The organism is Prauserella muralis (assembly GCF_003202285.1).
Taxonomy (GTDB): Bacteria; Actinomycetota; Actinomycetes; order Mycobacteriales; family Pseudonocardiaceae; genus Prauserella_B; species Prauserella_B muralis.
This window is the reverse complement of record NZ_MASW01000002.1, coordinates 1,691,552-1,738,757: the sequence shown is the minus strand read 5'-3', so window position 1 is coordinate 1,738,757 and position 47,206 is coordinate 1,691,552. Positions and strand designations below refer to the sequence as shown.

Sequence of the window (47,206 nt, the reverse complement as noted above, 5' to 3'; positions counted from 1 at the left end):
CTAGGTCGTGTCCTGTAATTCATCGTAGCCAGAGGATGATGGCGGCGATGGTGAGTTCTGCCTGGTAGTAGGCGGCGCGTTTGGCGTAGCGGGTGGCTAGGTCGCGGAACTGTTTGAGCCGGTTGAAGCAGCGTTCGACGACGTTGCGCTGCTTGTACAACTCGGCGTCGAAGGCGGGCGGGCGTCCGCCCCGTGAGCCGTGCGCGGCGCGGCGGGCGATTTGGTCGTCGCGTTCGGGGCTGACGAACCGGATCCGGCGTTGCCGCAGGGCGCGGCGGGTCGAGGGGTGCGAATAGGCCTTGTCCGCGATCACCACCTCGGGACGGCGGCGCGGGCGACCAGGCCCGGTGCGAGCGACCCGGATCCCGTCCAGCAGCGGCACCAATTGTGGATTGTCACCAGCCTGCCCCGGGGTGAGCACAACCCGCATGGGCAGCCCGCGTCCCTCGACCACGAGGTGGATCTTGGTGCTCAATCCGCCGCGGGAACGTCCGAGTCCTTCACCGTCGACCGCGATCGCCTCGACGGAGGACGTGCAGCCCCCTTTTTCCGGGCTCCCGCAGCATGCTGGTGAGCCCGGACCACCGAGGAATCGACACTGATGACCCACTCCACGTCCCCGACAGCGTCGTCTTTGACGATCACCTCGTCCAGAATCCGCTGCCAGGTACCGTCCTTGGTCCACAACCGCAGCCGCTCATGGGCGGTCTTCCACGGCCCATACCGTTCGGGCAGATCACGCCAGGGCGCGCCGGTCCGAAGCTTCCACAGAATCGCATTGATCACCTGCCGGTGATCCCGCCACCGCCGCCCCGGCCCCGACACCGCCGGCAGCAGCGGCTCAATCCGCGCCCAGGCCCGATCCGTCAACTCACCCCGACCAACCACGGACAAGATCAAACCCCATCCGCAGCTAGATCATTTACAGGACACGCCCTAGAGGCTGTCACCCTGCGCCTGGACTATCCCTGGCAGGACGGCCAGCCCTACCTGGTCTCGCTGCTCACCGCGACCGGTGTCGTAATCGAGCACGAGATCCCGGCCGCGGTGAACACGCCACGCGCGAGCGGCGGCTTCTTCGCCGCAATGACGCTGCTCGGCACGTACGTCGGGATCATCCCCGTGGTGCTGGGCATGCTGTTCCTGCCGACGTTGCGGCGCCTCGGCCAACGGGGCACGCGGGTACTGCTCGGGGTGACCGTCGGTTTGCTGGTCTTTCTGGCCGTTGACGCCACCCTCGAAGGCGTCGAGCTCGCCGAAAGCAATGGCGGCGCCTTCGGCGGCCCGGCGCTCGTGGTACTAGGCGCCGTCCTGGCCTACCTCGCGCTCAGCGCCGTCGATCATCGGCTGAAAGACCGCCAGCAGCACGCGGAGAAGCCTGGCGGACTACGGCTCGCCGTCATGATCTCGGCCGGAATCGGGCTGCACAATCTGGGCGAGGGACTCGCGATCGGCGCCGCCTACGCCGTCGGCGAACTCGCCCTCGGCGCGGCACTGGTCATCGGCTTCACCATCCAGAACACCACCGAGGGCCTCGCGATCGTCTCACCACTGACCCGACAACGACGCCCCACCGTCCCCCAGCTGCTAGGCCTCGGAATCCTCGCCGGCGCGCCCGCCATTGCGGGAGCGCTCCTCGGGGCCGCGGTGAACAACGCGGAACTCTCCGCGTTCCTGATCGGGATCGGAGTGGGCGCGATCGCCCAAGTCATCGTCCAAATCGCACCGTCGCTCCGGGACAAGACGGGCAGGCTGCTCGCCCCCGCCACCGCCGGTGGCATCACGGCCGGCCTGCTCGCCATGTACCTCACCGGACTGCTCGTGACGGCGTGACAACCACCCTCACCTGCCGGTGTCGCCTTTGGTCGCCTCGGGCGCGGTCTTTGGCGGTGGCTCGGGGTTCGCGGCATGCGGTATGGCCTTGCCAGTGAGGGTGATGTGCCCTTCTCCGTGCAGCCGTTCGATCATGTGCGGATAGTGCAGTTCGAACGCGGGCCGCTCGGAGCGAATCCGCGGCAGCTCGGTGAAGTTGTGCCGCGGCGGCGGGCAGGACGTCGCCCACTCCAGCGAGTTGCCGTAGCCCCACGGGTCGTCCACCTCGACGACGTCGCCGTAGCGGTAGCTGCGCACCACGTTCCACAGGAACGGCAGCATCGAAAGTCCCAGCACGAACGCCCCGATCGTCGAGATCGTGTTCAGCATCGTGAAACCGTCGGAGGGCAGATAGTCCGCATAGCGGCGCGGCATGCCCTCGGCGCCCAGCCAATGCTGCACCAGGAATGTCAGGTGGAAGCCGATGAACGTCAGCCAGAAATGCAGCTTGCCCAGCGGCTCGTCGAGCATCCGCCCGGTGATCTTCGGGAACCAGAAATACACACCCGCGAACGTGGCGAACACGATCGTGCCGAACAGCACGTAGTGGAAGTGCGCCACCACGAAGTAGCTGTCGGTGATCTGGAAGTCCAACGGTGGCGCGGCCAGCAGCACGCCAGTCAGCCCACCCAGCAGGAAGGTCACCAGAAAGCCGACTGAGAACAACATCGGTGTCTCGAAGGTCAGCGTGCCCTTCCACATCGTCCCGATCCAGTTGAAGAACTTGATCCCGGTCGGCACCGCGATGGCGAACGTGAGGAACGAGAAGAACGGCAACAGCACGGCACCGGTGGCGAACATGTGGTGCGCCCACACGGCGAACGACAGCGCCGTGATGCCCATCGTCGCGAACACCATCAACCGGTAGCCGAACAGCGGTTTCCGGCTGAACACCGGGATGATCTCGGTGATGATGCCGAAGAACGGCAACGCCACGATGTAGACCTCGGGATGGCCGAAGAACCAGAAAAGGTGCTGCCACAGGATCACGCCCCCGTTGGCCGGGTCGAATGCATGCGCCCCGAGCAGCCGGTCGGCGGCAAGCGCGAACAACGCCGCCGTGAGGATGGGAAACGCCGCCAGGATCAGGACACTGGTGAACAGGATGTTCCAGGTGAAGATCGGCATCCGCCACATCGTCATCCCAGGGCACCGCAGGCACACGATCGTCGTAATCACGTTGACGGCACCGAGGATGGTGCCGAGCCCGGACACGATCAGCCCGAAGATCCACAGCTCGCCGCCGATGCCCGGCGAGTATTCGGCGCGCGCGAGTGGCGTGTAGGCCGTCCAGCCGAAGTCAGCACCGCCGCCGGGTGTCAGAAGTGAGGCGACCACGATCGTGCCGCCGAACAGGAACAGCCAGTAGGACAAGGCGTTCAGCCGGGGAAACGCCATGTCCGGCGACCCGATCTGCAGCGGCATCACCAGGTTGGCGAACGCGAACAGGTTCGGCGTCGCGTACAGCAACAGCATGATCGTGCCGTGCATGGTGAACAGCTGATTGTACTGCTCCTGGGACAGGAACTGCAGCCCAGGCCGGGCGAGCTCGCCGCGCATCAGCAGCGCGAGCGCCCCACCGATCAGGAAGAACGCGAACGACGTGGTGAGATAGAGAATGCCGATCTGCTTGTGATCGGTAGTCCGCAGCAACGACAGCAGCCGGGAACCCTTGGGTGCCCGATGGGCAGCAGCACGCCGTAGGGCGATACGGCCGGGTCGGACTGCCATGACCGGACTCCACTCGCGTGACCGTGGTCACCTTCCACTATGATGGATAGTAGTTCAGTGAGCAAGGTCACGCGAGTGGCTTCACCGGCACGGGTCAGGTCGGCGCTACAGCCGCGCGCTGTCCCGCTGCCCAGCGACGCGCAGAGGGGTCGACGAGCAGGCCGAAGCCGACGCCGAGCCCGGCCCACAGCGCCGCCAGCTCGAACAGCGACGCCAGTCGCCATTGCCAGAGCAGCGCCGCGGGGACATCCGGCGGGATCGGGTCCGGGTTCGCCGGCCACACCACGAAGGCCACGCCGGCGAGAACAATCGCGCCACCTGCGGCGACGACACCGCGCATGGGGCCAGGCCAGTGGCGTTTCGCGAGCGCACGGTATGCCCAATGGGCGAGTAACGCCAGTACCAGTCCCGCGGCGATCAACGAGACGTACATGCTCGTGCGCTGGTCGACGGTGGCGGGATCGCCGACGCCGGGCGGGTTCGCCGGATACTTCACCATCGGCAGCAACACGATCGCCGCGAAACCCACGGCAGCGAGGTGCAGGCTGCGAGCGAAGGCACTCTGCCGGTGGACACGCTCTGCGACCCACCGGTAGACGACGGCGAACACGATCCCGATCAGGACCGCCACGACGACCGCGGCCACCATCCCGCCCACGACCTGGGTCGGACGGCTGAACAGGTCCCCGCCGCGTGCGCCGGGGGCCGCGGGACGAGCGTCCTCGATCGCGAGCGCCGCCCGCATCGGCCTTTCGACGATCAGCAGGGACACCAGGGCGGCCACCACGCCCGCCAGCAGCCCGGCGAGCGCACCACGCGCAACGAGCTTCTTCATGTCATACGCAGTCATCTCGCCGCTCCTCAGTGACACGGCACGCCCAGCGCGTGCCGTCCATCGTGAACGAACTCGTGGATGAATTCGGCTGCTTGCCCGAGCAGCATGCCGTTTTCCTGCAGGACCAGATAGAGCGCCAGCAGCGAGGACATCGCCAGCAGCCATGCCCACAACGGAACCGTGCGCACCGAACGCGAAACAGGTACAGGGGTCGTCATCGACGCCTTCCTTCCATACCTCGTGGAACCGGACCAGAACCGCCGCAGTCGGTCTCCTGACTCCCGGTTCCTCGCGAACGCCCGCCTTCCCAGACCCGACTCTCAGGTCCAGTGGCTGACTCGAAACGTCGTGGACGTGCGCATCCCGGTCACAGTGGCGAGGACCGTGCCGGACTCACACCGGCTTCCCAGCACTGCGGCTCAGTCAGCGTAGGCAGGCGAAGCACCAGCCACAAGGCCGCGAGATCCCGCGTGGACCACGCCACAGCTAATCCGATTCTACTACCGTAGATAGTATATTTGGTGTAGTCTTGATGGCCCGCGATGGCGGCAGCATCGATACGAGTGCTTTCCCACGATGAGCAGTACAGCGCAAGAGCCACGCGTTCGTTCCCGCGGCGACCATAGACCAGGCGAGCCGGCGCCGAGATGGAGCTGCACCTGGACGCCCACGACGAAGCCAATCTCGCGCGGGGCTCATTCGACCGTAGACCGAGCCTGTCCGGCCAGATCCAGCACTCTTTCGCGGAGCCGTGTTCACGATCGCCGAGGAGAAGGACCGCCGCATGTCGCCATTCGGGACGCTGGCGATCTGAAGCGCCGGAACCCAGCCATCGGACGACCAGGTAACGAGCGAGCGGTACCGGAATGTTGGCAGGCTAGCAGCAATTCGTCCAGCAACGTGAACCGCGACAGCACGGTTAGCGTGTCACCTCCGGCCGCCGAGCAACAGGTTCATCGGCTCCCGATGCCCGGAGCCCACTGAGGAGTCGCTACCGTAAACGCTATGCGAGCGAGCACCCATCGAGGACAGCAGGTGCTCTTGCTGTGCGTGCTTGCCTTCGCTGTGCTCGGTATGCACCACACACCCTTCCTCACGGCTCACGCGGCGATGGCCGACGACTCCCCCGCCGCCGCAGCAATGCCCGAGGCACCGAGCAGCGTGAGTGGAATGCTCGAGCCTCCCTCAGCTGGCGATCCGGCACCGGGAGCTGGCCACGACTTGATGCACCTGTGCCTCGCGGTGCTGCTCGCGGCTACCGGACTCGTACTGCTCGCCTCATGGCTCGTCACCACACTCAGCGCTCGAACACATGTTCGTCGGATCGGCGCGCGCTCATCCACACACCCCGGGAACAGATCACCACCGCGAGCCGGACGGTCCTTGCTCACCTCTGTCTGCATCCTGCGCATCTAGATGGTCACCCAGCGTTGCCCCAATGGCACGCAGGGAAGTCCTGACGTTGAACAGTCCTAGACAGACAGAAGGTTGAAGCATTCATGAAGAAGACACTGATCGGCGCGAGCGCCGCGGCGATCCTCACGCTCGTCGTCGGCTGCGGCGGTAACGATGACGACATGTCGGGCATGGACATGGGCCAGAGCGGAACCTCGGCCCCGGCTACCAGCGCGGAGCAGGCCGGCCACAACGACGACGACATCGCCTTCGCGCAGATGATGATCCCGCACCACCAGCAGGCGGTGGACATGGCCAAGATGGCCGTCGAACGCGCCACCGACCCGAAGGTGAAAGACCTCGCCACCCGCATCCAGGGCGCGCAGGATCCCGAGATTCAGCAGATGACCAATCTGCTGAAGAACTGGGGCGCACCGGCGACGCCGACCATGTCGAGCATGCCCGGCATGGATATGCCCGGCATGGAGGGCATGGAAGGCGGCATGAGCGACGAGGAGATGCGGCAGCTCGAGCAGGCCTCGGGTGCCGACTTCGATCGGCTGTGGATGGAAATGATGATCAAGCACCATCAGGGTGCCGTCGACATGGCCGAGGCGGAGCTGAAGAACGGCAGCAACGCCGAGGCCAAGGCACTGGCGCAGCGGATCATCGACGCTCAGGAGGCGGAGATCAGCGAGATGCAGGCGATGCTCGGCCAGTAATGAGCTGAGCAGTGAGCCCTGTGCGGGGAGCAGCCCCTGGCCTGCTCCCCGCACAGCGGCACCTCGCGTACGATGTTGCTTCGTAAGGAGGTGCCATGCACGGTCTCGGCGAACTCGAAGCCGCGGTGATGGACGTGCTCTGGGACGCGGAGGAACCGATCAAGGTCCGCGATGTGCTGGAGCAGCTCGACACCGGCAGGCAGCTGGCCTACACCACGGTGATGACCGTACTGGACAATCTGCACCGCAAGGAGTGGGTCGAGCGGGAGCTCCACGGTAAGGCCTACTACTACGAACCTTCGTTCAGCCGCGAGGAAGCCGCCGCGCAGGCCCTGCGTGACGTGCTGGACTCCTCGGGTAACCCCGAGGCGGTGCTGATGCACTTCATCGCCTCGGGATCCGACGAGGAAACCGACCTGCTGCGCAGCGCGCTGCGCAAGAAGCGGGTCCGGCGCCGATGACGATCGCCGTCGCGTTGCTCGCCGGTGCGCTCGCCGCAGGCTGGTTTGTTCCCGGTCTCCTGCGGCGGATGGACCTGCGCCGCCGCGACCCGCTGCTGCTGATCGTGGCGTGGCTGATCTCGATGGCCGGTGTCGTGCTCACTGCGGCGGCCGGTGTATTGCTGTTACTGACACCAGGCCACGGTGCGAGCGCCTCCCTGCTCGCCCTCATTGATCGGTGCTGGGCCGCGCTCCAGCACGGCTCGCCACCCCGGGTCGAGGAGTTCGCCGGCCTGCTCGGCGGAGCGCTGCTGGGCGCCTTCGCGATCCGGCTGGTGATCGTCTCCATCCGCGGCGCTCGGCAGCGAGCCCGCAAACGTCAGGAGAATCTCTCCGTCCTGCGGCTGGCCGCCCGGACGGAGACCGGCCCGCCGGACACCCTGTGGCTCCCGCACGACCACCCGCTCGCGTTCAGCATGGCCGGCCGTCCCGGCGTCGTCGTGGCGACCGAGGGCCTCACCAGGCACCTCGACGGCCCCGCGGTCGCGGCCGTCCTCACGCACGAACACGCGCACCTCGCCGGCAGGCACCACCTCCTGGTCGCCACCGCGGATGCGTTGCGCGCCGCGTTGCCGTTCGTGCCGCTGTTCCGGCAGGCTCCGCGGGCGATCCGCGAGCTGGTCGAATTGGCCGCCGACGCCGAGGCCGTGCGCAGCTGCGGGCCCGCCGCGGTGCGCACCGCACTGCTGAACGTGTCCAGCCACGGCGCGCCGAGTACGTCGCTGGCCATGGCCCAGGAGGCCGTGGACCTGCGGCTCGCTCGGCTGCGCCACGGATCCGTCCCGCCGGGCAAACTACGCAGGTCGATCTCCTGCGGGATCATGGGCATGACGGCAGCGACCCTGCCATTCCTCACCGGATCTACCTTGCTGCTGGGAATCGCCCTGATCAGCTGCTCGCCGGGCAGCTAGCCAGGTCGTGGGTGCCTAGCAGGGTTACAAATGGAACACGGCTAAACACTCACGACCAGTTCAGTGCCAGGTGGTCGCGTCTGCCGAACCGTTCGAGGTTGCCGGCGATGATGTCTTGGAATTCGTTGCAAGCTTTCCTTCTTGGTGGCTTCGACGCGCAGCGTCAGCGTGTCCGGCCCCGGCCTGCATAGTGCACCGTCCCAGTTCAAGCGGAGCGTTCGCGGAGATCGTCATCGGCCTCCGCCTCCGCGAGGAAATGCGCGTCCGATCGCCTGGTAGGCGTACCCCCGGCCAGCTCGCTGCCGCTGCACCGCGCCCTCGTCGGCCAGTCGCGCGAGAACGGTCATCACGGTCGTGTAGGCCAGCGGCCGGGACCTCGCGGCGTAGAGCCGGTCCAGCACATCGCGCACACTCAGCGGACCAGCGCCCGCCCACAACGCCTCGAGGACCTCGCCCTCCAACGTGCCCACGACGCCTCCCGCCGATCTCCTACTACTACGACAGCATCGTTGGAGAAACCGGTGAGCGAAGGGGCGCAGCTTGCGCTCGACATCGTCGGCGTGGCCGCCTCGAGTGCCAACGCCGTGTACCACGCCACCGGCACACGAGTCCGCAGCCTGCCGATCACGCCCGACAAGCTGCTGTGAACGACCCCCGCAGCCTTGATCGAGCTAATTACTACGTCATATAGTAGTCGCGTCGTCAAAGCCGCTCAAGACCCGTGTCGATCGGCACACGAACCAGTCATCTACTATCACTTCTAGTAGTTTGGGTGCGGCTGAGCCGCCAGGGATGGAGTTCGAGCATGGTTGTGACACCGGCACCTGTTGCTGTGCGCCCGTCGCCGGTGGGTGAGGCGCCGAAGGGTTCGTACCTGCTGCGGTTGTTCCGCACAACGGATCACAAGCAGATCGGCATCATGTACCTGGTCACGTCGTTCGCCTTCTTCATGGTGGGCGGGGCGATGGCCATGTTCATCCGCACCGAGCTGGCTCGCCCCGGGCTTCAGTTCTTGTCGCAGGAGCAGTACAACCAGCTGTTCACCATGCACGGCACGATCATGCTGCTGCTCTACGCGACACCGGTGCTGTTCGGATTCGCGAACTTCATCCTGCCCCTGCAGATCGGCTCACCGGATGTCGCCTTCCCACGGCTGAACGCGCTCAGCTACTGGCTGTATCTGTTCGGCGGCCTGACCGCCGTCGGCGGGTTCCTCACCCCGGGCGGCGCGGCCGACTTCGGCTGGTTCGCCTACACGCCACTGTCGAACGCGATCTACTCCCCCGGCGTGGGCGCGGACCTGTGGATCACCGGCCTGCTGGTGTCCGGTCTGGGCACCATCCTCGGCGCCGTCAACATGATCACCACCGTCGTATGCCTGCGCGCGCCAGGAATGACCATGTGGCGGATGCCCATCTTCACCTGGAACATCCTGGTCACGAGCATCCTCATCCTCATCGCGTTCCCGATCCTCACCGCCGCCCTGTTCGGCCTGCTCGCCGACCGCCGTCTCGGCGCCCATGTGTTCGATCCGGCCAACGGCGGAGTGATCCTGTGGCAGCACCTGTTCTGGTTCTTCGGCCACCCCGAGGTCTACATCGTCGCGCTGCCGTTCTTCGGCATCGTGTCGGAGATCTTCCCCGTGTTCAGCCGCAAACCGGTGTTCGGCTACAAGGGCCTCATCTGGGCCACGCTCGCCATCGCGGCGCTCTCGGTGTCCGTGTGGGCGCACCACATGTACGCCACCGGCGCGGTGCTGCTGCCGTTCTTCTCGTTCATGACCTTCCTGATCGCGGTGCCGACCGGGGTGAAGTTCTTCAACTGGATCGGCACCATGTGGAAGGGACAGCTGACCTTCGAGTCGCCGATGCTGTTCTCGATCGGCTTCATCGTCACCTTCCTCTTCGGCGGTCTGTCGGGTGTCCTGCTCGCGGCCCCCGCGATCGACTTCCAGGTGTCCGATTCGTACTTCGTGGTGGCGCACTTCCACTACGTGCTCTACGGCACGATCGTGTTCGCCACGTTCGCAGGGATCTACTTCTGGTTCCCCAAGATCACCGGCCGGATGATGGACGAGAAGTTGGGCAAGCTGCATTTCTGGACGACGTTCATCGGCTTCCATACGACATTCCTTGTCCAGCACTGGCTTGGTGCTGAGGGCATGCCACGCCGCTATGCCGACTACCTCGCGAGCGATGGGTTCACCACGCTGAACACCATCTCCACGATCGGCGCCTACATCCTCGGCGCCTCGACGCTGCCGTTCATCTGGAACGTCTTCAAGAGCTACCGGTATGGCGAGATCGTGCAGGTGGACGACCCGTGGGGCTACGGCAACTCGCTGGAGTGGGCCACGAGCTGCCCACCGCCGCGGCACAACTTCACCGAACTGCCCCGCATCCGCTCGGAGCGACCCGCGTTCGAGCTGCACTACCCGCACATGATCGAACGCATCCGGGACGAGGGGCACATCACCTTCACGGGCAAGCCGCTACCGCACCCCGAAGCCATACCGACGCCCTCCGAGGCGCTCACCACATCGGTCGATTCTGGTAGCACGACCGAGCGTGCGAGGTAACGCTCGGGAACGATCATCGCAACCGGTCCACTACCGATCCGCACGAGGGACACATGACCGCACCGTTTCGCCGCATCAGCCGCCGTGGCTTCTTAATCCTGGGAGCGGGGGTGACGACCGCCGCCGGCCTGGCCGCCTGCACATCCGGAAACGCCAGTCCTCCCGCACCCACCAGGATCGGGCCGAAGTCGCCGCAGGTCGCGGCCACGGAACGAAATCGCCGCACCGCGAGCACCCGGTCGACGTCGGTGTCGCTCGAAGCTGACGTCAGTGAGATCGATCTCGGCGGCATCCAAGTGAAGACCTGGACCTACGGCGGTGAGGTGCCCGGTAAGGAGATCCGGATCACACGCGGTGACGTGCTGAACGCCGAACTGTCGAACAAGCTGCCCCAGCCGACGACCGTTCATTGGCACGGCCTCGCGCTGCGCAACGACATGGACGGCGTGCCGGTGCTCACTCAGCCCGAGATCAAGGCCGGGACTTCGTTCTCCTACGAGTTCGTGGCGCCCGATGCGGGCACCTATTGGTTCCACCCGCACGTCGGCACGCAACTGGACCGCGGCCTGTACACACCGCTCATCGTCGAGGACCCGGCCGACGGTTCCGACTACGACACCGAGCTGGTCATTGTGCTCGATGACTGGCTGGACGGCATCGACGGCCGCGATCCGGACACCGTGCTGGCCGGGCTCAAGAAGAACGGCATGATGATGGGTGAGTCCGGCGACTCCTCCATGCCCGGCATGGACCACGGCGACATGCCAGGCATGGGCGGGATGCCGCAGTCCGAGCTGCTCGGCGGCGACGCCGGCGACGTCACCTACCGGTACGTGCTCGCCAACGGCCGCATCTCCGCCGCCCCACGGACGTTTCGGGCCAGGCCTGGCCAGCGTATCCGGCTGCGTCTGATCAACGCCGCGGCGGACACCGCTTTCCGGGTCGGCGTTCCTGGTGTGCCCATGACCATCACGCACACCGACGGCTTCCCCGTCGTGCCTCAGCGGGCCGACGTCGTGCTCCTCGGCATGGGCGAACGGCTCGACGCGATCATCACCGTTCCGAACTCCACCGTCCCCGTCCTGGCCTTGGCCGAAGGGCGCGACACCTACGCCCAGGTCCTGCTCCAGAGCGGCCGCCCCGGCGATCCGGCGGCCGGTGACACCGCCGCTTCGCAAGTCGCGGCTCTGCCCGTGCTCACGGCGAGCAACCTGAAGGCCGCCGACGAGGTCACGCTCCGGGAGAAAGCACCGGACGTCACCCACACCCTCGTACTCGAAGGCCCCGGCGCCAAATACGACTGGACCATCAACGGCAAGACCTACGACCCGGGCGACGGCCTGCCGATCCGGACAGGACAGCGAGTACGCCTTCGATTCGAGAACAAGTCGACGATGTTCCACCCCATGCACGTGCACGGCCATACGTTCCAGATACTCGGGAAGAACGGTCGCGGAGCCCGCAAGGACACCGCGATGACCGTGCCCGGCACCACGCTGGACGTCGACTTCGACGCCAACAACCCCGGACAGTGGCTGACCCACTGCCACAACATCTATCACAGCGAAGCCGGGATGATGACCGTCGTGTCCTACGTCGAGTAGCGCGGCCGGCGCCAGTGTCACGACGCTACGCCGGTAGCTTGTCGATCTTGGCCAGCGAGACCTTGAAGCCGCAGCTCTTGATGGCCTCGGCATGCATTTTCAGGGCCGCCCGCGAAAAGAAGTACATGATGTCCTTGAGATCGCCTGGCTTACTCGTGGCGATGGCGAAGACCACCGTCCACTGTGAGGCTTCGCCGAACGCGGCAGCTGGATCGAGCTGACGAAGCCTGTCCATTAGTTTGTCGCGGTAGGTCTGGTTGGTCATGAGCATGCGGGCGGAAACGGATCCTTGCTGGAAGAGGTGGCTCATCTTGTCCGAGCCGTCCATGCGCTTGACGCAGATCAGTTGTTTGTCCTTCGTGAGCAGGTCGCAGATTTCGACCCGCTCACCAGCACGGCCTCGGTAGAGATCGCGGTCCAGCAAGACATACCGGCGTTCCCGCGCGACCCACCGGTTGTAGCGCTCCTCCCCGTAGCGGCCCTCGACGTGGGCCTTGAGGTAGGAGTCGTTCCAGGCCGGCAGGCGCTGATCCTCCGGCCAGAGATCTACGAAGTCACGCAAGTAACGATCGACGAGCTCGACGTACTCCTGGTCGATCCGAAACCATGCCCCGGCCGTCAAAGTGTAGTGGCGAGTCTCGTCACCGACCTGATACGGAACACTGACCACGGCATATGACCGGAGCGGCTTACGGTCACCCACCACATGTTCGGAGAGGTCGAAAGGCTCCACTTTGACCGATGCCAGCGGCTTGTTCCATCCTTTGACTTGGTCAATGGCGTCGTAGACATCTTCGGTGCGCAGCTCGGTCAGCCAGGCTTGCTCTCGGCGCCGTGACAGCCGGTAGGCGTCGGCCAGCAGGTCGAACTCATCGGGCATCGCGAAACCGACATCACGATCGCGCCGGCGCACCGCCTCGCCGGCCAGCCGATCCAGGTGCTCAATGAGTGTTTTGTCGGTTTCGCGCCGGAAGTAATCCAGAAACGGAAAGTTCTCGCGATAACTGGTGGACTGGTAAAGGTCGAGAACCTGGCGCAGCTTCGGCCCGAGCTTGGTGAGGTCGAAGTCATCGATGCTCAGCTGGAGTGAGTCGGCGCCACGGGCGCTCTTGGCGAATCCGGTGACTGTGACATCCCCGCCGAACTTGCGGATCCACTCCTCGTCGGTGAGCAATCCGAGCGCGAACACCTCGTTGGGTACCGGGAGACGACTGGTGGCGTTACGGCGCCCCTTGCCCAGCCCACGAGCATCCGCCATCGTGATCTTGTCCGGATCGACGCAGTTCGCGGCTACCCGCAGGCCGAAGTCGAGTTCGACCGTCCCCTGATCGAGGGCGTGGAAGCCGGTGCCGAACGTGATCGCGAAGACGCGTTGGTGGACGTGCACCAGCAGTACAGCACCCGAGCTTTTGCTCGAAATCCGGCTCTCGGACTCGGCTTCCGCATCGGCGAAGATCGGGCGGACATAGTTCACCCAGCGCGCCTCGCGCTCCGGCGGCGTTCGGATGAACAACCGCCATGCCATATCGGCTGTCTCCGGCGGCTGGAGCGGCACCTCCCGGAACAGGTCGCGCCCACGCAACACCGTCTTGTCCAGTGCCACGCCCTCGCGCAGTAGATACAGCGTGATTCTCATCCAAGCCGTCACCTCACGGCTACCACTGTGGCCAGAAGACGCCCCGGGTCTCGACGCCGCTCGTCGCTGACCACCTATTCAGCCGCCACGATTCCGCTCGGACAGCCGAGCGAGAGTCACCGATAGTAATCGACGCGTTCGAGAACCTTACCGAGTCCTGGCTCGCGCGGGTGCTGCCGCTTTTCTACTGGCGCGCGCAGGACTCACTGCGGTGGGCGTAGCCCCGCGATGGTGACCGTGACGAGCCGGCGGACCGCGGACTCGGAGTGCAGGCTCCTGGCCGCGCCGAGTGCGTGCAGGCAGTACGTGGCGAGCTCGTGGGAATCGACGTCGTCCCGTACGCCGCCGGCCTCTGCGACTTCGGTCAGCAATTCCTTGAACAAGTGATGGACATGCTGCTCTGCCTGAGCAACGTGAGCCCCTTTGTGCAGCATCGCGGCGAGTTCGAGGCCGGCGTGATCGTGGGAGAAGCGGTCGCGGGCGATACGCGCATAGGCCTCCAGCACGGCTTGCAGCCGCTCCCCAGGAGCACCGTCCTGGTCTCGAAGTTCAGCCAACTGCTGGAGGTGACCTGCGATCTGCCGTTCGTGCCAGGCGAACAGGATCGCTTCAACATCAGGGAAGTACTTGTACAGCGTCGCCCGCCCGATGCCCGTTTTCTCAGCGATTTGCGACATCGTCACCGACAGCAGCCCGTGCTCGCTCACCAGTTCCGCGGTGGCATCCAAGATCGCCTCACGGACCGTTTGACGGTGCGACTCGATCGTCTCGTTCCAGAGCCTGGGCACTCTCGCAATATACATGACGACGATTTCGTGACACTATAGCTCGACATCGACATAGTGTATCGATAAACTGCCACCGCTCCGAGCGGATGAGGAGGTTCCCGTGGCCAACGTGCCGCCTGATCCCGCCACCAGTGATGACACCGACATGGGGTCCGCTCGTCCTTCGATCCCCAGCGCGCCACCCAAGGTGCCGCGCTGGGTGAAGGTGGCGGCGATCGTTGTCGGTATCCTGGTCCTGCTTGTCGTCATCGTGAAGCTCACCGGCCTCGGTGGCAATCACGGCCCAGGCCGCCACCTCGGCGCGGGCGAGACACCGTCGGCGAGCGTCATAGCGGTCCAGACGCCGTCCGGTGGCCGCGGATGACGATGTCACCTGGGCTGCGTAAGGTCTTACTCACCACGCATATCACCACGTCGGTCGGTTGGCTGGGCGCGGTCGTGGCCTACCTCGCCCTCGACATCACCGCCACGGCCAGCCAGGATGTGCAGACAGTGCGCGCCGCATATCTCGCCATGGGCGTGATAGTCACCTACGTCATCGTCCCGCTGGCCCTCGCCTCCGCGCTCATCGGAATCGTCAACTCGCTGGGCACCCCGTGGGGCCTGTTCCGGCACTACTGGGTCCTGGTCAAACTCCTGCTCACCGTCTTTGCCGCGATCGTGCTGCTGATCGAGGCATCGACCGTGAGCTACCTGGCGCGGGCCGCGGCGTCCGGCGCCGATCCTCGCCAACTGCCTGGCACCCTGCTGCACTCCATCGGCGGCTCCGTGGTGCTGCTCCTCGTCCTGATCCTCTCGGTGCACAAGCCGCGAGGCGTGACCCGCTATGGGTGGCGTCGGCAACAGGAGCAGCGGCGTCAGCAACGCGAGCGGCGTCAGGTGCCAGTGCGGTAGCGCCGTTTCTCACGATTCTCTTAATGTCGTCTCACCGTGGGCTCATGGCGGTGCGGTCCAATCAAGGCTCGAGACGAGCTTGGCGGGGAGTTGCTCATCGGTGCCAGCACGGGTAGTCGTGGTCGACGATGACGAGGCGCTGCGCGGCGCGGTCCGCCGAGCTCTGCGGCTCGAGGGCTACGACGTCGAGGTTGCCAGTGACGGTGCGGACGCGCTCACTAATCTTGCCGGTCCGAGGGTGGATCTGGTGGTCTTGGACGTGCTCATGCCTGTGCTGGACGGGATCACCGTGTGTCGTCGGCTGCGGGAGAGCGGGGACCGGACGCCCATTCTCATGCTGACGGCCCGCGATGCGGTGTCCGACCGGGTGGCCGGTTTGGAGGCCGGCGCCGACGACTACCTGACAAAGCCGTTCGCCCTCGAGGAGTTGCTCGCTCGCGTGAAAGCGCTGCTGCGGCGCAGCTACCCCGATCATGAGGGCGCCCTACGGGTTGCTGATCTCAAGCTGAACTCGCGGACTCGGCAGGTGGTGCGCGGCGACCCTGCCGTGGAGTTGACCCGGACCGAGTTCGCATTGCTGGAGCTGTTGATGCGCAACGCCGACGTGGTGTTGACCCGCGACGTGATCTGGGAGCGCGTGTGGGGCTTCGAGGACTCGGGCGGCTCGAACACCCTCGACGTATATGTAGGTTACCTGCGCCGCAAGATCGAGGCGGGGGTGAAACGCGGATGATCCACACGGTGCGACGAGGAACTCGGCCGTCTCGGCCAACGCCAGGTCCTCCTTGCACTGGCGCTGGCCAACGGCCTGGCCACAGCGGCGCCGTACTCGGAGAACCCTACCGGCTGGAAGGCTCGTCCCTGCTCGACCGGCTCACCACGTAAGGTGCCCAGCACGACACCTGCACATCTGTTCATACGAACCGGCATAGTGCATCATCGTGCGCATGGGAGACGTCATCGCGCCAGCCATTTCTGTCCCGGCCCGCCGCTGGGACCGCGGTGACTGGGTCTCGGCTGCCGGGATGGCCGCCTTCGTCCTGTTCCTCCATGTCGTGGGCTGGGGTCTGTTGGTGCTGGTCGTCGCGCCCCACAACTACAACCTCGGCATCGCTGGATCATTCGGTATCGGCCTCGGCGTGACGGCATATCTGCTCGGAGTGCGCCATGCGTTCGACGCCGACCACATCGCGGCGATCGACAACACGACCCGCAAGCTCGTCGGGGAGGGAACGCGCGCCCGCTCGGTGGGGTTCTGGTTCTCCCTCGGCCATTCGACCATTGTGTTCGGGTTGTGCGTGCTCGTGGCCCTGGGCATGCGCAGCCTCACCAGCCAGGTCGGCAACGACGCGTCACAACTCCAGCAGGTCGCCGGGCTGATCGGCACCCTCGTCTCGGGAACCTTCCTCATCTTCATCGGGCTGCTCAACCTGGGCGCGTTGATCGGAATCACCCGGATATTCCGGCGCATGCGCACGGGGGAGCTCGACGAGGACGAGCTGGAACGGCGGCTGGACGAGCGCGGTTTCCTGGCCCGCATTCTCGGCCGCGTCATGCGGGTGGTCCGCAAACCCTGGCACATGTACCCAGTCGGACTGTTGTTCGGGCTTGGCTTCGACACCGCGACCGAGGTCTCATTGCTCGTGCTCGCAGCCGGCGCCGCCGCGTTCACCCTGCCCTGGTACGCCATCCTTACGCTGCCGGTGCTGTTCGCCGCCGGCATGAGCCTGTTCGACGCCGCCGACGGCGTGTTCATGTCCGCCGCTTACCGGTGGGCGTTCCTCCGGCCGATCCGTAAGGTCTTCTACAACCTCACGGTGACGGCCCTCTCCGTCGGTGTCGCTCTCGTGATCGGCTTGATCGAGTTGTTGGGACTGCTCGCGACCAAGCTCGACATCACGTCGGGCCCGCTCGCCTGGATCGCCGGGATCGGCCTCGACAGCGTCGGCTACATCGTCGTGGCGGTCTTCGTGGTCACCTGGCTCATCGCCCTGGCCGTGTGGCGATTCGCACGCATCGAACAGCGCTGGGCCGCCCCGACGAACACCGGGCTCGAATCGCCTTAAATCTCGAGTCGTCGATGAGCCCGGGAGTCCCGGGCGGGACGGCCGGTACCTGCGGCCGGACGGTTGCCACCCACCTACTACTACATCTAGTATTCGGGTGAACACGGCGCGGCAGCCGAGCCTCCGGGCGGAGCGCTCCGACCGTACGGTCGCCGCGGGCAGCTTGCATATGCCGGGTACGCCACCCGCGAACGGTACGGGAGGGTCGATGCGTGCGCGGCATGTCGTGCTGCTGCTTGGCCTGCTCGGCGCCGTCGTGATGGTGGTCCCGGTCGTCTTCGTCGCGGTGGTCACCGCGGCGCGATCGGCCGGCGAACAACCCGCTCCCGCGCGAGCGGGAGTGGCGACGGCCAAACTGCCGCCACTGGCGCAGAGCATGCTACCGCTGGTGGCCACGCGGATCAGCGAGACATGTCCTGAATTGAGCGTGCTCAGAGTCCTGGCCGAAGTTCAGGCCGAGTCTGGCTGGGACCCGCGGGCGTGGAGCGAGGACGTCAACGGCGGCGCGGCAGGACTGCTGCAGATCAATCAGGCCAACTGGATTGCCCTGGGCGGCCGGCCGTGGACCAGTACACCACCCCCTCCCACCGCCGATATCAGCGACCCCAGCACACACTTGACACTCGGCATCGACTTCCTGTGCGGCAACCTGCGGGCGATCACGCCGCACCTCAAGGAGACGGGCAAGTCCGTCGCCCCGATGGACGCCGTGAGCGTCTGCCACATCGCCGGGTGCAGCCGGGTCACCGGCAGCCGCACCGGGATTCCCCAAGCCGGCGAAGCCGGCTGTGACGCGCGATGCGCGTCGCTTGTCCGCCGGTATCTCGACAACATTCGCCGCTACGAACGCGACTGGTCGGCGACACCAGGCGAAACCGGCCCGCCGGGGATGCTGCCCCCGGGCATCGACGTCGGCCAGCTCGCGTCCGCGAACGCATACACCGGCGGGCCAACGGGATGCACGGTTCCGGATCCGACAACGGCAGGCTGTGTCACGGCCGCGACCGCCAACGGGATCAGCGAGGTGCAACGGGCTTTCGGCTCGGAGGTTCGTTCGGCCGGATGTTTCGCGCCGCGCCCGTGGAATCCGACCAGCGACCACCCCCAAGGCAAGGGCTGCGACATCTTTCCGGATCGGGCGGGCATCTTCCCGGCCGGCGAACCGTTGAGAGCCGGCTGGCGGATGGCGGCCTGGCTCCGCGTCAATGCGGAAGCCCTGCGCGTGAAGTACGTGATCTGGCAGGGGCGATACTGGGATCCGAGCACCGGCGACCAGGGCGGGTGGGGTGAGCCCTACACCGGCGGTGGTGTCTACGACGTGGCCGACCCGACCGGCGGCCACTATGACCATATTCACGTCAGTTTCAGGGAATAGCCGTGGTGTGGGATGCGCGGAGGATCGCCACGGCGGCTGCATTGGCAGGCGCGCTCGGCGTGATCTGGCTGGCGGCGTCGAACGCCGATGCGCCGCCAGGAGAGACGCCCCCATCGTCGACGGCGTCACCGGCCGAGCAGCCGATCGGCCCGGAGGCGCGGTCGGCCGCCTCTCCGCCTCCCGAACGACCGGGAGACTCCGTCAGCAGCGTCCCATTGGGACTCGACTTTCGCCGTCCGGCTGAGGTGGCTCGCGCGTACCTCGTGGCCGCGCATTCCCTGCGCGGCACCGATCGCGGCCGAACCAACCGGCGCGTACTGCCCTACCTCGCTCCGGACAACCCGGCCAACCCGCGTGGCCTGGTCGTCGTCGATCCGCCGCCCGCGGGTCAGGCAACCACCGCCACCGTCGACCGACTTCGGGTGGTCGGCTCGGACCAGGCAAGACAGCGAATCGCCTACGAGGCCCAATGGTCGGCGCCGGCTATCGACCGGCGAACGACGTTTGTCGTGCTCGCCCGTCAGCCGGACGGCCGCTGGCTCGTCACTCAGGAGTCGACCCGGCTGCAGCCTGGCGACTGACCGGTCCCACACTCGTGGCGCGAAGCGCCTGCAGATCTTCCCGAAGACCGCGCCGTTTCGCCGCCACGAAGTACGCCACCGCCCCCGCGAACACCACCGCGGAGACGATCGTGTTGATCCGCAGGCCGAACACCTGGGTCGCCTCGTCGTCACGCAACAGCTCGATCCAAAACCGGCCGAAGGTATAGCCGGCCACATAGATCGCGAAAACGCGGCCGTGCCCCAGCCGGAACCGTCGATCAGCCCACACCACGACAAACGCGACGAGCACGCCCCACAGCAACTCGTAGAGGAACGTCGGATGGACCACCGCGATCGGCGTGTCACCCACCGCGACGCCGCCGATCGGGTCCTCCTGCCCCGTTGCCGGGTCAATGCGGCGATAAATCTCAAGCCCCCACGGCACGGATGTGGGCGTGCCGTAGACCTCCTGGTTGAAGTAGTTGCCGACGCGGCCGATGGCCTGCGCGAGGACGATACCCGGGGCCACCGCGTCGGCGAACGCCGGCAGCGGGATACCCCTGCGACGGCAGCCGATCCAGGCGCCCACCGCACCGAGCGCGATCGCGCCCCAGATACCGAGGCCGCCCTCCCAGATCTTCAGCGCTTCCCACGGGTTCTTGTCCGGCCCGAAGTAGCGCCACCAGTCGGTCGCGACGTGATACAGCCGGCCTCCGACAATCCCGAACGGCACGGCGAAGACAGCGACGTCCGTGACTGTCCCGGGCTCGCCGCCGCGCTGGACGAAGCGCCGGTTGCCCCACCAGATCGCGACCGCGATCCCGGCGACGATGCACAGCGCGTAGGCTCGGACGGAGAACTCGTTGATCCGCCACACGCCCTGGGGCGGGCTCGGGATGGCCGCCAGCACAGCTGCGGACGCCGACATCAACCTCTCCTTCGCCTGCCCCGTGGGCGGATGGTGGGGTGCGGAAGGACTCAGTCTCCCCGCACCCCGTCCGCCGGGCGGCACAGGCAAGGCGAAACCGCCGACGGTGAGGCACGGGCCCAATCGCCCGAAACCTCGCTGCTACTATAGCAGCTAGTAGTTTTGCCTGACAGGAGGCTCCACCTACTATCGACAGTAGGTGTAGGGCGGCAGTCTGGCGGTGAGGTGGCATGTTCGGGCTCGGCGATCTCGAAGGCGCGGTCATGGAAGTGCTCTGGCGCGCGGACGAACCGGTGAAGGTGCGCCAGGTTCTCGAGAATCTCAGCTCTGGCAGAAAGCTTGCTTACACCACGGTCATGACCGTACTGGACAACCTGCACCGCAAGGGATGGGCCCACCGCGATCGGGACGGCAAGGCCTACCGCTACCGCCCGGCGTTCACCCGCGAAGAGGCCGCCGTTCGGGCCCTGCGTGAGGCACTGGACGCCTCCGGCAACCCGCGAGCCGCGCTTCTGCACTTCGCCAACTCGGCCTCAGCCCGGGAAACGGAAATCCTCCGAACCGCGCTGGCCAAGAAGGTCCGCCGCCAGTGATCGTGGCGGTGTCGCTGCTCCTCGGGGCACTCACGGCAGGGTGGCTCGTTCCACGCCAACTGGGTCGTGCGGATCTCCGCCGCCGGGATCCGCGGCCGTTGATCGTCGCGTGGCTGCTGGCCATGTCGGGCGTGGCGCTCGCCGGGATCAGCGGTGTCGTGCTGCTCCTGGCACCAGACCACGCGGGGGCGAGCCCGCTGACCTGGGCGCTCAGCCGGTGCTGGGCGGCACTGCAACACGGCTCATCGCCCAAGATCGAGGAGCTCATCGGCGTTGTCAGCGTTGCCTTGCTCGCGGGGCTCGTCACACGGTTTGCCGTCGTCGCCATCACCGAGTTTCGGGAGGCGCGCCGGGCGAGCCGCGAGCGGCTCGCCGTGCTCCGCCTGGCCGCCCGCACCGATGACAACTCCCCGACCACGCTGTGGCTGGCGCACGATCGCCCCTTGGCGTTCAGCCTCGCCGGCCGCCCCGACGTCGTGGTCGCCACGGAAGGACTGCACCGGCATCTCCCGGCCGAGAGCGTCGCCGCGGTGCTGGCACACGAGCGGGCCCACCTGCGCGGCCGCCACCATCTCCTGATCCTGATCGCGGGCATCCTGCGTCGGACGTTGCCGTTTGTGCCGCTGTTCCGGCAGGCGAACACCGCCCTGCGTGAGCTCGTGGAGCTGGCCGCAGACGTCTCGGCGGTCCGCGCCTGCGGCGCGCCGGCCGTCCGCTCGGCCTTGCTGGGCGTAGCTGGTCCGGGAACACCAGACGTCGCGCTGGCGATGGCGCGGGACGCCGTCGACCTGCGGCTCGCTCGCCTGAAGCATGCCGCTCAGCCCGCCGGTGGCCTGCGCACGGCCCTGTCCTGCGGCATGGCGGGAATGGCGGCCACGGTATTGCCGTTCCTCACCAGCGCTGTCCTGCTCCTCGCCGTCACCGTGGTTACTTGCCCGGTGAATGGCTGGTGACCACCTGCCGCCGGAACGCCACTGCCACGGCCACAACCGCGAAGCTCACGACAACCCACTCAGGGACACTGCCGAACCTGGTGGCCACCGTGGTGCTCAACCGCAGCGGGACCCGCTCGACCATCGACTCCGCCGTGAACTGGCCAGTGCTGCGGGTAACACGCCCGTCTGGTTGCACGATCGCGCTGACGCCGCTGGTGGAGGCGACGACGACCGCCCGGCCGTGCTCCACCGCCCGCAGCCTCGCCATCGCCAGTTGCTGATAGGTCATCTCGGTGCGCCCGAACCACGCGTTGTTGGTGGGCACGACCAGCAGCTGCGCCCCCGCCCGGGTCGCCTCGGTGAGCACGTAGTCGTAGGCGACCTCGTAACAGATCGCAAATCCCACCCGAGCCGATCCCATGTCGAAGACTCCGGGTCGGTCACCGGACACCATGTCGCCCGCCGGATCGTCGGTGAACGGAGTCACCGCCGCGGCCACGGCACGGAGCGGGACGAATTCGGAGAACGGCACCAACTGCTGCTTGGCGTACTCCTCGGTAGCGCCACGCTGTGGGCTCCACAGGATCATCCGGTTACTGGCGCGACCGTCCGCGCCGTAAGCGGTCCCACCCACGGCGACCGGCACGCCGAGCTCACGCGCAATGCGGTCCAAGTCCGGATCGTCGCGCCCGGCCTCGAACACATTCGACGATTCGGGCAGGATCACCAGGTCGGGGGCGGGAACCCGACCGGCACGGACGTCGTCGACGAGTCGGTCAGCCTGAGCGATGTGATTGGCTCGCACGGTCGCGCTCTGGCCCAGGAGGGCGATGCCGGCGTCCGGCGCGTTGCCCTGAACCACCGCCACAGTCGCGGTCCCCACTTCCGCATCTGTCTCGATCAACGACACCATCACCCAGCCAGCTACAAGCGGCAGCACGGCGACCACGGCATGTGCGATCCACCGACGCGGCGCCTGCCGGATCCGCAGCGCCAGGACGGCGAGCCCGCAGCCGGTAAGCGCGACAGCGAAGCCCACCAGAACCGCTCCACCCACCGCCGCCAGCGGCAGGAAGACACCCTCGGGCTGGGTAAACGCGACACGTCCCCACGGGAATCCGCCGTACGGGACCCGCGAGCGCACCGCCTCAGCAGCCACGACGACCGCGGCCATCCACACCGGGGCCATCGGCAGCCGGCTGACCCGCGCCATGCCGACTCCCATCAAGCCGAAGAACAAGGCCTCCAGCACCACCAAGCCCAACCACGGCCAGACCCCGAAGGCAACCCCAAGGAAGTCATAAAGCCACCGCAGCAGAGGCAACAGGTACGCTACGCCGAACGCAACGCCGTAGCCGAAACCGCGCCGCCCCAGGCGGCCGTAGACGGCCAGCACCAGCAACGTGAACGCGACCGGCGCGAGCCACCACAGCGGCCGAGGCGGCGAGGCCACATAGAGCACAGCACCGCCAGCAACCGCTGCAAGCAGCCGAAGCCACGTTGCGGCCCTCACCACGCGAACCGAGCGGGGTCGCTGCGAAGGGCGGCCCGATCGAGTCGCGCCCTCGGGATCAACCTGCACAGTCACCCGCTCAACCTTTCCGACGCCACGGCCAGAACACACTACTATTTCACATAGTAGCTTTGGCAGGCGTTTACCAGTCGAGCGGCTTCTCGTAAATGTCGGCAAGGGTCGTGAGTGGCGAGCGGGGTTCTCAGTGCCCTGCGGGACACCCGCACCCGAACTTGCTAAACACTCACGAGCGCGTCGCAGAGTGACTCGATCTCCTGCTCGGTGTTGTAGTAGTGCACAGAGGCGCGTACGAGTTCGTCTATTCCGCGGTTTTCCATGTCGACTCTCGTCGACGGGGCGCGCGACACGCTCACGTTGATCCCCCGGGCGGCGAGGCGTTCCTTGACCTCGGCCGGCGCGACCCCGTCTACCGTGAAGGCCACGATCCCGCAGCGCTCTGCGCCAACATCGCGGAGGGTGACCCCGGGTAGTTCGGCCAAGCGGCTTCGGAGCTGGTCGGCCAACGCGTACACCCGCCCGCGGATGCTGTCCAGGCCCCAGCCCAGGGCATAGTCGATGGCCGTTCCGAGACCGATCTTGGCCGCATAGTTGTACTCCCACGATTCGAACCGGCGGGCGTCCGGCCGCATCCGGTACTCGTCGCGGGCGATCCAGGTGGCGGCGTGCAGGTCCAGCATCGGTGGCGAGAGTTCGTCGAGCAGGTCGTGGCGGACATAGAGCAGACCGGTGCCCCGCGGGCCGCGCAGGTATTTGCGTCCCGTGAGTGAGAGCAGGTCGCAGCCGATCTCGGCGACGTCCAGCGGCATCTGCCCCGCCGACTGGCAGGCGTCGAGCAAGTAGAGCACCCCGGCCTCCCGCGCGATCTTGCCGACCTCGACGGCGGGGTTGACCAGGCCGCAGTTGGTCGGCACGTGGGTCAAGGAGATCAGCCGCACCCGCTCGTCGATCAGATCGCACAGCCGTGGCACCGAGATCTGTCCGGATTCGTCGTTGGGGACCACCTCGACCTCGAGGTCGTGGCGGGCGGCGAGCTGAAGGTAGGCGATGAAGTTGCTGCCGTACTCGGCCTCGCTGGTCAGGATCCGGTCGCCGCTCCGGAACGGAATCGAGTAGAACGCCATATCCCAGGCGCGGGTGGCGCTGTCCACCACGGCGATCTCACCGGCCGCGCAGCCGAGCAGGCGTGCGGCAGCAGTGTAGACCGCCTCGATGGTCTCGGTCGCCTCCGCGGCCGCCTCGTAGCCCCCGATCCGAGCCTCCAGCTTCAGGTGCGCGATGGTGCTGTCGAGCACGGGCGTGGGCATCAGGGAGGCGCCCGCGTTGTTGAAGTGCACGACGTTGTCGCAGCCCGGTGTTTCCCGCCTCGCGGTCTCCACATCGAAGGTGTCGATCGCCGACGCCGTCATACTGCCTCCTCCCCCACGCGCGGTGCCGGAGCGTCGACCAAAGCCCCGGAGTGATCGACGAGCCGCAGGAATGTGCGCACCCGCTCCTTCGACGGGCGGGTGAAGAACGCCTCGGCTGTCGCTTCCTCGACGACCACCCCGCCGTCCATGAACACGATCCGGTCGGCGACCTCCCGGGCGAAGTGGGTCTCGTGGGTCACGATCACCATCGTCATGCCGTCTCCGGCGAGCTCCTGGATGACCTCCAGCACCTCCGCGTGTAGCTCCGGGTCCAGGGCGGAGGTCGGTTCGTCGAAGAGCACGACCTCCGGTTCCATGGCCAGCGCGCGAGCGATCGCCACCCGCTGCTTCTGCCCACCAGAAAGCCGCGAGGGATGCACATCGCGCTTGTCTACCAGCCCGACCCGATCCAGTAGCCGCTCGCCGAGCGCGACGGCTTCCGCCATCGGCAGGTTGCGCACCTGGCGAGGTCCCTCGATCACGTTGCCCAGTGCGGTCATGTGGGGGAAGAGGTTGAACTGCTGGAACACCATGCCGGTCTGCTGCCGGGCGCGCTGCATCAGCCGGGCCCGGCCGCGCCGGTCGCTGCGGGTGCCGCAGGAGAAGGCGCAGTCGCAGATGCGCACGTGCCCGGAGTCTGGTTCCTCAAGCAGGTTCATGCACCGCACAAGTGTCGTCTTACCTGACCCGGAAGGGCCCATGAGCACGACGACCTCGCCTCGCTCGACGGAGAGATCGACGCCGCGCAGGACCTCCAGTGCACCGAAGGCCTTGCGGATGCCGGTGAGTTCGATCGGTGGCTTTGTCATGCGTACGCCTTTCCGAGTCGCCGCTCGAGCATCCCCTGCCCGACCGAGAGCAGCGTGTTGATGAGCCAGTACAGGGCTCCGATCATCAGGAACGCTTCCATGTAGCGGAAGTTCGCATTGCCGATGCTCTCCGCGACGCGAGTGAGCTCCACGACGGTGACCACCGAGGCGAGCGAGGTGTCCTTCATCAGCGCGATGAAGCGGCCACCGACGGCCGGGGTGGCGATCCTGATCGCCTGCGGGAAGATGATCCTGCGGAACGTGCGCCAGTACGGCATGCCAATGGATGAGGCAGCCTCCCATTGTCCTTTGTCTACTCCGAGAATGCCGCCCCGGAAGTTCTCACTCAGGTAGGCCGCGGCGAACAGGCTCAACGCCAGGATCGCTGACGGAACTGGCTCGAGTTGCACCCCGAGCTGCGGCAAACCAAAGTAGATGATCATTATTTGAATGAGCAGCGGAGTCCCACGGAACACCGAGACGAACATGATCGCGGCTCCCCTGAGCACCCGGAAGGCGGAGATACGCGCCAGGGCAACGAGCGCACCGAGACCAGAACCCAGCACAAAGGACACGACACCGAGCAGCAAAGTAATGCCCAGCCCCCTGAGCAGCATGGGGAACGAGTCAGCCAGCATGTCCATGGGATGCTCCTAGCTCTGTTCCGGCGGCAGCGCCTTGAGCTCTGCCACCATGTCCAGGCCGCCCAGCCACTTCCGGGAGATCTTGGTCAGGGTGCCGTCGTCGATCATGTCGCTGATCGCCTTGTCGATTTCCTTCTTGAACTCGGTCGAGCCCTTCCGGAACGACATGGCGTTGACCTCGCTCTCCAGCAGTTTCCCGACCGGTTTGACGTGGAGTCCGTTCTGCTTGGCCAGGTAACTACCCTGGAAGCGGGAGACCAGCATGGCGTCCGCGTTGCCACGGCCGAGGTCGGTCAGGCCCAACGTGGCGTTCTGATATGTCTTGACCTGCGCGCCCGGGATTTCCTCGCTGGCGAACTTCTCCTGCGTGGTTCCGGCCGAGACGGCTATGACCTTTCCTCGCAGGTCTTCGAGCGAGTTGATCGAGTTGTTGGACGACGCCGTGAAGATCGAGACACCGTTTACCTGGTAGGGAGTCGAGAAGTCGACCTGCTGTTTCCGTTCGTCGGTCACCGTCTGGCCGGAGATGACGATGTCGAAGCGTCCGGCCCGCACGCCCTCGATGAAGCTCTGGAAGTTCGACGCGACGAATTCGACGTTGTCGACACCGATCCGGCGGGCCACCTCGCGCGCGACATCGACGTCGTAGCCGACGGGCTTGCCCGCGTCGTCGAGGAAGTTCCACGGCGGATTCGCCTGCGTGAGCGCCACACGTAACGTGCCGTTGTCGCGCACCTGCTGCAGCACATCGCCGGAGCTCCCGCCAGAGCAGCCCACGAGTGCGCCGCTGACAACGACGGCGAGTAGCGAGAACGCGACCTTGAATGGCCGCCGGATTCGTGACATTCCCATGACGCCTCCATCTGCGGTGAAAGCCGCTGGACGAAGTGGCCCGCGGCAACGCCGAGCCGGCCTTCGCCGTGTTCACGCCACGTCCACGACGGTGTCGATGCCCCATCCGCGGACCCGCACCTGGTCAGTGGCGAGTTGTGGTCAATGGCTAACTACGTCACTCGAGCGAGTGAACACTATGCCCCCGTTGGGTATGCCGTCAATGGGTGAACAGGAGGCATATCAAGGCGTAACGCGAGCGCAACAGCTTGACGCAGGCCCGGCGTGCGTTCAGCCGATTGCACTCCGTTACTATCAGGATTAGTATGTCCGTTCTGATGCGGAGTGGCCGATGACCGACGCCGTAGTACGCACGATCGCGTTCATCGACCTCGCCGGGTTTACCGCGCTGTCGGAGGCGCATGGCGACATAGGAGCTGCGGACGTCGCAAGGCGCCTCCTCCATCTCACCCACGGGACACTGGATCGCGACGTCGAGCTCGTAAAGTCGCTCGGCGACGCGGTGATGCTGGTCAGTGCATCCAACGGCGGTTTGCTCGACAGCGTGGAGCGGCTCATCGGCGCGTGTCGTGCCGAGCCGGGCTTCCCGATGCTGCGCGGCGGTATCCACCGCGGCCCGGCGATACCTGTGGACCGTGACTACTTCGGACGCGCGGTGAACCTCGCCGCTCGTCTCGGCGGGCTCGCTGTGAGCGGACAGATCCAGCTCACTGCGGAGATCGCCGCGGCAGCCAGGACGGCAGGGCTACCCGTGACGGCACGTGGACCGATGCGCCTGCGTGGGATACCTGACCCGGTGGACGTTTTCACGTGGTCCCTCGACGTAAACGAGACGGGGATCGATCCGGTCTGCAAGATTGTTGGCGGCCACGGGAAACTGCCCGGGTACGGCCAGTTAGGTGCCCGGTGGCGGTCATGAGTTTTGCCCGTTGACGGTCATGAGATCTGCCCGACACGACTTGTTGTTTGCCCTGCGCCTACCGGGTGTGGGGTCCCTCCTCGGTTGAGCTTCGCGGCGACCAAACCGTTGCTCGGTTCCCGAGGAGGGACGAGTGAAGTCTGCCGAGGAGATCATGCAGATTCTAGAAGCGTTCGATTTGACCGGTTCGTATCGTGATGCGGCGGAGCTGGTGGGGTGTTCTCACCACACGGTCGCCCACTATGTGCAGGCCCGAGAGGAGGGCCGACTGACGCCGGGGCGGTCGGAGCGGCGGCCGATGCTGGTGGATGAGTTTCTGCCGAAGCTGGAGGAGTGGGTCGACCGCTCCAAAGGCAAGATCCGCGCGGATGTGGCGCACGACAAGCTGGTCGCGCTGAGCTTTACGGGGTCGGAGCGCACCACGCGGCGGGCGGTGGCCGAGCTGAAAACAGCGTGGCGGGCCGGCAACCGGCGGGTGCACCGGCCCTGGGTCCCTGAGCCGGGGATGTGGTTTCAGTACGACTTCGGCGACGGCCCGAGGATCGATGGTGTGGCGACACAGTTGTTTTGTGCGTGGCTTGCGTGGTGCCGGTTCCGGGTGGTGCTGCCCATTTTGGACAAGACGCTGCCCACGGTGATGGCCGCGATCGACCAGACCCTGCGGCTCTTTGGCGGGGTGCCGACGTATTGCCTGACTGACAACGAGAAGACCGTCACGATCGAGCATGTGGCGGGGATCGCGGTGCGCAACCCGAAGATGCTCGAGTTCGCGCGCCACTACGGGCTCACGGTGGCGACGTGTGTGCCGGCGGACCCGGCGAGCAAGGGTGGTAGCGAGGCCACGGTCAAGATCGCCAAGGCGGACCTGGTGCCCACCGAGGCGAACCTGTTGGGCGAGTACGCCAGTTTCGCCGCGCTGGAACGCGCCTGTGTGCAGTTCTGCACGCAGGTCAACGCCCGGCCGCACCGGGTGACCCGGCGTGCGCCGATCGAGATGCTCGGTGAGGAACGGTCCCGGTTGCATCCTCTGCCGGAACACCCGTATACGGCAGCGTTCGGGGTGAGCCGCACGGTCGGCGAGCAGGTGCCGATGGTGGCGTTCGAGAACGGTTCGTATTCGGTGCCACACACCCTGGCGGGTGAGGCGGTGTGGGTGCGCCGTCATGGCGAGCGGGTGGTGATCGTGCACGCCGGGCCTGAAGGTCCGGTGGAGGTGGCCCGCCATGTCGTGACCGCCCCGGGCAGCCCGCGGGTGGATGATGCGCATTTCCCACCGCAGCCGGAGGGGCCGCTGGACCGCACTCCACGGGCGAAAACCCGGGCGGAGACGGAGTTCCTCGCGCTCGGTGACGGGGCGGCGTTGTGGTTGACCGAGGCTGCGGCGGCGGGCACCTACCGGATCCGCGCGAAGATGGCCGAGGCGGTCGCCCTGGCGAGGCTGCACGACACCACCACCGTCGACCGGGCTTTGGGCCGGGCGGCCACCGCGGCCCGGTTCGCCGAGGGGGACCTGGCCGCGATCTTGGCCCACCAAGCCCACGCCGCCCCCGGTGGGACGCAGCGGGCCGGGGAGCACAACAGCCTGGCGCAGGGCACCGCCGGCTGGGCCGGCCTCGGCGAGGAATGGGAGGTGCGCTGATCATGTCCGCATCCGCGTCTTCCGATGCGTCCCGGATCGCCACGATCATGCTCGCCGACGGCGTCGACGACCCCGATGGACTCATTCCGGTGGTGGCCGGGGAGTTGTTCGAGTGGGCCTGGCTGGCCGCCGAACTCGCCGACTGGCTCGACCAAGCCGGACCGGCTACCCGGGCCGAGTTCACCCGCCACTTCGACCATCTGCGCAGCCCCGGCAAGGTCGCGGTGTTCCTGGCTCAGATCAGCGAGCGCATCGCCGCGCTCCTGGACGGGGACCGGGGGCAGCCATGACCACCCGAACACCGGCTGCCCCACCGTTGGACGAGGAACTGGAGCGGCTGCTGCGGCGGATGCGGCTGCCCTACATCCGCCGCGCCGCACCAGAAGTGCTGGCCACCGCCAAGGCCCAGCGCTGGGAACCGGCCGAGGTGCTGCGGGTGCTGCTGGCCGAGGAAGTCGCCGGGCGGGACCGTTCCGCACTGACCACCCGCCGCGCCAAAGCGGGGTTTCCCACCGGGAAAACGTTCGATGCCTGGGATCCTGGGGTGTCGTCCATCCCCGCACCCACCCAGCAAGCACTGCGCACGCTGGAATGGGTGGCCCGGCACGAGAACCTGGTGGTCTGCGGCCCCGCCGGCACCGGCAAGACGTTCCTGCTGGAAGCCCTCGGGCAGCAGGCGGTCGAGACCGGGCTGCACGTGGCCTGGTTCACCCTCGAATCGCTCGGCGTGCTGATCCGGCGCCACCGCGCCGATGACACCGTCACCAAGGCCATCAGCCGGATTCTGCGCGCAGACTTGGTTGTGGTCGACGACATCGGGCTGCTACCGGTCGGGCCCGACGCCGCCGAAGGTCTCTACCGCCTGGTCGATGCCGCCTACGAGAAACACTCCGTCGCGATCAGCTCAAACCTGCACCCGGCCGGGTTCGACGAGCTGATGCCGAAAACCCTGGCCACCGCCACGGTCGACCGGCTCCTCCACCACGCCCACCTCTGCCAAACCAGCGGTGACAGCATCCGCCTCTCCCAAGCCCTCACCGGCAAAGGAGTGATCGCCTTGAACTAACCAACCCACGGTCTGGTGGCCACGACTGGGCAGATCTCGTGGCCACCACCGGGCCATTCTCATGACCGCCACCGGGCAAATCCCAATGTCCCTTGACACAAGATGCGCGTGCGCGATCCTGCCGGCCATCTACAGCACGGCGGTCGCACCTACGTGTTCTGCTCACTGGCGTGCCTGCGGCGCTTCGTCGCCGACACCCGGGTCTACACCGCCGATTCCGCTGAGGTACGAACTCGTCGCTACTACTGAGGTCGCTGTGGCCCGGGCTCCTTGGGGGCGCAGCCTTCGGACGTGCAGGTCTGCCGACGCCAGCGCAGCAGCACAGCCGCGCCGAGCGCAACCACGGAGACACCTGCGAGAGCGGGCTGGATCGGCGCCCATACTCCCAACGCACCGGATACCCCGAGCAAGCCCAGGACGATCTTGTTACACAGCGGGCAGCCGACCGCGAACGCCGACAGCAGCGACGAGCCGAACACACCAGCACGCCCCCGCTCGTCGGCAGCTTGGCGGATAATCGCGAACCACAGGCCGGTCAACACGGCCGTCAGGATCAGGGCTGGATACTCCCACCAGCGGACGGGAGTCATCCGGGTGAACCATTCCGTGTCGATGACGTCGGTGGGCACGCCGACGATCGCGGCACTCAGCGCAGCGGCGAGCAGCCCTCGCCGCCATCGCCAGGCCCGTGGGGGCGAGGGGGCTGCGTCGGCGGCGGCTTGCCGGTCCAGGAAGTTCGCTTGAGTCATGTCGACCTCGACGTGATCAGGCCACAGCCGCTGAGCACCACGACAGCCGCGAACAGCACGTAGAACGGGCCGTGCCCACCGGGCAGGTGACGGGCGGGAGTCCACTCGAGGATCCAGTTCACGACGGCCACCGCTGCACCGAGGATCACGAGCGCCCAGCCTGTCGTCGTGGTAGGCGCAGGCGGAATCCGCAGCCGTCCCATCCGCACCAGACCTCGCTCCATGCCATCGTCTCGCGATCTACGATTTTTCATAGTACCTGGTGTACGACTGCCTGGCGACGTCGGACCGCAATGACGGCCCAACCGATCAGTGCCGTACCGAGGGCGAGGAGCCCTGCGCCCGCGAGGTACTCACCGGCGGGCCGATCGCCGGTGCCCGCGGGCAAGTAGACGGAGCGCCGGGCGGCAATCCGGGACGCCTCGTCCCGCCGCACAGGCAGCCACGTTTCCGCGACCGTATTGCCGGCCCACAGTTCGGCATAGATGAACCACAAACCACGCGACGGTAGGACGATCTTACCCGCGAACACGCCGGAGCGGTCCACCAGCGGAGCGGTCACGACCTCCCCAGCCCGCCGGGCGACAAGCCTTCCAGGAGTCCATTCGCGACCGGCCGTGCCCTCGAACTCGGTGATCCGCACCGCGATCGTGCCGGACCCGTCACCGTCCGCGCTGACCTGCGCCGTCGCCACCGCTGTCCCCTGCCCGGGGTCATGTGCGCGGGCGTGTGGCATTACCAGCAACGATGTGGCCGCGAGCAGACCGAGCACCGCACCAGCCCGCGCAAGAGGCCGACGTGACACCGCGAACAGGGTCGCGGCGAGCAACGGCACGACGATCACACTCGCGAGCAACGTGGGTCGCACCGGAACGGAACTGACACCGCTCGCCGACGCCACCAGCTGCAGGGCGGCCACGGCGAGACCGGCCGCTGGCCAGCGCGCCCGATCCCACCGTGCGGGGGCGTCCAGCACCAGCAGGCCCAGCAACGCGATCGGGACATCCGGAGTGGTCCAGCCCGTGATGGCAAACGGGGCCAGGATCAGGAGCCGGAACACGAGGTAACTGAGCACGGTCGGCGTCACGACCGCGCGGTCGACCACGAGCGCACGGATAATCCCGGAGCTGCCCAGGCCGACGGCGAGCAACACTGGGAGGTAGAGCGCCTGCGAGAACTGCGGCACGTCCGTCTCGTACTCCACGACGACGATCTCAGTCGCACCGAGCAGCACCACCGCGAGCGCGATCCGGGACACCCGGGAGCCCATATGGCCGGTGTTGAGCAGCACCGCGACCACCAGCACCGCCGTACCGATGACCGACAACAAGTGGGGCGGCGACCACAGCACGGAGTCCCTGCCGAACGCCGCGTGCCACGCCGCGTCGGCGGGCGCCGCACCGGCGGTCACCACGCCAGCCGCCACCGCGAGGGCGAGCCCAGGGATCGCGAGCGTGGCCCGGAGCGAGCGGGTACGCCACAGACCCACGAGCACCCACCCTGCCAGCACGAGACCGACCATGCCGATCGAGGCGTACAACAGGAGGTGGGGCGGGAGCAGCGCATCGTCCCTGCCGATCTCGGTGTGCCAGCCGTCATCCCAGTAGGTCGCGACCAGGCCTAACAGGCCACCGCCGATCACGGCCCACACAGCGTTCGACGGCAGCCCCGTCAACGCTCGACCGGTTGCACCGAAGCTCGTCATGGCAACCACCTCTTTCGCCGGATGATTGCTTAGCAATCTACCCCGTGGGGGTATAATCGCTAAATCTGAGGCCGGCGGGTATAGAAGGATTTGCGGCGACTAGCCGACGTTCGCACCTCGTTCCTGCAGCCAAGCGAGCGGATCCACCTTCAGACCGGCCGGATCCCAGACCTCGAAGTGCAGGTGCGGACCGGTGGAGTAACCCTTGTTGCCGACCTCGGCGATCACCTCGCCCGCCTCGACTTCCTGCCCCACGCTCACTGCGTAGGAGTTGATGTGGCCATAGACGGTGATGGTGCCGTCCTCGTGCTGGATGCGCACCCACAGCCCGAACCCGCTGGCGGGACCGGCATCCAGCACCACACCGCGCATCGGTGCGACGATCGGTGTGCCGATCACGTTCGCGATGTCCAGACCGTAGTGGGTGGTGCCCCAGCGCGGCCCGTAGTTCGAGGTGATCGTGCCTTGGACCGGCGCGACGACGCGGTGCCGCGCCTTCTCCTCCGCGGCCTCTCGCGCTCGCCGTTGCCGTTCGGCCTCCTCTCGGGCGATTCGGTCCTTCCTGACCTGCTCGGCCATCTCCAGTTGCCTGGCCTCGTCCCGGGCGGACCGGCTCGGCGTGGGAATCAGCAGTGGTCCGGAACTGGCGGTGGGGCCTCCGGTGCCGGTGGTGGTGCTGACATCGCTGTCGAGGTCGGCGGCGAGAAGGTTGATGCGGGGTTCGTGCTGGGTTGGCGGCAGCCCTGTCAGGAGCTGGAGTGCCGCGCTTCCGGCTCCGGCGGCGACGCTGAGAAGGACCACGACCGCGCGCATGTTCGGGGTGGGCCCGCGGCGGCTCGCGGCAACCGGGCGTCGCGCGGGGACGGTGCGACTGGTTGGGGGAGCGGGTATTGGGTTGTGCTCACGGCCGTACTGCCGGGGCTGGCGGTGTCGGGGCACGCGTTGCCTCTCCGGGTCGGGGTCGGGGTTGCGATGCGGGCCTGCTTCGTTGCGCGAACGTTATCACTATCTTGAATAGTAGGTTTGTGAGGTCCGGCACTCGGTTCGTAGAGAGTTGTCCTTACACCTCAGCGCACGCCTGCCCGGGCGCGGGGTGCCCGGCGGAACAGCACGGCCGCCGCCACCGTGAGCGCGAGCAACCACGCCAGCGCGATCAACAACGAGCCGGTCTCGTCGAAATCCCTGGTAAGCCCACCGTCGAGCAGGACACGGCTGGCGCCGTAGCCGGGCAGCCATTGCGCCCAGGCCGCCGGCTCTGGGCGCAGCATCGGACTCTGGGCGATGCCGACGTCGAGGAACGGGATGAGGAAGGCGATGAAGACACCGCTGACGCGGCCGAAGACTCGGCCGAGACATACGCCAGCCAGGGCGTAAATTGCGCCCAACAGCACATTGCCCCCGGCGTAGATCATCCACTGTTGCGCGTCGAAGACAGCCGCGGTGACCGCCAGTGAGACGGTGGTGACCAGCAACAAGGCCGCGGCGATCACGGCAAGCCGCACGCCGAGCAGGACGCCCGCCCGGAATCCGGCGAGTTCCAGCCGCCGATCACCGGCCATCGCGTCCAGCACCACGAACAACCCGGCAAGGGTGGCCAACGATGCGATGGCGATCGGCGTCATCGTGCCGGCGTGGACCTCCGGAAGCCAGAACGTCAGATCGACCCGCTCCCTACCATCCACAAGCGACATGATCGTGAACTGCTCGCGCGTGATCGCCTTGGCGAGCACGATGAACACCACCGGAACGACGATCAGCAGCGCCCACAACGCCCTGTTGCGGCGGTATTCCCGCAATCCCATCCGGATCCCGACAGCGAACTGGTCCCGTCTGGTACCCGCCGCGACGAGTCGCCGCGGCTGGCGTGCGATCCGGCTGGCGAGGGTGACCACGGCCGAAGCGATGACGATCGCGCCGACGGTCCACGCCAACGCCCATCCCAGATCCCCGAGCCGCCCGCCGTGGCGAGACGGCAGGTCGATCATCCATAGGGTCACGTAATGCGTCGGTAACACCCGGGTCGCTACGCGGTCCGGCGACGTCATGGCCGGGCCGAAGAACACGTCGAGGATCCAGACGAACAAGATGACGACGGTGCCGTTGACGGCGTTACGCGCCAGAGCGCCGACGAGCGCTCCGATCGCCAGATAGATCACCGCGAACATCAGCGTCCCGGTGAGGACACGGCCTGCGGGGTCGATGCCAGCACGGACCGCCAGCGCCAGCAGGGCGGCCGCGGACACCAGCAGGGCCAGCAGCAGCCCGGTGGCCACCCTCGCGACGACCAGCCGGATGGGCCGCAGGCCGGCGAGGACCAGGCGACGATCAGCGGCGCGCGCGGCGCGGGTCTGGAAGTACATCGCAACGCCTGCCATGAACCCGGCGGTCCAGCCGGCGGTCACGGTTTCCACGGCGGGCCCGATTCCGCTGCCGAAGAGTTTCGCGGCATCGGCGAGCGATCCGGACGCCACGAGGACGAACACCACCGGCACGAGTACGAGCACGAGCAGGTTGACGGGATTGCGGGTGTAATCGGCCAGGAACCGCCGGACAAACAAGACGGTGGTCACCAGGGCACCGCCAGTCCGTAGCGCAGTTCGACGATCCGGTCGAATCGCTCCTCGTCGGCGACGAAGTGGCTGATGATCAGGACGGCCTTGCCAGTCTGGCGACGCTGGCCGACGAGCTGCCAGAACTTGACGTAGGTGTCCCAGTCGAAGCCCGCGTAGGGCTCGTCCAACAGCAGCACATCCGGGTCGGCGAGCATGGCCAGGCCAAGGTTGAGTTTGGCCAACGTCCCGCCAGAGAGCTGGTCCGCTCGCGTCGAGCGATAACGTTCGAACCCCAGCGCGGCATAGAGTTCACGCCGTGCGCGGCGCTCGTGTTGTGGGGCCATCCGGTAGGCACGGCCGAACAACTCGAAATGCTCGTCACACGTCAGCCGCTCGTAGACGACCGGCTCTTGCGGGCAGTACCCGAGCCGACCGGACACCTCGACGGAGCCTTCATCCGCCGCGAGCGCACCTACCAGGACCTTCATCAGGGTCGACTTGCCGGAGCCGTTCTCCCCCACGAGCCCGACAACCTCACCTGGCCGCATGGCCAGGTCCACACCCCGCAGCACCGCATGCCACCGTGCGGGCCACACGCCATGGCGGAAGCTCTTCACGATGCCGGTTGCCCGCAGCACGAACTCGGTGGCGATGCCCGATTGGTCGGTCACCTCGGCCGGTGCCGGTGACACCACGTGATCCACAACTCCTCCCATCCGCGTGTGGGCACCGCTCACCTTTTCTGAGCGCTGTTTTTGGTCGGTCTTGCCGCGGAAGTATGAGCGAGCAGGCCAGACAGGAACGCGGTCTGCTCGGCCGCCTCGTCGGGGGACAACACTCCGGCGGCCACCGATGCGGTGGTGGCGGTGACATGACAGACGAGCAACTGCTGCTCGACCGCGCGCAATGCACCGTGCACGGCCGCGAGCTGAACCAGCATTTGCTCGCACGAACGGCCGTCGGCCAGCATGCGCTCGATCCCGGCCACCTGGCCGGCAGCGCGGCGCAGCCGTCGCCGTACCAACGCGGCCATACCGGCGGGTAACATCGCGACGTGCAGGTCCGTCTCCACGAGGACACTCCTCATCACTGACGGCGACGGCCGTCGGGCGTGCCCGGCCGGTCCCGCCGGGCAGCGTCACGGCGACCGCCATGACCAGCGTGCATGAAGATCATCAGCAACGCCGCGCCGAGGAGAACGAGCACGGCCGGCGATACACCGGCGAAGAACAGTCCGATGCTCACGACGACAGCGCCGGCCGCGGCCAGCTGCACATGCTGTCGCTTCATCATTCCCTCGTCACCGCTGAGACTGGCGTGTCCACCAACACCGCCGGTGACAGGCCGTAGCGGCGTTACCGGGAACGGCCACGTCCGCCGCCGTGTCCCATGCCGCCGTGCATAAGCGCCATCATCACGACGCAGATCACGGCGACGACCAGGAAGCCCGAGCTGACTACACCGGTCGCAACCAGCGCGATCGCAATTGCGATCATGGGGACGCAGCAGGCGATCAGGAGCCAGCGGTGCCCGCCATGGCCGCGTGGGCGCTGATGCTCCGAATACTTCGCCGGGTCGTGGGTGGGATGCCGGGGATCATGTGGTGTCGTCATCATGGCCTCCGCAGAGATGGCGGTACGTAGCTCAGCTTGCGGTAGAGCGGGCAATGCCCGAGCGCGCCCGTCACCAGTAGATCGGCACCGGCGAGCACAAGCAGCACCTCCAGCACGATCGCCAACACGGAGCTGGCAGCAGCCAGCAGAATCACACCGACAACGATCGCGCCGAGCCCGACCACGATGCGGCCCACCCTCTCGACAGGAGTGATGTTTACCGTCCGCCACGCCGAACGGCGACCGACTGGCGGCGACTCTGATTGCCGGGTCATGACATCTCCTTCAGATCGGATGTCATTGACACTCCCCAGCTTCGGCATGCGCAGCCACAGGAAAACGTCATCGCCGAAGGGGCACAAAGTCCTATCCATCGTCGTAGGTAGCCGAATCAGGCAGCGATGAGTCACGCGTGACGTTGCCGCTGAGCTAGCGCTGCGCCTCGGGCTGCGCAGGCACTCGTGAGTGCGTTTGCAGTCAGCGCGACTGGACTAGTCCTGCTCTCCGATGTGTCGCCGAGCGGCAACCACGTGGACGATGCGCTGCCCGGCATGCTCGTCGCCAGTATCAGCTCCGGCCTGGGTTTCCCTATCCTGGCCGTCGTGCTCAAAGCCGATCGCCACCCGGGATGGGGTGACGCCAACTCCCGGCGTTGCGCGGAAGGCAGCGTCCGAGGTCTTCCTTGGGCTAGTTTGCCAGGACGCGAACGAGTCCGGCCCGCTGTCAGGACCAGCTCGGGTCGCGCCCAATGTGCTCCCACTCCCGTGTCCACTGGGCGTAACGCAACTGGTCAAGCCCCTTACGCAGCAACCAGAACACGGCGGAGAGCCCACCTGCGACGGCCAGCCAGGCAAGCAGCGCGGCTGACACGGCGCGGCCTACCGCATCCCGCGTCGTCGTAGGTGCAACGGCAAGGTCGCCCCTCTCATCAACCCAAATCGACATCGCGCTGCCCGCGTTGGCACCGATCTTGGCGACCACGTTGCCTGTGCGTTTCGTGCCATCCTGCAACACCCACTGCGCCCACACCCGCGCCGAGCCGCCTCCGGATACGCCAGGCTCGCCAAGGTTCTCCCGGGGCGCGTCGGCAAGCAGCACAGCCGTTGTTTGACGTCGGTCGCGCATCTCGTCCCGAGACACCTTGATGTTCTCCGCGTAGGTCTCCGACCCCAGCGCGGCCGTGACGGGCACAGCGAACAGCGAAAGCAGCACGACGCCCAACAGCGCCGCGGCCTCGATGCGGTCCCAGCATCGCGCCAGCGGGTTACTGCCGATGCGAACGCGCCGCCATAGCCGCAACAGATACGTCGGCGAGGCGGGCATGGCGACCGACCTCCTCCCTGTCGACGACATTGGTTGGAGCGTCCGCCGGAGAAACGACACCGACGAAGGGCCGGCCCGGCCCTTACCTGGCAGGACCTTCGCCCCAACCGTTCCGGAATGTCCGGACGCAGCGCGGTTTCGAAAGAGAGCAAAGCCGCAAACGTGTCGACGCGTCCACCCACTTCTACTAAGTCAGTTAGTATTAATCATTAGAGTTGCACCGAGACATCGGGTTCCGCCAACAGGGACTCTCGGCCGCTTCTCAAGCACTGCCCGGCCGGTAGACAAGATCCAGGCACACAGAGAAGGGAGTGCCAGGTTCCAGGTATGTATCGACGGACACGGCGGCCAGGGTGTGGCGACCTCCGCCGAGCTTCTGTCGGCCGGCCACGTTCCTCGAAGACCGTTTTCCGGGGCTCCGGCGTTGGCGTTCTGCCGGAGCAACGAGGCACAGATCCGCAGCCGCGAGCCGTTCGTCCAGCCGGGCGCAGTGATCATCCAGGAGTCGCCCCGCGAACCGGAGTGGTCCAGGCGAACACCGGTCCGGGTCGTACGCAGAGAACCCGCTGCGCAACGCCGGGATCTCCCCGGCGTGCCACAGACCAGAGGGGGACGGACCCTGCCGCGGTGGGCAGATATGTCCCGCGGCGAGGACGGCAGTTCCCCACCCGGAACAGGCCAAACCGCGCTCTACGGGTTCGATAGACCTGAAATCCTATTCGAGATAGTAGTGTGGTAGTCGGTCCGGAACGCACATGATCAGGAAGGAAGGCAGGGACATGGAAACGAGCTACGGCAGATCCGTCAGGCTACGAACGACCTTCGCCGACGCGGTCGAACACGTCCGCGCGGCTCTGAAGGATCAGGGCTTCGGCGTGCTGACCGAGATCGATGTCCGCGCCACGTTGCATGAGAAACTCGGCAGGCAGATGGAGGACTACCTCATCCTCGGCGCCTGCAACCCCGAGCTTGCCGACCAGGCGCTCGGCATCGATCACAGCGTCGGGCTGCTGCTTCCGTGCAATGTGGTCATCCGGAGCGACAGGCACGACGTGCTCGTCGAGGCCGTCGACCCGCAGATCCTCGTGACCGTGACGGGGCGCGCTGAACTCGGCGCGATCGCCGACGAGGCGGCCCGCCGGCTCGCGGCCGCATTGGAGTCCCTCCTCGACTCGGTATCAGTCGCGTCGAGGGACTGACCACCGTGTGTGGATGAGTCGGCCTCAACTGCGCCTCGCTGCTACTCGTCGCAGGCGACGTGACGGGCGGTGACGCACGCGGCGACCACCAGACCCGTCGCGATCCAGTGATGCTGCTGCTTCTCGTCGCTGCGGGCACGACGATCAGCGGGACCCACCAACGTGACCGTCGCCCCGGTGAGCAGCCTAGCCTGGCGGCATCGAGCGGGCAGGCGGCGTCGTGATGGTCGGCGCGGGACTGACGATCTTCCAGAGGGCAGGCTTGACGCCGTACGCCTCGCATCGAGGGCAGCTCCGCTCAGTCGGTCCTCCTGTAGCGATTCAGGTGCGCAGCCACGAACGACCAACGCGGATACCCGCCACAAGCGACGACTCGCCCGGGCGGTACGTGCCGTCCGTAAAGCCGTATTCGCAGCGCCCCGCAGGCGCAGCGGGTGTAGAGCAGCGTCCCTCCGACGTGGTGTACCGCGAGACCACGTGGAAAGAATCGTGCGGTGGCCAGCCGCAAGGCGGGCAGCGTGCGGCGAGAGCGCCGCCCTCGGGACCAGCCGAGTCGGCATCGGTCATGATCTTGGCCTCCGAATGAGCTCGTTCGACCGTGCGGCCACCGATCCCCCGCAGGCCGGCCCTTTCATCTGGGGCAGTGTGAGCCCGTGCAGCACCCTCGACAGATTTACTAAGACACCTAGTAGATGGGTCGAAAGTCCGTGCAGGGGCCAACCCGCGCGACGAGCCTTCGGCGGAATGGGGCTGGCATGGGACGTTTCCGCGCGCCGGGACGATTGGCGGCTGGCTGGTTGTGATAGTGCTGCTGACCTTGATGTCCACCAACAACTACAACCGTGGCGTGGATGTGGTACCGATCGGGGCAGCCGCGTTCATCGCGTGGCGGTTGATCCACAACCAGCTGCGACGCCGCACGAGCCGCGGCCACTGAGAGGTGGCACGGCGCCAGATCTAAGCGAGCCTCGCCGTGTCGTTGTGCTGATTTACTACTAGTCTGACTAGTATTCTGGCGAGCGTTGCCGGGCGTGGGAGAGAACGATGGGCAGGAAGACGGCGTGGCGTCAGCTGATAGTTTGGGGTCTGGTTGCGTTGGTGGCGCTCACCGCGTGCACCTCGACTCCTGAGGCAACGTCGCCCACGGCGCGGCCGAGCACGACACCGGCGGATCCACCCCGCATCACCACCGTCCCAGCGAACGATGCCCAGGATGTGTCACCCATTGAACCCATCGAGATCCGGGCCAGCAACGGTAGCCTCACGTCCGTCTCCGTGACCAAACCCGAAGGAAAGCAGGTCAGCGGAAAACTGTCGGCGGATCGGACTGTGTGGAGATCGACCGAGCCGCTAGGCTACGGCCGCCGCTACGCGCTCACCGCCGCGGCCAGTGGTTCCAGCGGGGCGAGTGCCCGGGAAACGACATCGTTCACGACGCTGCGACCCGCGCAGACCGTCTTCCCCTCGTTCTTCCCCGCACCCTCGATCAAGAGAGTCGGTGTCGGGCAGCCGATGGTGGTCATCTTCGACAAGCCGCCGGCCGACCGGGCCGCCGCCGAGCGGGCGCTGACCGTGACCTCGAATCCTGCCATCGAGGGCGCTTGGTACTGGTGGGACAATCGCACGCTGCACTGGCGGCCGAAGATGTACTGGAAACCTGGCACCAAAGTCACGGTGCAGGCCAAGATCTACGGTGTGCATCTCGGTAATGGGATGTACGGAGAGACCGACCGGACCCTGAACCTGACCATAGGCCAGTCCAAGATCGCCACTATTGACGACAAGACGCATCAGATGACTGTCATGATCGACGGTAAGAAGGCGCGTACCTTCCCGGTCAGCATGGGCCGCAACGAATCGGTCACCGTTGATGGTAAGAAAATCTCGTTCGTGACGCCGAGCGGAACCTATGTCGCTCAAGAGAAGTACCAGGTCAAGCGGATGAGCTCGGCGACCTACGGGTTGCCGACGAACTACTCGCTGGGCTATGACTCCGAGATCCCGCTCGCGGTGCGCATCTCCAACAGCGGGATATTCGTCCACGCCGCCCCGTGGTCGGTCGCCGACCAGGGCGTCCGCAACGTCTCTCACGGCTGTATCAACCTGAGCCCCAGCGCGGGGCGATGGTTCTACGACAACTTCAGCTATGGCGATGTCGTCACCATCCGCAACACCAGCACGAAACTCGAACCCACCGACGGATTCGGCGACTGGAACATGTCATGGAGCGAGTGGCTCAAAGGCAGCGCACTGAACTGAATCCGGGCGGACCTCTTCGCATCGCGCTATCCGGCTGCCCTGCGGGGCGGCGAGCAGGCCGGTGCGGTAGAGCTCGCCGACGACCATGGCGGACAGTGGTCCCAGCACAGCCACCGCCAGGGCGGCGAACCGGACCGTGCGGGCGTTCATCGATGCCTCCCGACCGGTGTCCGCGGGGTCGCCGCGGGTTCGCAGGTACGGCAGGAAGGCGCGCGCGTGCACGGCGTAGGCGGTCCACTCGTCGCCGAAGCGGCCGGCGACCTCGCGTTCCTCGTAGCGGGCCAGGCGGGCGTAGACCACGACCAGGATGGGGTACATGAGTAGGGTCGGGATCGTGGGCCACTGCAGCAAGAACCCGATCATCGCCAGGAGGAACCCGTCGTATTGCAGGTGGCGCACCCGCGCGTACGGGCCCGGTGGTGGCCAGGCCATCATCGCGGGCGGCGTCGTGCAGGCGCCGCCACGCGGCGATCAGCCAGAATCCGCCACCGATCGCCACGTAGCTGGCCAGATGAAACGGCCTCAGGTGCGGATCAACGGCCCAGCCGAAGAGGTCGTTCACACCTGCCTGCCGGCGTGGGTATCGCGCAACAGCGGGAAGCGCGAGCCCAGCCAACTACCCAGCAGGTAGACCGTCAGCGGCGCCCCGTACATCTCGGTGAACAACGCGATCAGGAATGCGGTGAACGCGCCCGCGGCCCGCCGGTCCCGCTTGGCACGCGGGTGAAGAAACTGATCGCGACGAACACGAACAGCGCGGTGTTGAGGATCACCAGCGGCCACAGGCCATAGGCGGCGTCGGCCATCGCGCCTCCCTTGCTCGTCGCGGAGCCGGGTCAGGTCTCGCGGGCAGGAGACGACTTGGCGTGCAACGCATCGAGTCGCCGGTGGTACTCGTCCTCGTCAATCTCGCCCCGGGCGAACCGCTCGGCCAGGACCTGCTCTGGGGTATGTGGCTGTGCAGGTGGGGTGAGCGTCGGCCTCGAATCCCGGCTCGCGAAGCGAATCAAGGCGATGACGCCGAGGATCAGCAGACCCCAGAACAGGACCATGCTAACGGTCATCAGCGTGTATCCCCAGCCGCTCATGCCGTCGCCGTACCAGAACATCATCGTGGCCTCCTCCGTCAGGATGAGGTCAAGGATGCTGTTCCTGCCCGGCGGGGCACACAGCACAACGTCGTCACCTCCGAGGACAAAAGTCCTATCGCAAATAGTACTTAGCCTCTGTAGGCGGTGGTCTCGCCTTCCGCAGCATCGGCAGCACCGATGGCGGCCGAAGGGAATCTCGTGATGAGCGGTGCAAGCCACGCGCGTACCGCCGCGCGCCTGCCCGTGGAGCGACTGGACGCCGTGCTGTTCGATCTTACCCACAGTGGCGTGTTCAATGGCGCGGCCCGGCTGGCCAAGCAGCTGCGTGCCATCGGGATGCCGACCGCGATCGCTGTCGCGGAGTGCCCGCCGACCGGATGGGAACGCTCGGTCACCGTCGTGGTCGAGGGGCGGGGTGTCGCGCTCCCGCCCGATCCCGCGACAGTCCTGGACGCCGCCAAGCGGCTGGGGGTGCACCCGTCGGGCGTCGCGGTGATCACGGACACCGTGGCCGGTGTGCAGGCCGCCCGACGGGCGGGGTGCGGGTTCGTACTCGGCCTGGCCCAGCGGGACGGGCCGGAGAGCCTGCTGCGGGCATACGGCACCGACGTGGTGCTCGGCGATCTCGACACGTTGACGGTAGACGACGTGGCCGGCTGCTGTGGTGGCGGCCCGAGCAGCGCGAGGGCACCGCCTCGGCCTCAGCGAGGGCGAGCTCGACCGCTGGGCCGACATCACCACCCGCATGTACGTACCCTCCACGGCGAACAGATCATCAGTCAGTTCGACGGCTACCCTGGTCTGGCCGCCTTCGACCTGGCCGGTTATCGCGCGCGCTACGGCAACATCGGCCGCCTGGACCTGATCCTCGCCGCCGAGGGCGACAGCACCAACCGCTACCAGGTGAGCAAGCAGGCCGACGTGCTCATGCTGTTCTACCTGCTCTCCGCCGAGGAACTGCGCGAGCTGTTGGCCGACCTGGGCTATCCGTGGCCTGGCCCGGCGCTGCCGCGCACCATCGCCTACTACTTCGGGCGCACCACGCACGGTTCCACGCTGAGCCGGATCGTCCATTCCTGGGTCCAGGCCCGCACCGACCGAGCCTGCTCGTGGGACTGCTTCACCCAGGCCCTGGCCGCGGACATCCAGGACACGCAGGGTGGCACCACCCACACGGGAATTCACCTCGGCGCCATGGCCGGCACCCTCGACCTCGCTGAACGCTGCTACCTCGGGCTGGAAACCCGCGACGACGCGCTGTGGCTCAACCCGCGGCTGCCGGAGCAGATCACCCGCCTCGCGACCACGCTGCGCTACCGGGGCCACTCCCTGCACGTCACCGCCACGCACACCAAGCTCACCATCGCCGCCTCCCCCTGCGACGCCGCACCGCTCACGATCCGCGCCGCCGCTGAGGTCCTGCGCATCGCCGCAGGCCAGACCAGGACTGTCCCACTGACGCCCGCGGACAGCCCCGCGGCCACACTCGCCACCATCGCGGAGGCATCATGAGCCGTGCATCGCACCTGATCTACGGCGCCGCCCAAGACGCGCTGTTCGACGCGATCCACCATGTCGTCACCAGATGCAGTCCGAGGCCCTCCCCCAGCCTTGCCGATCACCTACCACTCCACCAGGCCCGCACGCCAGACGTGGGCGAATGTCTGAGCCGCCGCTGGACGCCGAACCCGGTCGGCGCCCACCCTGTCGACCCGTGAGGTGAGCCTGTCATGAACCCCCTCGACCGCCGCACCGTTCTGCGCGCGGGCCTGGCCGCCACCGGCCTCGGTGTCCTCGCCGCCTGCACCTCGAGCACCGACAGCGCCCCAGGGCGCCTCATCGGACCCACCGCCCCACGGGTACAGGCAGTGGAACGCGGTCGGCAGACCACCGGCCAAACCCGCACTCACCCGCTCACCGCCCAGGTCAGCCAGGTCGACCTCGGCGGGGTCCAAGCCAACACGTGGACCTATGACGGCACCCTGCCCGGACGGGAAATCCGCGTCCGCACCGGTGACCTCGTGGAGGTCCCGCTGACCAACCGGCTCCCCACCGAGACGACCATCCACTGGCACGGCCTCCCGCTGCGCAACGACATGGACGGCGTACCAGATCTCACCCAGGCGCCCATCGCCGCGGGTGACACCTTCACCTACCGGTTCGTCGCCGACACCCCGGGCACATTCTGGTTCCACCCGCACACCGGTGTGCATCTCGACCGCGGCCTGTACGCCCCGCTCATCGTCGAGGACCCCGCCGAGCCCGGCGGATACGACCAAGACTGGACGGTCGTGCTCGACGACTGGATCGACGGCACCGGCACCACCCCCGACGAGGTGTTCGCCACGCTCCGCCAGGGCATGGGCGGAATGGGATCGATGCCCGGCATGGGCTCCGGCGGCCCCATGCTGATGGGCGCGACCAGCCCGCTGCTCGGTGACGACGCCGGGGACATCGCCTACCCGTACTACCTGATCAACGGGCGGCTCCCGGCCGCCCCCGCAACGTTCACCGCGCGGCCCGGACAACGGGCACGGATCCGGTTCATCAACGCCGGCGGCGACACCGCCTTCCGGGTAGCCCTCGGCGGACACCGGATGAGCGTCATCCACACCGACGGCTTCCCCGTCCAGCCCGTGAGCACCGACGCGCTGCTGATCGGCATGGGTGAACGCTACGACGTCCTGGTCACCCTGAACGATGGCGTCTTCCCGCTCGTCGCGCTGGCCGAGGGCAAGAACGCCACCGCACGCGCGCTCGTACGCACCGGTGCCGGCCGCGCTCCCGCACCCGGCGCCCGGCCGGTCGAGTTGGACTGCGCCCTGGTCGGTTACCCCGCCCTGCGGCCCACGGCCAACGTGGCGCTGCCGGCCAAGCCGGTCGACGTCGAGCACCGCCTCGAGCTGACCGGCAACATGATGAGCTACAAATGGGGCATCAACGGCCGCCAGCTCGACCTGGACACCCGGCCGCGTGTTCGCGAAGGCCAGCGGGTACGTGTGACCCTCGCGAACACGACCATGATGTGGCACCCGATGCACCTGCACGGACACACGTTCCAGATCAACGGCACCGGCCCACGCAAGGACACCGTGATCGTGCTCCCCCGCAAGACAGTGACGTGCGATTTCGACGCAGATAACCCCGGCCAATGGATGGTCCACTGCCACAACATCTACCACGCCGAGGCGGGTATGGCCGCAATACTCGGCTACGAAAGCCAGCAGAGTTGACCAAACGCTCGCAAGATATCCACATCGGACGAGAACCGGGCAGCACAGACGGGGCCCGCGGCGGTGGACACTATTCGAGGCAGCAGGTGTCCCAGGTCCATGAGCATCGCTGTGCCGCAGTAAGCCAGGCAGCATTGTCCCGGTAGTCAACCGTCAGCCAGCGTCCAATAGCGACGCCACCGACTCGGCGGGCTCCGGCCGTTTTCAATGCGGCGCTCGCGGACTGCATTTTCGCGCCAGTAGTCCAGGTGTCGTCTATGAGCAGAACGTCTCGCCCTCGGACATCCGAGCGCACGGCGAAGCGATCGCGGGCAGGCTGCCGCTGGTCGAGATCGGTCCGGTTGAGCATCAGCACTTCGCGTACTCGCTCAGCGGTGCCCGCCACCACGTTGCCGACTAGCGTGGCCAGAGGGTGCGGCTGCGTCCGGCCGCCGGTGCTGGGCACAGTCGCCACCAGGTCAAAACCTCCGCAGCCCGCAGCGGCGGCGAGGCACCGCTCATGTGCGGCAAGGCAGCGCCACAATACCGCCGCGAGCCCAACAGTGCGGGTACTGCGCAGATGCGGCGGAACGTTAGGCCGCTTGTAGGTGTAGAGATCGCGCGCCAGTTGGCCCCCGGCTGGGGCGAGGGCGACGAACGTGACGGCGTCCAGGCGCAGACCGCCGAGCACCCAGCGAGCGTTCGCGCACGGATAGCACACGGGGTGGC

Annotated in this window: 52 protein-coding genes, 1 pseudogene and 1 riboswitch (1 of these 54 only partly in view); of the genes and pseudogenes, 26 read left to right on the top strand and 27 right to left on the bottom strand. The window is 66.9% G+C overall.

Features of this window, described 5'->3' with window-relative positions:
• Positions 1-19 precede the first annotated feature (19 nt).
• Positions 20-888, bottom strand: a protein-coding gene (locus tag BAY60_RS19495; RefSeq protein WP_425466479.1) for an IS5 family transposase whose coding sequence is annotated in 2 segments (ribosomal slippage) — positions 20-535 and positions 538-888 — 867 coding nt in all. Because the reading frame shifts where the segments join, the coding sequence is not laid out codon by codon here.
• A 198-nt stretch (positions 889-1,086) separates the two neighbouring features.
• Here BAY60_RS19495 and BAY60_RS19490 point away from each other — a divergent pair.
• Positions 1,087-1,833: a ZIP family metal transporter gene (locus BAY60_RS19490; RefSeq protein WP_146771042.1), complete on the top strand. Its 747-nt coding sequence runs from the start codon at positions 1,087-1,089 to the stop codon at positions 1,831-1,833.
• A gap of 9 nt (positions 1,834-1,842) precedes the next feature.
• Here the strand turns inward: BAY60_RS19490 and ctaD (BAY60_RS19485) are convergent, their stop codons facing one another.
• The 3 genes from ctaD (BAY60_RS19485) to BAY60_RS19475 form a co-directional block, all read right to left on the bottom strand.
• On the bottom strand, positions 1,843-3,603 hold the full coding sequence (gene ctaD / locus BAY60_RS19485; RefSeq protein ID WP_112282308.1) for an aa3-type cytochrome oxidase subunit I: 1,761 nt from the start codon (positions 3,601-3,603) through the stop codon (positions 1,843-1,845).
• 94 nt (positions 3,604-3,697) lie between these two features.
• On the bottom strand, positions 3,698-4,453 hold the full coding sequence (locus BAY60_RS19480; protein WP_245992625.1) for a CbtA family protein: 756 nt from the start codon (positions 4,451-4,453) through the stop codon (positions 3,698-3,700).
• 11 nt (positions 4,454-4,464) lie between these two features.
• A complete protein-coding gene (locus tag BAY60_RS19475; protein WP_112282306.1) occupies positions 4,465-4,656 on the bottom strand; it encodes a CbtB domain-containing protein in 192 nt (63 codons plus the stop codon).
• A gap of 29 nt (positions 4,657-4,685) precedes the next feature.
• A riboswitch (cobalamin riboswitch) is annotated at positions 4,686-4,870 on the bottom strand.
• 1,067 nt (positions 4,871-5,937) lie between these two features.
• Between BAY60_RS19475 and BAY60_RS19465 the strand changes: the two genes are divergently transcribed.
• From BAY60_RS19465 to BAY60_RS19455, 3 genes are all read left to right on the top strand, one after another.
• Entirely contained in the window at positions 5,938-6,555 is a 618-nt protein-coding gene (locus tag BAY60_RS19465) for a DUF305 domain-containing protein (protein WP_112282304.1), read from the top strand.
• 95 nt (positions 6,556-6,650) lie between these two features.
• Complete coding sequence (locus tag BAY60_RS19460; protein ID WP_112282303.1) at positions 6,651-7,016, top strand: BlaI/MecI/CopY family transcriptional regulator; 366 nt, start codon at positions 6,651-6,653, stop codon at positions 7,014-7,016.
• On the top strand, positions 7,013-7,966 hold the full coding sequence (locus tag BAY60_RS19455; protein WP_112282302.1) for a M56 family metallopeptidase: 954 nt from the start codon (positions 7,013-7,015) through the stop codon (positions 7,964-7,966). The genes BAY60_RS19460 and BAY60_RS19455 overlap by 4 nt, the downstream gene beginning before the upstream one ends.
• Positions 7,967-8,196: 230 nt before the next feature.
• Here the strand turns inward: BAY60_RS19455 and BAY60_RS19450 are convergent, their stop codons facing one another.
• Positions 8,197-8,436 (bottom strand): BlaI/MecI/CopY family transcriptional regulator, encoded by a 240-nt coding sequence (locus BAY60_RS19450; RefSeq protein WP_112282301.1) that lies wholly within the window; start codon positions 8,434-8,436, stop codon positions 8,197-8,199.
• Positions 8,437-8,487: 51 nt separating this feature from the next.
• Here BAY60_RS19450 and BAY60_RS37960 point away from each other — a divergent pair, with 51 nt between their 5' ends.
• The 3 genes from BAY60_RS37960 (at position 8,488) to BAY60_RS19440 (ending at position 12,148) form a co-directional block, all read left to right on the top strand.
• Positions 8,488-8,613, top strand: coding sequence for a hypothetical protein (locus BAY60_RS37960; protein ID WP_281272732.1), 126 nt, complete (start codon positions 8,488-8,490; stop codon positions 8,611-8,613).
• 158 nt (positions 8,614-8,771) lie between these two features.
• Positions 8,772-10,544 carry an aa3-type cytochrome oxidase subunit I gene (gene ctaD / locus BAY60_RS19445; RefSeq protein WP_112282300.1) on the top strand — a complete coding sequence of 591 codons (1,773 nt, stop codon included), beginning with the start codon at positions 8,772-8,774 and terminating at the stop codon, positions 10,542-10,544.
• Between the two features lie 53 nt (positions 10,545-10,597).
• The gene (locus BAY60_RS19440) at positions 10,598-12,148 is read left to right on the top strand and encodes a multicopper oxidase family protein (RefSeq protein ID WP_112282299.1); all 1,551 of its coding nucleotides are present in this window, start codon (positions 10,598-10,600) and stop codon (positions 12,146-12,148) included.
• A gap of 25 nt (positions 12,149-12,173) precedes the next feature.
• Here the strand turns inward: BAY60_RS19440 and BAY60_RS19435 are convergent, their stop codons facing one another.
• A complete protein-coding gene (locus BAY60_RS19435) occupies positions 12,174-13,784 on the bottom strand; it encodes a DUF6119 family protein (protein ID WP_112282298.1) in 1,611 nt (536 codons plus the stop codon).
• A 203-nt stretch (positions 13,785-13,987) separates the two neighbouring features.
• A complete protein-coding gene (locus BAY60_RS19430; RefSeq protein ID WP_112282496.1) occupies positions 13,988-14,572 on the bottom strand; it encodes a TetR/AcrR family transcriptional regulator in 585 nt (194 codons plus the stop codon).
• A 100-nt stretch (positions 14,573-14,672) separates the two neighbouring features.
• Here BAY60_RS19430 and BAY60_RS19425 point away from each other — a divergent pair, with 100 nt between their 5' ends.
• The 6 genes and pseudogenes from BAY60_RS19425 (at position 14,673) to BAY60_RS36805 (ending at position 19,488) form a co-directional block, all read left to right on the top strand.
• Entirely contained in the window at positions 14,673-14,936 is a 264-nt protein-coding gene (locus BAY60_RS19425; protein WP_112282297.1) for a hypothetical protein, read from the top strand.
• Entirely contained in the window at positions 14,933-15,466 is a 534-nt protein-coding gene (locus BAY60_RS19420; RefSeq protein WP_112282296.1) for a DUF2269 domain-containing protein, read from the top strand. The genes BAY60_RS19425 and BAY60_RS19420 overlap by 4 nt, the downstream gene beginning before the upstream one ends.
• Before the next feature lie 100 nt (positions 15,467-15,566).
• Positions 15,567-16,243, top strand: a pseudogene (locus BAY60_RS19415) (response regulator transcription factor); the annotation flags it as partial.
• Between the two features lie 170 nt (positions 16,244-16,413).
• Complete coding sequence (gene nicT / locus BAY60_RS19410) at positions 16,414-17,532, top strand: Nickel transporter NicT (RefSeq protein ID WP_112282295.1); 1,119 nt, start codon at positions 16,414-16,416, stop codon at positions 17,530-17,532.
• A gap of 208 nt (positions 17,533-17,740) precedes the next feature.
• Positions 17,741-18,907 carry a VldE C-terminal domain-containing protein gene (locus BAY60_RS19405; protein ID WP_170160457.1) on the top strand — a complete coding sequence of 389 codons (1,167 nt, stop codon included), beginning with the start codon at positions 17,741-17,743 and terminating at the stop codon, positions 18,905-18,907.
• A 2-nt stretch (positions 18,908-18,909) separates the two neighbouring features.
• The gene (locus tag BAY60_RS36805) at positions 18,910-19,488 is read left to right on the top strand and encodes a hypothetical protein (RefSeq protein ID WP_146771041.1); all 579 of its coding nucleotides are present in this window, start codon (positions 18,910-18,912) and stop codon (positions 19,486-19,488) included.
• Here BAY60_RS36805 and lgt read toward each other — a convergent pair.
• Positions 19,451-20,377 carry a prolipoprotein diacylglyceryl transferase gene (lgt, locus tag BAY60_RS19395; RefSeq protein ID WP_112282292.1) on the bottom strand — a complete coding sequence of 309 codons (927 nt, stop codon included), beginning with the start codon at positions 20,375-20,377 and terminating at the stop codon, positions 19,451-19,453. The genes BAY60_RS36805 and lgt overlap by 38 nt on opposite strands.
• Before the next feature lie 230 nt (positions 20,378-20,607).
• Between lgt and BAY60_RS19390 the strand changes: the two genes are divergently transcribed.
• Both BAY60_RS19390 and BAY60_RS19385 read left to right on the top strand, forming a co-directional pair.
• Positions 20,608-20,970, top strand: coding sequence for a BlaI/MecI/CopY family transcriptional regulator (locus tag BAY60_RS19390; RefSeq protein WP_112282291.1), 363 nt, complete (start codon positions 20,608-20,610; stop codon positions 20,968-20,970).
• Between the two features lie 98 nt (positions 20,971-21,068).
• The gene (locus BAY60_RS19385; RefSeq protein WP_245992623.1) at positions 21,069-21,923 is read left to right on the top strand and encodes a M56 family metallopeptidase; all 855 of its coding nucleotides are present in this window, start codon (positions 21,069-21,071) and stop codon (positions 21,921-21,923) included.
• Here the strand turns inward: BAY60_RS19385 and lnt are convergent.
• The 5 genes from lnt to BAY60_RS19360 form a co-directional block, all read right to left on the bottom strand.
• Entirely contained in the window at positions 21,898-23,493 is a 1,596-nt protein-coding gene (gene lnt, locus BAY60_RS19380) for an apolipoprotein N-acyltransferase (protein WP_245992622.1), read from the bottom strand. The two genes, BAY60_RS19385 and lnt, sit on opposite strands and share 26 nt — an antisense overlap.
• A gap of 161 nt (positions 23,494-23,654) precedes the next feature.
• Positions 23,655-24,845 carry an aminotransferase class V-fold PLP-dependent enzyme gene (locus BAY60_RS19375; protein WP_112282289.1) on the bottom strand — a complete coding sequence of 397 codons (1,191 nt, stop codon included), beginning with the start codon at positions 24,843-24,845 and terminating at the stop codon, positions 23,655-23,657.
• Entirely contained in the window at positions 24,842-25,654 is an 813-nt protein-coding gene (locus BAY60_RS19370) for an amino acid ABC transporter ATP-binding protein (RefSeq protein ID WP_112282288.1), read from the bottom strand. Before BAY60_RS19370 ends, BAY60_RS19375 begins: the two co-directional genes overlap by 4 nt.
• Positions 25,651-26,298, bottom strand: coding sequence for an amino acid ABC transporter permease (locus tag BAY60_RS19365; RefSeq protein WP_112282287.1), 648 nt, complete (start codon positions 26,296-26,298; stop codon positions 25,651-25,653). The genes BAY60_RS19370 and BAY60_RS19365 overlap by 4 nt, the downstream gene beginning before the upstream one ends.
• A 9-nt stretch (positions 26,299-26,307) precedes the next feature.
• Entirely contained in the window at positions 26,308-27,150 is an 843-nt protein-coding gene (locus BAY60_RS19360; RefSeq protein WP_245992620.1) for an ABC transporter substrate-binding protein, read from the bottom strand.
• Between the two features lie 331 nt (positions 27,151-27,481).
• Here BAY60_RS19360 and BAY60_RS19355 point away from each other — a divergent pair, with 331 nt between their 5' ends.
• The 5 genes from BAY60_RS19355 to BAY60_RS37205 all read left to right on the top strand — a co-directional run bounded on the left by BAY60_RS19355 (position 27,482) and on the right by BAY60_RS37205 (position 31,023).
• Entirely contained in the window at positions 27,482-28,069 is a 588-nt protein-coding gene (locus BAY60_RS19355) for an adenylate/guanylate cyclase domain-containing protein (RefSeq protein WP_112282285.1), read from the top strand.
• A gap of 133 nt (positions 28,070-28,202) precedes the next feature.
• Positions 28,203-29,708 carry an IS21 family transposase gene (gene istA / locus BAY60_RS19350; RefSeq protein ID WP_112282284.1) on the top strand — a complete coding sequence of 502 codons (1,506 nt, stop codon included), beginning with the start codon at positions 28,203-28,205 and terminating at the stop codon, positions 29,706-29,708.
• 2 nt (positions 29,709-29,710) lie between these two features.
• Positions 29,711-29,998: a hypothetical protein gene (locus tag BAY60_RS19345; RefSeq protein ID WP_170160456.1), complete on the top strand. Its 288-nt coding sequence runs from the start codon at positions 29,711-29,713 to the stop codon at positions 29,996-29,998.
• 26 nt (positions 29,999-30,024) lie between these two features.
• Positions 30,025-30,774, top strand: coding sequence for an IS21-like element helper ATPase IstB (gene istB / locus BAY60_RS19340; protein WP_281272731.1), 750 nt, complete (start codon positions 30,025-30,027; stop codon positions 30,772-30,774).
• Between the two features lie 108 nt (positions 30,775-30,882).
• Positions 30,883-31,023 carry a hypothetical protein gene (locus BAY60_RS37205; protein ID WP_170160455.1) on the top strand — a complete coding sequence of 47 codons (141 nt, stop codon included), beginning with the start codon at positions 30,883-30,885 and terminating at the stop codon, positions 31,021-31,023.
• Here the strand turns inward: BAY60_RS37205 and BAY60_RS19335 are convergent.
• The 7 genes from BAY60_RS19335 to BAY60_RS19305 all read right to left on the bottom strand — a co-directional run bounded on the left by BAY60_RS19335 (position 31,017) and on the right by BAY60_RS19305 (position 36,852).
• Entirely contained in the window at positions 31,017-31,523 is a 507-nt protein-coding gene (locus tag BAY60_RS19335; RefSeq protein ID WP_112282282.1) for a hypothetical protein, read from the bottom strand. The two genes, BAY60_RS37205 and BAY60_RS19335, sit on opposite strands and share 7 nt — an antisense overlap.
• Positions 31,520-31,672, bottom strand: coding sequence for a hypothetical protein (locus BAY60_RS37200; protein ID WP_170160454.1), 153 nt, complete (start codon positions 31,670-31,672; stop codon positions 31,520-31,522). Before BAY60_RS37200 ends, BAY60_RS19335 begins: the two co-directional genes overlap by 4 nt.
• Before the next feature lie 101 nt (positions 31,673-31,773).
• Positions 31,774-33,228 carry a hypothetical protein gene (locus tag BAY60_RS19325; protein ID WP_146771040.1) on the bottom strand — a complete coding sequence of 485 codons (1,455 nt, stop codon included), beginning with the start codon at positions 33,226-33,228 and terminating at the stop codon, positions 31,774-31,776.
• Between the two features lie 99 nt (positions 33,229-33,327).
• On the bottom strand, positions 33,328-34,041 hold the full coding sequence (locus tag BAY60_RS19320) for a M23 family metallopeptidase (protein ID WP_112282279.1): 714 nt from the start codon (positions 34,039-34,041) through the stop codon (positions 33,328-33,330).
• A 254-nt stretch (positions 34,042-34,295) separates the two neighbouring features.
• Positions 34,296-35,798 (bottom strand): ABC transporter permease, encoded by a 1,503-nt coding sequence (locus BAY60_RS19315; RefSeq protein ID WP_112282278.1) that lies wholly within the window; start codon positions 35,796-35,798, stop codon positions 34,296-34,298.
• Positions 35,795-36,484 carry an ABC transporter ATP-binding protein gene (locus tag BAY60_RS19310; RefSeq protein ID WP_245992619.1) on the bottom strand — a complete coding sequence of 230 codons (690 nt, stop codon included), beginning with the start codon at positions 36,482-36,484 and terminating at the stop codon, positions 35,795-35,797. The genes BAY60_RS19315 and BAY60_RS19310 overlap by 4 nt, the downstream gene beginning before the upstream one ends.
• A 29-nt stretch (positions 36,485-36,513) precedes the next feature.
• Positions 36,514-36,852: a metal-sensing transcriptional repressor gene (locus BAY60_RS19305; RefSeq protein ID WP_211330363.1), complete on the bottom strand. Its 339-nt coding sequence runs from the start codon at positions 36,850-36,852 to the stop codon at positions 36,514-36,516.
• An 80-nt stretch (positions 36,853-36,932) separates the two neighbouring features.
• On the opposite strand from BAY60_RS19305, the gene BAY60_RS36800 reads away from it, so the two are divergent.
• On the top strand, positions 36,933-37,130 hold the full coding sequence (locus tag BAY60_RS36800; RefSeq protein ID WP_146771039.1) for a hypothetical protein: 198 nt from the start codon (positions 36,933-36,935) through the stop codon (positions 37,128-37,130).
• 5 nt (positions 37,131-37,135) lie between these two features.
• On the opposite strand, the gene BAY60_RS37580 is transcribed toward BAY60_RS36800, so the two are convergent.
• The 3 genes from BAY60_RS37580 to BAY60_RS19290 all read right to left on the bottom strand — a co-directional run bounded on the left by BAY60_RS37580 (position 37,136) and on the right by BAY60_RS19290 (position 38,716).
• Complete coding sequence (locus BAY60_RS37580; RefSeq protein WP_211330362.1) at positions 37,136-37,393, bottom strand: hypothetical protein; 258 nt, start codon at positions 37,391-37,393, stop codon at positions 37,136-37,138.
• Positions 37,393-37,668 (bottom strand): YgaP family membrane protein, encoded by a 276-nt coding sequence (locus BAY60_RS19295; RefSeq protein ID WP_112282275.1) that lies wholly within the window; start codon positions 37,666-37,668, stop codon positions 37,393-37,395. Before BAY60_RS19295 ends, BAY60_RS37580 begins: the two co-directional genes overlap by 1 nt.
• Positions 37,669-38,116: 448 nt before the next feature.
• Positions 38,117-38,716, bottom strand: a complete 600-nt coding sequence (locus tag BAY60_RS19290) for an Rv1733c family protein (RefSeq protein WP_112282274.1) — start codon at positions 38,714-38,716, stop codon at positions 38,117-38,119.
• Between the two features lie 779 nt (positions 38,717-39,495).
• Here BAY60_RS19290 and BAY60_RS19285 point away from each other — a divergent pair.
• The 3 genes from BAY60_RS19285 (at position 39,496) to BAY60_RS19275 (ending at position 42,174) form a co-directional block, all read left to right on the top strand.
• Entirely contained in the window at positions 39,496-39,915 is a 420-nt protein-coding gene (locus tag BAY60_RS19285; RefSeq protein WP_112282492.1) for a DUF302 domain-containing protein, read from the top strand.
• Positions 39,916-40,720: 805 nt separating this feature from the next.
• A complete protein-coding gene (locus BAY60_RS38605; RefSeq protein WP_146771038.1) occupies positions 40,721-40,852 on the top strand; it encodes a hypothetical protein in 132 nt (43 codons plus the stop codon).
• A 107-nt stretch (positions 40,853-40,959) separates the two neighbouring features.
• Positions 40,960-42,174, top strand: a complete 1,215-nt coding sequence (locus tag BAY60_RS19275) for a L,D-transpeptidase (protein WP_112282272.1) — start codon at positions 40,960-40,962, stop codon at positions 42,172-42,174.
• Here the strand turns inward: BAY60_RS19275 and BAY60_RS37575 are convergent.
• From BAY60_RS37575 to BAY60_RS19265, 3 genes are all read right to left on the bottom strand, one after another.
• Complete coding sequence (locus BAY60_RS37575) at positions 42,136-42,537, bottom strand: methyltransferase family protein (protein ID WP_211330361.1); 402 nt, start codon at positions 42,535-42,537, stop codon at positions 42,136-42,138. The genes BAY60_RS19275 and BAY60_RS37575 overlap by 39 nt on opposite strands.
• Positions 42,538-42,845: 308 nt before the next feature.
• Complete coding sequence (locus BAY60_RS38345; RefSeq protein ID WP_281272730.1) at positions 42,846-42,980, bottom strand: hypothetical protein; 135 nt, start codon at positions 42,978-42,980, stop codon at positions 42,846-42,848.
• 30 nt (positions 42,981-43,010) lie between these two features.
• Complete coding sequence (locus tag BAY60_RS19265) at positions 43,011-43,286, bottom strand: SHOCT domain-containing protein (protein ID WP_112282491.1); 276 nt, start codon at positions 43,284-43,286, stop codon at positions 43,011-43,013.
• A gap of 180 nt (positions 43,287-43,466) precedes the next feature.
• Here BAY60_RS19265 and BAY60_RS37955 point away from each other — a divergent pair, with 180 nt between their 5' ends.
• Both BAY60_RS37955 and BAY60_RS19255 read left to right on the top strand, forming a co-directional pair.
• Positions 43,467-44,777 (top strand): glycosyl hydrolase family 65 domain-containing protein, encoded by a 1,311-nt coding sequence (locus BAY60_RS37955; RefSeq protein ID WP_245992617.1) that lies wholly within the window; start codon positions 43,467-43,469, stop codon positions 44,775-44,777.
• 218 nt (positions 44,778-44,995) lie between these two features.
• Complete coding sequence (locus BAY60_RS19255) at positions 44,996-46,498, top strand: multicopper oxidase family protein (protein ID WP_112282271.1); 1,503 nt, start codon at positions 44,996-44,998, stop codon at positions 46,496-46,498.
• Positions 46,499-46,568: 70 nt separating this feature from the next.
• Here BAY60_RS19255 and BAY60_RS36790 read toward each other — a convergent pair whose 3' ends face one another.
• Positions 46,569-47,206: the 3' portion of a phosphoribosyltransferase gene (locus BAY60_RS36790; protein WP_146771037.1), read on the bottom strand. It continues 124 nt past the right edge of the window; only the last 638 of its 762 coding nucleotides appear in the window; its start codon lies beyond the right edge, outside the window; its stop codon occupies positions 46,569-46,571.

Bases quoted from the DNA above. Each gene is read 5' to 3' on its own strand.
- BAY60_RS19490 (WP_146771042.1), top strand. From the start codon at position 1,087: ATGACGCTGCTCGGCACGTACGTCGGGATCATCCCCGTGGTGCTGGGC.
- ctaD (WP_112282308.1), bottom strand. From the start codon at position 3,603: ATGGCAGTCCGACCCGGCCGTATCGCCCTACGGCGTGCTGCTGCCCAT.
- BAY60_RS19480 (WP_245992625.1), bottom strand. From the start codon at position 4,453: ATGACTGCGTATGACATGAAGAAGCTCGTTGCGCGTGGTGCGCTCGCC.
- BAY60_RS19475 (WP_112282306.1), bottom strand. From the start codon at position 4,656: ATGACGACCCCTGTACCTGTTTCGCGTTCGGTGCGCACGGTTCCGTTG.
- BAY60_RS19465 (WP_112282304.1), top strand. From the start codon at position 5,938: ATGAAGAAGACACTGATCGGCGCGAGCGCCGCGGCGATCCTCACGCTC.
- BAY60_RS19460 (WP_112282303.1), top strand. From the start codon at position 6,651: ATGCACGGTCTCGGCGAACTCGAAGCCGCGGTGATGGACGTGCTCTGG.
- BAY60_RS19455 (WP_112282302.1), top strand. From the start codon at position 7,013: ATGACGATCGCCGTCGCGTTGCTCGCCGGTGCGCTCGCCGCAGGCTGG.
- ctaD (WP_112282300.1), top strand. From the start codon at position 8,772: ATGGTTGTGACACCGGCACCTGTTGCTGTGCGCCCGTCGCCGGTGGGT.
- BAY60_RS19440 (WP_112282299.1), top strand. From the start codon at position 10,598: ATGACCGCACCGTTTCGCCGCATCAGCCGCCGTGGCTTCTTAATCCTG.
- BAY60_RS19435 (WP_112282298.1), bottom strand. From the start codon at position 13,784: ATGAGAATCACGCTGTATCTACTGCGCGAGGGCGTGGCACTGGACAAG.
- BAY60_RS19420 (WP_112282296.1), top strand. From the start codon at position 14,933: ATGACGATGTCACCTGGGCTGCGTAAGGTCTTACTCACCACGCATATC.
- nicT (WP_112282295.1), top strand. From the start codon at position 16,414: ATGGGAGACGTCATCGCGCCAGCCATTTCTGTCCCGGCCCGCCGCTGG.
- BAY60_RS19405 (WP_170160457.1), top strand. From the start codon at position 17,741: ATGCGTGCGCGGCATGTCGTGCTGCTGCTTGGCCTGCTCGGCGCCGTC.
- lgt (WP_112282292.1), bottom strand. From the start codon at position 20,377: ATGTCGGCGTCCGCAGCTGTGCTGGCGGCCATCCCGAGCCCGCCCCAG.
- BAY60_RS19390 (WP_112282291.1), top strand. From the start codon at position 20,608: ATGTTCGGGCTCGGCGATCTCGAAGGCGCGGTCATGGAAGTGCTCTGG.
- BAY60_RS19375 (WP_112282289.1), bottom strand. From the start codon at position 24,845: ATGACGGCGTCGGCGATCGACACCTTCGATGTGGAGACCGCGAGGCGG.
- BAY60_RS19370 (WP_112282288.1), bottom strand. From the start codon at position 25,654: ATGACAAAGCCACCGATCGAACTCACCGGCATCCGCAAGGCCTTCGGT.
- BAY60_RS19365 (WP_112282287.1), bottom strand. From the start codon at position 26,298: ATGGACATGCTGGCTGACTCGTTCCCCATGCTGCTCAGGGGGCTGGGC.
- BAY60_RS19360 (WP_245992620.1), bottom strand. From the start codon at position 27,150: ATGGGAATGTCACGAATCCGGCGGCCATTCAAGGTCGCGTTCTCGCTA.
- BAY60_RS19355 (WP_112282285.1), top strand. From the start codon at position 27,482: ATGACCGACGCCGTAGTACGCACGATCGCGTTCATCGACCTCGCCGGG.
- BAY60_RS19345 (WP_170160456.1), top strand. From the start codon at position 29,711: ATGTCCGCATCCGCGTCTTCCGATGCGTCCCGGATCGCCACGATCATG.
- BAY60_RS19335 (WP_112282282.1), bottom strand. From the start codon at position 31,523: ATGACTCAAGCGAACTTCCTGGACCGGCAAGCCGCCGCCGACGCAGCC.
- BAY60_RS19325 (WP_146771040.1), bottom strand. From the start codon at position 33,228: ATGACGAGCTTCGGTGCAACCGGTCGAGCGTTGACGGGGCTGCCGTCG.
- BAY60_RS19320 (WP_112282279.1), bottom strand. From the start codon at position 34,041: ATGCGCGCGGTCGTGGTCCTTCTCAGCGTCGCCGCCGGAGCCGGAAGC.
- BAY60_RS36800 (WP_146771039.1), top strand. From the start codon at position 36,933: ATGACCAGCGTGCATGAAGATCATCAGCAACGCCGCGCCGAGGAGAAC.
- BAY60_RS37580 (WP_211330362.1), bottom strand. From the start codon at position 37,393: ATGACGACACCACATGATCCCCGGCATCCCACCCACGACCCGGCGAAG.
- BAY60_RS19295 (WP_112282275.1), bottom strand. From the start codon at position 37,668: ATGACCCGGCAATCAGAGTCGCCGCCAGTCGGTCGCCGTTCGGCGTGG.
- BAY60_RS19290 (WP_112282274.1), bottom strand. From the start codon at position 38,716: ATGCCCGCCTCGCCGACGTATCTGTTGCGGCTATGGCGGCGCGTTCGC.
- BAY60_RS19285 (WP_112282492.1), top strand. From the start codon at position 39,496: ATGGAAACGAGCTACGGCAGATCCGTCAGGCTACGAACGACCTTCGCC.
- BAY60_RS19275 (WP_112282272.1), top strand. From the start codon at position 40,960: ATGGGCAGGAAGACGGCGTGGCGTCAGCTGATAGTTTGGGGTCTGGTT.
- BAY60_RS37575 (WP_211330361.1), bottom strand. From the start codon at position 42,537: ATGATCGGGTTCTTGCTGCAGTGGCCCACGATCCCGACCCTACTCATG.
- BAY60_RS38345 (WP_281272730.1), bottom strand. From the start codon at position 42,980: ATGGCCGACGCCGCCTATGGCCTGTGGCCGCTGGTGATCCTCAACACC.
- BAY60_RS19265 (WP_112282491.1), bottom strand. From the start codon at position 43,286: ATGATGTTCTGGTACGGCGACGGCATGAGCGGCTGGGGATACACGCTG.
- BAY60_RS37955 (WP_245992617.1), top strand. From the start codon at position 43,467: ATGAGCGGTGCAAGCCACGCGCGTACCGCCGCGCGCCTGCCCGTGGAG.
- BAY60_RS19255 (WP_112282271.1), top strand. From the start codon at position 44,996: ATGAACCCCCTCGACCGCCGCACCGTTCTGCGCGCGGGCCTGGCCGCC.